This is a genomic window from Nonomuraea diastatica (assembly GCF_004349015.1).
GTDB classification, from domain to species: Bacteria; Actinomycetota; Actinomycetes; order Streptosporangiales; family Streptosporangiaceae; genus Nonomuraea; species Nonomuraea diastatica.
Window position 1 is genome coordinate 1 of record NZ_SMKP01000067.1, and the last position, 48,141, is coordinate 48,141.

Here is a 48,141-nt window from a genome sequence, read left to right on the forward strand (position 1 = left end):
GCCATCCCCCAGCCTCCCGTCGACCCCGGCGGCCCGGCACCGGACACGATCGCGGTCACGGTCGAGCGCTTCCTGAGCTTTCTGCAGGTCAGTGCATCGTCGAGCAGTGAGGCAAGTAAGGCATACTGCTTCGAACTGCTCGAATCCGCCAGCCGAACAGCCAGGTGATCACGGACGGGGTGGCGTGGCGGTGGTTGGTCCGCGTCCGTCCGACTTCACGCTGCCGGCGATCGCCGCAATGATCGCCGTCAGAACGCTGAAGGTGATCGCCAGCCCTATGGCGACGCCGTTGCTCTTGTCGAAGCCGAAGACGAACTTGAGCTGAGCACCGAAGGGCGTGCCCCGCAGTAGCGTCGCTGCCCTGTGACGGCGAACCTTGAGCTTGGCGCAGAGGGATGCCCCGATCATGCCGCCGGTCCGGTTGTGCAGGTGGCGGTCCAAGCTGGTGAGGGAGGCCGCATTTGCGGTGCGTGGTACGTCCGCCCTCCGCGCCGGGGCTTGCGGGGCACGATCGCAACCTGTAGGTTGCTATTAATGGGGCAACCTACAGGTTGCGAAGGAGAGTGAGCATGGTTTCGGACGCGATCGAACGTGTGGCGGTGCTGCGGCACCCCATCGAGCGGGTGTGGGCAGCGCTGACCACCGCGCAAGGGCTCTCGCGGTGGTTCGGCTCGGTAGCGGAGATAGATCTGCGACCCGGCGGGCGCGCGTTCTTCCGTTGGGACGACCTCGACGAGGAATCCGTCGCCACCATCGCGGTGGTCGATCCACCACATCGTTTCGCGTTCAGGTGGGGAATCGAGGGCCTGCCGGAGGATGACGCGCCCCAGACGCTTGTGAACTTCATCCTGGAGCCGGTACCGGACGGCACTCGGCTGCGCCTCGTGGAGAGCGGGTTCGGCCAGGCCGCCGACGAAGTGGCCCGGTCTGCCCACAAGGCCAACAGCCAGGGATGGGACGCGGAGCTCGTCGACCTGGAGACCTACCTCGATGCGGCCGCCTGATTCAGAAGGGCAGGCCGTTGCGGTGTTCGCGGCGCTCACCGATCCAACGCGGCGGGCGCTGCTGGAGGAGCTCGCCCGCGCCGGGCCCGCAACCGTCACTGATCTGGCGCGGCGGTTGCCGGTCAGCCGCCAGGCGGTCGCCAAGCACCTCGGCCAGCTCGCCGAAGCGGGCCTGATCAGCTCCGGCGAACCGGTTGGCCGCCGCCATCCCTACCGGTTGGAACCAGCCGCCATTCGCACGGCCCAGGTGTGGCTGGCCAGGCTCGCCAACAGGTGGGATGACCGGCTGGCCGCGCTGGAAGATGCACTGGACGCCACTGACACGAACCAAGGAGTCACGCAACAATGAGCGAGCCTGATTTCAGGGCCGGCCTTAACCTCGCCATGAAGATCCCCAAGGCACAGTACGAGGCCACCGTGGCCTTCTACCGCGACACTCTGGGCTTCGACGTCAAAGAGGACGACGTCTCCTACGCTCCGACCGTCTCGAGAACTCATTCGGTGCGCTTCGGTCCCAATACGCTCTGGCTCGACTGTGTCGACAACTACAGCCAGCCCGACCTGTGGCTGCAGATCCACACCGATGACCTGGACGCGGCAGCGAGCAGACTGGCCGACATCGGTATCCACCCGTGTGACGAGGTCGAGCCCCTGGAAGACCTCGATTCCAGAACCCACTGGATCAAGAACCCAGCCGGTGTCATACATCTGCTCGCGGAGTCCCCGTCCCGGCTGCCGCCTCCTGAAGCCCCGCGATCGGTGTCACCTGCCTGACAGTGTCGTGATCGCCGTGGCGGGTGTCCGTCCTTCCCTGTGAGAGCGCAGTCCTCCACGTTGACCAGCCGCGGGATCGGCACCACGCCGTCCTCGTCGATCAGCAGGTACGTGATCGAGCGGCAGGCGGGAAACAGCACGGCACCGGGAAGATGTCCGAGGCGCGCAGCCAGTCGGGCAGCTGCTCGGCCAGCAGATGGATGAGGCGGAGTTGGCGGGTCGAGCTGCACATGACGTCGGATGTGGGTGACGGGCTGGAACGCGATGGAACGCACCGCCGGGTGATCGACGCCGAAGAGGACGATGGCGCCGAGCTCGTGCTCATTCAGGTCGCGCTCGACGGCGGCGACCAGAGTGACGGTCAGCCCTTGGGCCGCGCAGTTGTCCAGCGCTCTTGCTTGATCTCTCGCAGGTCCCTGCCCTGGATGGCGAGATGGGTCTCCGGGTCGAAGCCGTCGAACTGCAGGTAGACGTTGACCGACCGGTCGGGCACGTGGTTGCGCTCGCCCAGCGCGGCCACGAAGGCCTGGTCGGAGGCCAGGTGGATGCCGTTGGTGTTGAGGTTGGTCCGAGCGGATCGGCCGCGCCTGGGCCAGGTCGATCACGGTCGGGCACAGCCCGCAGTCCAGCGGGCAGCCGTCGGCGACCTCGCCTGGTGTATTCCGCGAACAGATCGGGAATCTGCCTGCCAACCTTCCCCGGTTCGGCTCCGCGAACGCGCGAGATTGTCAGCAGCCGAACACCTGCGGCCCGCAACCCGTCCTCGGCCAATCCGTGACGTGCCACGGTGTTCAATGTCGCTGTTCCTGCCGCGCTTTGTCATGGTGGTTCGGCAGCTGGTTGATGGACTGAGGGGCGTTATGAAGGCCGTGCCAGGCACCGGGAACTCACTCATCAGGCGCCCCACACCCGGACGTCCCTGAACCGCCCCGCGGCATTACCCAGTGGTTCGATCGCGCCGTCGTGCCTTGCGTAGCGCGAGCGCCCCGATGACGAGCAAGGCGAGCGCGGCGGTGATCCAGCCGGCGCCAAGTCCTGCCAGCCAGTCGGCGATGGCGGCCTGTACGGCTGTCGCGGTGCTCACGATCGGGTCGTCGGCGTCGGCTCCGGCGAAGACGCGCAGCTCGTACCAGCCGTAGTAGACGACGTACAGGCCGGCGAGGGTGAGCAGCCCGCCGCTGGCTCTGGACACATACGGCAGCAAGCGTCGCAGCCTGGCGACCACGGCGGCGCGGGCGAACGCCACCGCCAGCGACAGCACGGCGATGACCAGGCCCATGCCGAGCGCATAGGTCGCGAAGGCGGCCACGCCGCCGAGCAGCCCGCCGCCGGAGAGGGAGGCCGAGGTGACCGCGAGGAACGGCCCGACCGTGCAGGACAGGGAGGCCACCGCATACGACAGCCCGTAGCCGTACAGGGACAGAGGTGAGGTGGTGGGGCGGCCGGTGGCCAGCCCCGGCAGGCGCAGCACCAGTTCACGGCCGGACAGCAGCCAGACACCCAGCCCGATCAGGAACGCGCCGATGAACAGGGACGCCCAGGGCAGATATGCGCCCACCGACACCGCCAGCGCGGTCACGACGAGCCCGAACAGGCCGAAGACGGTGACGAATCCGGCGGTCATGGCCGCCGAAAGCATCAGCGCCCGGACGACAGGCCCGCGGTGCGTGGTCTCCTCATCGTTGATCAGCAGGGTGAGGTAGGCGGGCAGCATGGCGAAGCCGCACGGGTTGAACGCGGCCACGGTGCCGGCGGTGAGTGCCAGGGCCAGCGGCAGGTCGTTCATGCACGCTCCCGCGAACTAGAGGAGGACACGGAGGAGCTACCGGCCGAGGAGTTCACGCAGGTGCTCGTCCAGCTTGTCCTGGCTGAGCGGGCCCGAGGCCTTCTCCGTGGAGCCGTCCGGTTTCATGAACACGAACGTGGACTGTTCACTGACACCTAGCTTCGTCCAGACCGCACCCTTGTCGTCCGCCAGGTGCACGAGGTCGCCGGTTCCGGTGCGTTCGACGAACTCCTTCATCGCCGCCTCGGTGTCCAACCCCGCGACCCCGATGAACGCGACATCACCGTACTTGCCGGCCGCGGCCTTGACCGCGGGCGCCTCAGAAAGGCACTTGGGACACCACGGCGCCCAGAACCAGAAGGCCACCGGCCGGCCAGCGAGGCTCGCGCCCTCGAAGCTGTCACCGCCCAGCGTTCGCGCGGAGAACTCCAGCGCGGTAGGCACCAACGCTTCCTGTGATGCTGTCGGCGCGGGCGTCGAGGGGGTCGACGGGGACGCCGTCGGCGCGGAGGTAACAGTGGAGGTCACAGAGCCCGACGCGGTGTCACTCGCCGCCCCGTTCTGCCCTTGGCCACCGCACCCGGCCGCCAGCAGGGCCAGTGTCGCCATCGCGGCCGCCGTTCGTACTGGGATCATAGGTGCACTCTAGAAGCGCTGCTCTACGTCACTTCTTACAAGCCGATGACGGCGACAGCCCGTACGACCCAGAACATGCTGCATCCCCGCCGACATGCCAGCCCGCACCGCAGCCGTTGAACCGGCCGGTGCGCGAACTGGGCGCAACCGATCATCGCGGCCAGCGCGGCCGTCGCGCAGCACGCTCGCGAACCATGATGCGCCGGCGCCGTGCGCGATCGGCCGACCAGCGTCGATCCGCAGACACAACCGCAGGCGTCCTTCGGGGTCAGCGGTGCGTTCCGGTGCCCTCTGCACCGGGAGTCCTGGGATCTCAGGACTCCCGCGTGAGCGGCTGTGGGCGTCAACGTTCGAACTTCTCGATGACCGCCGGGGAGACGGGGTGAAGAAGTTGACGAGGTTGCCGTCGGGGTCGCGGAACAGCAGCGACCGGTTGCCCCAGGGCATCGTGGTGGGCTCGTTGACGAAGTCGGTGACGAAGCCGGTCAGGTTCTGGTGAACGCGGTCTACGTCGTCGACGCGGAACTCGGTGATCACGCTGTGGTTGTCCGCCGGGCGGACAGAGCCCGGGGCGAACAGCGGGACGGTGCGGGTGCCGGCGATCGCGAGGGTGCACACGGCGAGTGAGACGGCATCGGCCAAGATCCGGCGAGTGCTGCCCGATCACGTCGCCCGCCGACTCGACACGCTCCTGGAATCTCTCGCCTTCACGGACCAGCCCGGTGAGTTCGCCACCCCGGACGCCGGGGTCCTGCTCACCATCGCCGATGCGGTGCGCCACCGCCGACCGGTCTCGATCAGATACACCGACCGCGACGGCCGGCGCAGCGAACGCAGCACGCGTACGGAATCGTCGCCCAGGCCGGACCGTGGAGGAACGAGCCTGGGCGAGTTCCTTGCGCAGGTTGGTGTTCTCGATCGTGAGCACGTTCATGCAGGCGAACACTTCGCTCGCGGCCCGGTAGCCGTCACGATCGGCGCGCAGGCTCTCCACCTTGGCCGTCAGCGCGGCGATGTCCTCGTGGAGCTTCCGCTCCCGGTCCGGGATGCCTCCTCGTGCCTTGACCTGGGCATAGGACAGGTCTTTGAGGTCCTTGTGCTTGTGGGTGAGATGGTGGCGTCTCCTGCTGTCCGCCGTCGAGACCCTGGCTCCGCAACCCCGGCGTGGACACACCCCGTCTACGTGTGAGCCGCTCGGCGCTGAGCGTCCATGATGTCCTCGCCGTGTTCCACGATCCAGTCCATCAGCCCCTGCAGCGGGATCGACAGGCCCTGGCCGAGATCGGTGAGCGCGTAGCTCACCTGCGGCGGCGAGGTGGGCACGACCGTGCGCTCGATCAGGCCGTCGCCGCGCAGCGTGCGGAGGTTCGACACAAGGATCTTGTCGCTGATGCCTTCGACCTTGTTGCGCAGTTCGAAGAAGCGCAGGGGGCCGGGGGTCAGCGCGGCCAGGATGAGGACGCCCCATCGGCCGGTAACGTGGTCGAGCACCACCCTGCCCGGACAGTCCCTGGCGAACAGGTCGCTCGCCTTGCGTTCCGCGCCGTCAGCCACACCTTAAGCGTACTGATGGATAGCTGCTTTCCAACAGTAAGCCGGGACCGCCGCTCACTCCGCCGGACTCTTCCGCTCAAGCGATCGGGTGAGCATCCTGGCGAGCACGTCTGGTGACTCCATGGCGGACATTCCCCGTCGTCCGTCGATCACCAGCATCGGCACGCCGCCGACGCCGAGCCGCGCGGCGCGGTCGAGGTCTTCGCGCACGGCGCCGGCGTACGCGTCCGATGCCAGCGTGGCCTTTGCCCGCTCGCGGTCGAGCCCCGCGGCGCCGGCCAGTTCCACCAGCGTGTCGTGATCCGCGATGGAACGGCCCTCCGCCGCGTACGCCCGCAGCAGGTTCTCCGCCAGCTCCGGCGCCTTGCCGTGCTCAGCGGCGAAATGCATGAGCCGGTGCGCGTCGAATGTGTGCACCGGCAGAGCCTTGCCGAGGTCGTAGTCCAGCCCTTCCTCCTTGGCCATCGCGGCGACCATGCCGAGCCGCGAGTCGACTGTCTCCCTGGACAGGCCATGAAAGCGCATCTCACGCTCAGGAAGCGTTTCACCGGCGACCCGCGCCGCGAACGGGTCGAGCTGGAAACTCCGATATACGACCTCGATTTCGTCGCGGCGGCCGATTTCGGCGAGCGCCCTATCGAGCCGCCTTTTGCCGATATAGCAGAACGGGCAAATCATGTCCGAGAAGAGTTCGACTCTTACCGTGATCTTTTCAGCGGTCATGGCTCCCCATCGTAGAGAACGGATTCAGGACGGAGAAGTATGCACTTTGAGGTAAGCTCATTACTCTGACGAATGTCGCGCGGGTCGCGCAGGTCTTTCCAGCCCTCGTCGAAAGCATTCATCCCTGAAGGAGCGGGGCCGGCCAAGCACAGGGCTGCTCGGGGCGCTTGCGCTGCGCGCCGCAGCCGACCAGCTCGTGCCGGGACGCGGCGCCGCGCTGGACGCCCCCACCCGCAAGCAGCTGGCCGCAACGATAGTCGTCGCCCTCCCGCTGGAGGAGTCGTCGGTGAAAGTAAGGGAAGGTCCACCGAACGGCGAGGCCGGCGACTACGACCGTCCTATCTGGGCCGGCGTGCTACCACTCACGCAGACCTGGGGCGAGCCGTTGCCCGACCCGAAGCTCCGCACCGCGACGGCCGTCCCCGACCACGTCACCAAATTGGCCGGCCGGCCACTGCGGTGACGTGTGGCCAGCCCCGTTGAGGTCGAGGACGATGTCAGGGCTGGGGTGTTCGGGCGAGCGCGAACTGCGGGGTGTCACCGTAGCCTGCTGCGCGAGCTCGACCGCTCCGGCTGTGATCTGCCGGTGAGCGCCCAGAAGCCGGCGCGGTCTCCTCGGAGCGTAACCCGCTGCTGTCGAGGACGCGTCGTGGGTGCGGCGCACTGGTCTGATGTCGCGGTCGTGGGTCCCCTTCTTCGACAGGTGACGGTGACGGCCGGGCGCCGCATCGGGCGAGGATGGCATGGTGACTCTCACCGCGGATGTCGTCGTCGCCGGCGCCGGCGTGATCGGCTCGTCGACGGCTCTTGAACTTACCCGCGCCGGCTTCCAGGTCGTCGTCTGTTCGATCGGGCCGGCATCCCCTACGAGATATGGGACTCGTCCCTGCTGGCGAAGCGGGTGCCGGGACTCGACGTGGGGCGGTTCTGGCCACCCAAGAGGCTCGACGACGACGCGTTCTGGGCAGATCCCACGGAGCAGCTCGGCGCCCTGTGGACTCCGGATGCAGGCTGGGTGGACGATCCGATGCTGGCTGCGGTCAACCTCGCTGACGCCGCCCGCCATGCAGGTGCGCGGTTCGTGTACGAGAGTCAGGTCACCGCCGTACGACGAACCGGCAGCAGGGTTGCCGGCATCAGCCTGGCGAACGGCGAACGGGTGGACGCACCCATCGTGGTCAATGTGGCGGGACCGTGGTCGTCGGCGTTCAACCAGATGGCAGGCGTCGGTGACGACTTCACCGTCACGACCCGTCCGATGCGTCAAGAGGTGCACTTCGTGACCGCACCCCCCAAGTTCAACCACGGCGACCAGCCGGGACCAGTGATCGCGGACCTGGACCTGGGCACCTATCTGCGCGGCGCACCCGGCAACGGTCTCTATGTCGGCGGCACCGAGCCCGAATGCGACCCGATGCAGTACCGCGGTCCGCACCGCGACGGCCGACGGGCGCGAGCGTGACGCTGCTTCAGCAGATCACGGTGCCGGCGCACGACGGTATCCGGCCGTATGAGAGGCCGCAGCCGGCGCAGGACCTCGCGAGGGAACGGTGTCAGGAGCGCAGCCGGAAGGGCGCGATCCTCCGGAGCGAACGTCACCCTGCTGTCCGCGCCGAGTTGTCGTTCAAGAACGATGATCTGGGTGGCGGAGGGCAAGGATCTCGATGTCCTTGTCTCGATCTCCCAGCGGCAGCAACCGCAGCGCGGCAAAGGCGTTCGTGACGGTTGAAGGCATGTCCATCACGGTGTCGCAAGCCCTGTCGTCTGGGCCGTCGCGAAAGCCGGATAGCGGGGCAGGTCGGGCACGTCCCAGTCGGTGTTCTCGTCCAGCCAGGTCCGCACCGCCTCGCGTACGGCCGGCAGATCGCCGCCGGAGCGGTCGAGCTCGCGCAGCAGGCCGTTCCACCGGTAGCGCAGCAGTTGACGTTGGGCCGGCGCCGGCGAGCGGGTGCGGTGCATCGGGCGATCTCGTTCGCGGGCGCGGGTCAGCAGGACCCACGTCATGAAGAAGGCCCAGGTGGCCGTGGCACGACGTACGCCTGTCTTTCAGAGCACGTCGGCCAGGCTCGGGGCAGCGCCGAGATCGGACATGACGATCAATGGAAAGGACCGGTCGACGGCCAGGACATCGGGGGCCGAACCGGCGGCGTTCAAGATCCTAAGCAGCCGATCGGGCCACCGCGAACGAAGCGAAAAGCGGCCGCAAGCCGGCCGCAGAAGATCCGCTGCTCTGACTGACCTCGATCTGCCTTTGTTCACAGGTTCGAAGTCGGTCGGGGGCTGGTTCGTCAGGACCGGCCCTCACTCTTCGGTCAGGCACCGCTGCAGCAGCACGAAGCCGGGCATGGTCTGCGCCGGCCGGATGCCGACGTCGAAGATCTCCGGGTCCTCGAACACCGGCTCCCCGTTCGGGCGGCGCACATACGCGACCCGCCCGTAATCCACACCGTCGTCGCGGTCGAAGCTCATCCAGGTGATGGCCTCCTGCTCCCCCTCCTGGAGTGGGTGAGAGGAGACGGCCCGGACGGCGATCGTGCTCGGGGGCTTGAACAACCACACCTGCGGAACCCCCAGCACCCAACGGACGACGTCGATTTCCAGGGCCTTCTCCGCTGCCCTGATCTCGAACGCCTCCGCCGTCACAGGGTCGCGCAGATAGTCGTACTCGGTCAGGACGAGCTTGTCCGTGCCCTCCATGGCGACGATGGCCGGGCACTCCCGGGCCACGATGTTCTTCTCCAAGCGCTCCACCGCGTCGAACAGCAGGTGCGCGGTCGCCTCGTTCATGTCGCCTCCGACCACCTCGTCCGCAACGTCCTCTGCCACACCAGCGTTTCAGAAACGACCGGGCACAGGCTCAGAACGCGCAGAAGCTTTCCGGAGGTCTGTCCTCCAAGCGGCCCCTGCTTCCTTGGCAATCCGCGCAGTGGCCAGCACGAGGCTCGTCACTGCTGCAGGTGGTGAGGGCGGATGGTGGTGCTGGTGGCGTGCAGCTCCATGTCGCGGACGTGGCTGACGGTTGACGGAACCAGCCGGCCAGCCGATCGATGAGTTCCGGGGCCTGCGGAGGTCAAAGCCTGCAGGACCGCTGGCAGGCTGACGCGCTCGTACCCGAAGGAGACGCATGGCAAAGCTCATCTACTCGATGATCACCTCGCTCGACGGCTACGCCAAGGCAGCGGAGGGCGACCTCGGCACCGGGGCCGACGACCAGAAGGTGCATACCTTCATCAACGACCTTTTCCGCCCTGTCGGCACGTACCTCTACGGCCGACGGATGTACGAGACGATGGTCTACTGGGAGACCGCGCACACCGAGCCCGACCAGCCGCCGCACATCCTGCAGTACGCCCGCGACTGGCAGGCCGCGGAGAAGATCGTGTACTCCACGACGCTGGAGTCGGTGTCCAGCGCGAAGACCAGGATCGAGCGGACCTTCGACCCGGACGCGGTGCGCAAGCTCAAGGCCGAGGCTGATCACGACCTCACCGTCGACGGCCCGAACCTCGCGGCCCAGGCGATCGCGGCCGGCCTGGTGGACGAGTACCACCTGTTCATCACCACGAGCGTGGTCGGCGGCGGCAAGCGGTTCTTCCCCGACGGCGTGCGCCTCGATCTCAAGCTGGTCGAGGAGCGTGCCTTCGACAGCGGACTGATCTACGCGCGCTACCGGACCCGCTGAGCCGCACCGGTTGGTGACGCGGCCGGCGGCCGAGCCGGGGCAGGTGAGACTCGCAGTCGCAGAACCTGGCCGAGGCGGAGCGCTCGCCGCAGACCATCGCCAAGGCGCTCAAGCACGTGCCGGACGCGGAGTTCGTCATGCACAACGGCGACGTCGTCGAGAACGGCGGCCGGGAGCAGGACTGGACGGACCTGCTCGACTCCGCCCGCGCGAGCCTGCTGAGCACCACGCTCGCGCCGGCGTCGGGCAACCACGACACGGCGGCGAACGCGTTCGCCGGGCGGCGGCGGCCACCCACCGCCGCCCGGCCCTGATCACCCCTCGCACCGTGGCCGAGACTCACTACGGCAGCGCACCCGACCTGCACGCCCAGGGAGGACGGCCCTCGAACAGGCCAGGACCCACCTCGTCTACGGCGAGTGGCTGCGCCGCGCAGGACGACGCGCCGACGCCGGCGTGCAACTGCGTGCTGCGCGCGGCCGGGTTCGCCGAGCCGGGGGCCACAGCATGGGCCGAGCAGGCCCGTGCCGAGCAGGCTGTACGGCGGCGCTATCGCCGACGTCCGGAAGCATGCATCGCAGGGGTCACGCTTTCTCCCGGGTCACGCGGGCACGCAGGCCGAGCAAGACGTCGACGGCCAAAAAGGCGAGCAGGGACAGACCCATCAGGGGTAGGAACCAGCCCACAGCGGCGACGATGAGGACCAGGGGCACGAGGACGGCCCCGTGCACCCGGCGCCAGCCGCCGCGCGGATACGGCGTGCCGAAACCGCGGGTGGGGCGACGCTGCCACCACATCCGGTAGCCGAGCACGATGAGCGTGATCACCCCGGCGGCCAGCAGCATCAGCACGATCTGGTTGGCCAGGCCGAACAGTAGACCCATGTGCCCGTCGATGCCCCATTGGGTGAGCTTGGCGGCGAGGTTGTAGTCGGTGAAGCGGAGCACGGCGGTGACCTGACCGGAGGTGGCGTCGACGGCGACCTGATCGAGACGCTGCGGGACTGTCGTGTCAATCTCCTTGATCACGTAGGGCGCACCCAGCTCGGTCGGCCACACGATCTCCAGCGGACCGGACAGGCCCTCGCCCGCCGCAGCCTGGGTGACCTGGTCGATGTTCACAGCCGTGCCGCTGTGCTGGTGGCCCCCCTCACCGGCATGGGCGGCGTGGTCGCCGGAGGAAGTGGTGATCGCCGGCGTGGTCCAGCCGAGCGCGGTGCGCACCTCGCCGACGTTCTCTCCGGCGTACTTGGACCAGGTCAGGCCGGTTGCCGACAGGAAGAGCAGGCCCAGCACCGCCCACAGGCCGACGGAGCCGTGCCAGGACAGGCGCCGGCGCGCTGCGGGCAACGACTGATCGGGGGCGAGCAGACCGCGCAGGCGGCGGGTGCGGCGGCGCCTGGTGATCCACAGGGTCAGACCGCCCAGGGCGACGATCCACAACCAGCTGGCCGCCAGCTCGCTGTAGAGCCGGCCCGGCTCGCCCAGGTGCAGGTGACGGTGCAGGTTAGAGATCCAGGCGCGTACTGGGAGCGCGCCCGAGCTGCCGTAGCTGTCCAGCGTGCCACGCACCTGGCCTGTGTACGGATCGACGAAGACGGCCAGCTGGGTGCTTTCCGGCAGGCCGGGCACGTCCATCAGGACGCGAGTGCTCGCGTCCGCCCCGTCCGGGGTGCGCACCGCGGTGATCGTCCCGTCAGGACGCGCGGTCTGCGCGGCGGCGGCCTGCTGGGTGAGCGGCAGGCGTTGCTGGCCGACAGGGACGCTCAGTTCGTGACGGTGCACAATCTGCTCGATCTGGAAGGAAGCGGCGTACAGCAGGCCGGTGCAGGCGGCGACGAGCAGGAAGGGGGCGATGAGGACACCCGCGTAGAAATGCAGGCGCAGAATCAGCGGCTTGAGGGCGGTCCAGGCTGATGCCCGCCTGGGGGATGGCTCGGGGTCAGCGGTGGGGCGTGTGTCGGTAGAGGTCATGGGGTCTCCGTTACGGGCGCGCGCCGCGACAGGCGCGCGCCGTCCACATGATGAGGTGTTCGGGCCGCGCATCGGCGCGGCAGGAAACGGGGTGGCGGCAGCGGCCGGCCACGACCGTGAAGCGGGCTACGGCCCGGTCAGAAAACGGAGACGAACAGAGGAGGCCCGCGGCGACGCAGGCTAGAAGCGAGCAGGAGTCGCCGCAGCCGGTCCGGCGCGTGACCCGCTCGGAGGCGGCCCGGCAGGTTTGGGGTGACCGGCGAGACGGCGAGCAGGAGCAGCAGGCCGGCCCAGAGCATGCTCAGCGACGTGGCGGCCAGGTGCGCGATCGCGGCCAGGGCGGTCTCGCCGCGCTCCAGCCACCAAGACGACAGCAGAGCCACCGCCACGTGGACCAGGAACATGCCCACCCCGCTGTCGCCGTGGGCATGAGTCAGCGGATCCGGCGCCGCTTCGGCTCCGACGGTGAACAGGCGGTGCATGCCGTACTCGGCGGCGAAGCACGCGCCCAGCAGCACGCCCACGCCGCGCTGACGGGCTCCGATGGCGTACGCCCCGGCCCAGGTCAGCACCAGCGCCAGCACCAGGGCGCCGGGCCGTACGGCGGCGCCACCGGCGAGAACGTGCACAGCGGCCGACACCAGCACGCAGGCCACGGCGAACACCGTGGCGCGTAAGGCGCGCAGGGAGGGCCGACCGACGTGCACTCGCACATCGTTCCACAAAGGCACGCTGCCGCCACCCCGCATCACGCTCGCCGTGCTGGCTCGGCGAGCATGCGCAGGCTGCCGGATCGCCTGTCGTGAACCTTTCACATGCAGCGAGGATGCCTTCTCCGACCTCCCGGACTTCAAGCTGCTGCCCCAGCTGAAGAGCATCGGCTCGGCGCGGCTGTACCGGCCCGGGATCGGTGAGGACGAGGCGTGGCCGGTCGCTTGCCGACGCCCTCGATGGTGTAGGCCATGCGTGCGCTTCGGCCGAACTCAGCGAATGCAATGCCTACGCATAAGCAGCGCGATAACCCCCCTCACCTCACCCTGGTTCCACCGGATGCGGATGTGATCAAACGCAGGAGGCGACTCACACGGCGGCGGAAATCCGCGAACCGCTGGCCACACTAACGCTGGCCGCACTCACCGGCATAGGGCTGATCGGGCCCACTCAGCGCTTCCCACGCCGACGTTTCGTACGCGAAAGGGCCACGTCCAGTCATGCGCCGCTCCCGACCGGCGACCGATGTGCCTGCTCAACGTGGTCGAGCTGGGGGCGCCGGAACACCAGCCGTCGTCCTGACGAGGTCGTCGGGTATGCATCCTCGTCACCTGCGATTTCGGGGTAGGAGAAGGGCTAAGGCGCTGCACGCATCCGGGGGGACATCGTGACAGAGCAGAGGCCGGTAAGCAGACTGGGGACGGTGCCGCCACGCGTGTGGCTGGCACTCGTTCTTTTGGTGCTGGCGGTCGTGTTCATCTTGCAGAATCGGCAGGATGCGGTCATCCAGTTGTTCATGATTGTGGTGACCGCCCCTTTGTGGATCACTTTGGTGGCGTGCACCGCCATCGGGATCCTGATCGGTGCGCTGATCGGCCGCAGGGGCGCAAAGGGACGATAACGCGGTCCGGGACCGGTTCCCAGCTCCTGGCGCTCCAGCCGGTCGCCTGGTGCGCGAACGTGTCTCGCGAAATGATCGCAGACCGTCCGTGTCGTTCTCCTTCGGCCGGTGTGACGTGCTCGGATACTCGATGGCATGCTGAGCGGACTTCGAGAGCGGATACTGCCCGCGGCGCAGCGCCGCCCTCTGGAGGAACTGGCCGGAAGCCTGGATCTGTCGTCTGGGGACATCCGCGCGAAACGCTCGGCGTTCTGGACGATGCTGGCCCTGTCGGCGGTCATCGCCTCGGCCGGCGTGCTCACCGACTCGACGGCCACCGTTATCGGCGCCATGATCATCGCTCCGCTGGCCACGCCGATCATGGGTATCGCTCTGGCGACGGTACGCCACCGCGGCCAAGGCGCGATCAGCTTCGTGCTCTTCGGCGGCCTGCTGGTGATCGCCGTGGGGATGGCCTTCTCGGCGCTGCTGCCCACCTCCTACGAACTGCTCGCCAACAGCCAGATCGCCGGACGCACCTCCCCCAAGCTGATGGACCTGGTGGCTGCGCTCGCCACCGGACTGGCAGGAGCCGTGGCCCATGCCCGCCGCGACGTCGCCGCCGTACTGCCGGGTGTGGCGATCGCGATCTCCCTGGTCCCACCGCTGGCCGTGGCAGGCGTGTGTCTCGGCCGGGGCGCGCTCTGGCTGACGCTCGGCGCGCTGGTGCTCTTTCTGTCCAACCTGCTGGCCCTCGTGCTCGGCGGCATCGTGGTATTCACGGCGACGGGTTACGCCACCGAGGTCATCGCCCTGTCCGGCCGGAGCCGCCGCCGCACCCGACTCACGCTGGGTCTGCTGGTGGTTGCGGTGCTCGTACCGCTGTCTGCCAACTCCGTGGTCAGTTATCTGCTGACCCGTTGGAGTGCGCAGGCCAGGACGGTCGCCTACGGCTGGATCTCCACCGTGCCGAACTCGTCGGTCGCCGGCGTCGACGTCGTCGCGCGCGAACTGCACATCCGCGTGCGGACGCCGGGCGATCTGCCGCCGATCCCCAGCCTCCTCAGCGCCCTCCGCGGACGGATTCCGGACGGAGTGCCGATCGTGCTCGAGACCACGCAAGGGAGCACGGTCCACGCTGGCCGGGTGGGCGCGCCTTCATGAAGCCCGTATCGCCCGAGCACGCCCCGGGGTTTGCCGGCCCTTACCGACGCTGACCCGGCGCATTCGCGTCCCGCGACGGCCATCCCCCGTTTGGCTGAAAGGCTGGACGTCACCTGGTGCGGCGCCGTCAGGCGCGAGCCGGCCAGGAGGAGGCCATGACCAAGCCGGCGCACGATCGTCGACCTTCACCCCGGTGTCTCCTTCACCGTCGTGCTCCTGGGCGCGGCATTGTACGGATACGGCCTGGCAAGTGTGGCGGCTCAGGCAGCACCTGGGCGACGAAGGTCGTGTCGATCATGCAGGACGCGTGCTCGCCGCTGATCGTCATCGTGCCCAGCATGCCGAGCGGCAGCTGGGCCACCACTCCCACGTACACGGCCACGACGATCCCCATGGCGGCCTGATCACTGCTCCGCCTGCCTCTTGTGCTGTACACGCTGGCCACGCGGAGCAAGGCTGTGCTCCGCTGCTCGTGGCGGGCGTGGTCACCATGCAGGGCGTGGTGGAACTCCCGCTCTCGGTCGTGGTGCGTGACCAGCTCGGGCTGGCGCCGGCGATCTCGGCCGCCTCATGGGCCGCCGGTACGGCCGTACGCCAGCGCAGGCTCTACACCGAGCAACTCGCCGCGCAGGCGGAAGAGCGGGCACGTGCGGAGGCGATGGCGGAGCGGCTGCGCATCGCCAGGGAGTTGCACGACGTCATCGGCCACAGTCTCAGCACGGTCGCCGTGCAGGCGGGCGTGGCAAGGCGAGGCCCAACTCGCGCCCGCCCCTGGACTGGCCGATCTCGACGCGCTCGTCGCGAGGACCAGGCGGCGGGCCTGGAGGTGGAGCTACAGATCAACGGCGATGTGGGCGGGGAGATGGAGCCGACGGTCTACCGGATCGTGCAAGAGGCGCTGACGTCTACGGAGCGCTCCAGGCAGGCGCCGCGGGCTTCCTGCTCAAAGACACTCCACCCGCCGAACTGATCAGGAGCGTGAACGTCATCGCGTCGGGCGAGTCGCTGCTGGCGCCGAGCACCACGCGGCGGTTGATCCAGCGGTTCGTGAACCCGCCAGCGCGGGCGGTGGCCTCGACATCACCGAACGCGAGCGTGAGGACCTCGTCCTGGTGGCCCGGGACATGTCCAGCGCAGAGATGGCGCAAAGCCTGTACGTCAGCCTCAGCACGGTGAAACGCACGTCAGCAACCTGCTGACCAAGCTCGATGCCCGGACTCGCGTCCACCTGGTCATCGCCGCCTATGAGGCTCACCTCGTCTGAGGAAGTCTCGCCCTGTCCGGCCGCCGGAGCCTGCCATCCTCCGCCATAGCACCAGCAGCGCGCAGCAGCCGCGTACCGCGCAAAACGCGTTGAACAGGCAGTACGCGCGCAACCATGATGAGCCTCATGGACCTCATCTCCTCTCTGCCCGCCTTCGCCCTTGCCGTGGTATTGATCTCCGCCTCGCCGGGCCCGGCGATGGCGCTGATCCTGCGCCGCGCGGCCCTGCACGGCTTCTCCGGCGCGGTGCCCACGGTGCTGGGCCTGGAGGCAGGCCTGTACCTGTGGGCGTTGCTCGCCGCCACCGGGCTCGCCGCCCTGGTGGCCGCCTCAGAGATGGCCTTCCTGGTCCTGCGCGTGGTGGGCGCGGCCTTCCTGCTGTACCTCGGGATCAAGGCCTGGCGCTCAGCGTGGCGCAGCCGGGATACAGGCGGGGCGGCCCAGGAGGTAGCCGTCGGGGAGCCAGAGCCCGGCTCGTCGCTGTCCTGGTGGAGGGCGTTCGGCGAGGGATCGGTGGTCATGCTGGCCAACCCGAAGATCGCCGCCTTCATGATCGCGTTCTACCCGCAGTTCGTGCCGGCCGACCGGCCGCTGTTCGCCACGACCGCGCTGCTCGCCGTGCTCCAGGTGGCCATCGAGATCGTCCTGTATCTGGCGCTGGCGGCCGCTGTCGGGCGGGCCGGCGCGTGGTTCCGCCGCCCGGTGATCCGGCGTCGGTTGGACGCGGTCAGCGGCACGGTCCTCGTCGCCCTGGGCCTGCGCCTGGCTGCAGAGAGCCGCTGACGCGCCGGAGCCGAGCAGCGGTAGGTGTCAAGTCAAGTGCGACAGGGACGCTGCCGAGGTGATCGCTAGGCGGCCTCCTGCGCGGGCGTGGACGTTCGACCGCCTGCTCGCGCCGGCCCTGGATGGCCGAGGTGGTGCCGACGTGCACGGTGAACGGTGGGTGCGAGCCCAGCCCGGCGTGGTAGCGCTGGTGGTTGTAGTACTGCGGCTCGCTGTACGAGCTGGCCGGAACCTCTACGAAAGTGGTGTTCAGGGCAGCGCAGGCCGAACATCGGATACTGGGCAGCGCGCCGGCAGAGGGCGCTCTTTCGGCGGGCGCCGGTCGCGGGCTTCGGCAGTCTCAGCTCTGGAAGGCGTCGGCGTGGTCGGTCACCCAGTCGGCCCAGGTGCGCGCAGGGCGGCCGAGGATCGACTCCACCTCGCCGGTGACGCGCGCCGGTTGACCGTCGCCGCGGGCGTACCTGGCCAGCAGAGCCACGACGAACGGCTCCGCGAGACCTTGTCCGATCATGGCGTGCCGGACGGCCTCCGTCGGGATCTCCTGGAAGCGCAGCGGCCTCCCGAGCACCTCGCCGACGATGGCGATCAGCTCGGCGTGGGTGAGCGATTGCGGGCCGGTCAGGTCCAGCTTGCGGCCCACCAGGTCATCGTCCAGCAGCGCGCGGACGCCTACCGCGGCCAGGTCCTGCTCGTGAATCGGAGCCTCTGAGAAGGTCGCGTACGGCCCGCGGACGACGTCACCGGCGCGGATCTGACCGCCCCAGGCGAGAAGCGTGTTGACGGCGAAGGCGCTGGACCGCAGGCTCACCCATTCCAGCCCGCTGGCGATGGCGGCGTCCTCGACCTCCTTGTTACGGTCGCCGTTGATCCGCGACGGCTGTTCTTCGAAGGGGTCCTCGACGTTGATGGCCGACAACGCCACGACTCGCCGCACCCCGCGTTCCTTGGCGAGTGCCAGCAACTCCGCGGCGGCCAGGCCGACGGCACGCGGGTGCAGGAACAGGTGGGTGACGCCCTCCAGGGCGGAGGCAAGCGTGCCGGGCCGGCGAGGGTCGCCCTCGACCATCTCGACACCGGCGGGCAGGCCGGCGCTCTCCGGGGCACGGGTGACGGCGCGAACCTTCGCGCCGCCGACAGCGAGCAGGTCGACCAGGGGGCGTCCCATGATGCCGGTCGCACCGGTTACCAGGATCATACTTTCCACCTCTCAATAGATTCAGTGGGGCTTAGTGGACATGAGTCATGTGAGGGCCAGGTATGTGACGCGGCCGGGCATGATGTGACTTTGATCTCATGGGCTGTCCGGGGCTCGATCCGAATCCCCCGGCGACTGACTGACGGTCACATGCGATGACCTCCCCTGTCCGGCACGCCGACATCGTCGCGGACGGAACAAGCCCGTCGCTCCCTGACTCTGCCCTCATCGGTACATGGCGGCCCCCTGTGAGATGTGAGCTTTCGGGGCTACATCACATTCCCCGGCGTTGGGACGTCGTACTGCTCGGACGAACACCATCCCGCGAAGACGGGCCCGATTCCCTCCAGGAGCGACGAAAGCATGACGACCATCACCAGGCTCAGCGAGCTGACCGGCATCTATGTCCTCGACACCGTCCACACGCGGATCGGCTTCGTCGGCCGCCATACGATGGCCACCAAGGTACGCGGGCGGTTCGAGGAGTTCGAGGGGAGCGCCTTCCTGGACGGTGGCGACCCGTCGAGGTCGAGCATCCAGCTCACGATCCAGGCGAGGAGCCTCCAGACCGGCAACGTGCAGCGCGACGAGCACCTGCGCGCCAAGTTCCTCGACCTGGACAACCATGCGACCATCGCCTTCACCTCGAGCAGGGTGGACCAGGTCGACGAGACCAGGTTCACGATCACAGGCGACCTGGCCATTCGCGGCGTGACCAAGCCGGTCACCGTCGACTTCGAGCTGACCAGCGCCGAGAACGGCCCCGCGGGGGAGCTGCGGGTCGGTTTCGAGGGCGGCGTCACGATCGACCGCAAGGACTGGCACGTGAACTGGAACGCCGCGACCGCGGTCCTGATCGGCCAGAAGGTGGCGCTGGAGTTCGAGGTCACCGCGATCCGGCGGTCCTGATCAGGCAGGGTCCGCACGCCGCTCCCGGGCTGCCGCCGTACGGTGAGCGTGGGTTCCGGGCAGGCGTGCGTTACCGCACCGCCGACGGCGGATGGCGGGATCAGGGCCGGTCTGACGGTGACCTGCGACGGCCGCCACTCCACCCTGCGCCGTGCGGCGGGCCTGTTCCCCAAGGAGTTCCCCGTCCCCTTCGGCACCTGGTGGTTCCGCCTGCCCCGGCACGCCGGCGAGCAGGACCAGCTCGCCCGGCTCACCGGCCAGTTCAACGGCGGCCAGATCGCGCTCAGCTTCACCCGCGAGGACTTCTATCGGATCGCCTACTTCACCAGGAAGGGCGCGGATGCACGGCTGCGCGCCGATGGTGTCGAAAGGTTCCGCGCCAAGATCGCCCAACTGCTGCCCCAGCACCCCGACCGGCTAGATCACATCCGCAGCATGGACGACCTGCACCTCCTGGACGTCAAGCTCAACCGGCTCCCGCGCTGGCACACCGACGGGCTGCTGCTCTCGCCGGGGTGGATCGACGTGCTCACACCGTCACTCCGCCCCGGCAAGGCCCCGGTCAGTCGCCCAGTCCGCCGACAGCCGGACGCTGCGGTGTCATCGCCTGGACAGCTCCCCGGCATTGAGCACGAACCTGGAGCTGGCACCGTCACGCTGCATGGCGCCGCTCATGATCGACGCCTGCTGTTTCCCGTCGCTCGTCACCTGCCAGAAGCCCAGGGTGATGGTCTTGCCGAGGCGCCGGCAGACCTGTCCGGGCGGGTTGAGGTCGGCTGTGTTTCCCCATACGGTCATGGTCCACTCGCAACCGTCCGCCGTCCGGGCGACCACCGTACGATCCGGCTTCACCGTCATCTCGACGACGCCGCGCTGCTTCTGGTAAGTGACCTGCGACGTGCTGTCTTCTATGTGCGTGGCGATGTTGACCAGGTGCGAGGGGTCCGCCGGGACGTACTTCCACTGGCCCGCGAACCGCCTCGCCGTCCTGGCCCACGGCTCCATCGCGGCTTTGGTGCGGGTTCCGTTCCGCAGGACGAAGTCGAACATGCCGCGCCTGTTGCGGCTCACACCCTCGATGGTCTCCTTTTCGTGCAGGCCGGAGACGGTCACCGTCCAGCGAGTGATGGTGTATTCAGAGTTGATCACCTGATTTCTACAGGTCTGGCCCGGATCGATGTCGAGAGACTCCGAGCTAGCCGTGAACCGCCACGTGCAGCCGCGATCCGTCCGTCCCACGACCTTCCCGTCGGATTCCTTCGAGAACACGACCCGGCCGATCTGCGGAATCTGCCACACGGAGCCCGCCGGCGCCAGCGGATTGGCGCTCGCACAGCCCGGATCTCCGGCCGGACAATTGAGTACCGCGATATTCCTCATGCTGTCGCGGTCCGGCTGAACGTAGTTCCATGTCCCCAGGTACTTTTCCACGCTCGATCCGCCACCGGGAGCGGCGACCGCCGGAGCGGGCTGGGCAATGCCCAGGACACCCCCTCCGGCCACAGCGAGAGCAAGGACCGCGGTCGCTGACCGCAGCCGTGCTGACAAGCCGGACGTCTTGTGCGAACGATGGGATGGCATGAATCCTCCAAGGCGTGCTGTCCGTTCTCATGCGCCGAGGTCGGTGCGACCGGCCCCGCGCATCGCGTATCTCCCGGCCCAGGCGACACCTTCGCGAATGTCGGTTGAACCGACGCCGGAGACAAGGGGGACGGTGAGCAGCGTGCGTGTCACCGCGCAATGCGCGAATTCGTCACAGTCGATGTTGTCGTGATCAAGTCGGGGTGTCGTCGCTCTCACGGCGGCAGTTGCCGCTGCCGTCAGGGATGTAGACACGGGTACGGCTACGCCCTGGGGTGTAGCGGAGCAGCCGTACAGTAGCGCCATCAACGCCCGGCTACGCCTGTCCAGCCTTGGAGCGGCGATCCACGAGGGCGAAGCCGAGCACGAGGACCAGGTCCGCGCTGGACACCGGCACCTTGGAGCTGGGTGGACAGGGTCATCAGCTCGGCGGCGTTGCGGGCCAGGCGCCGGCGACAACATCGCCGTCCGTGCGATCACATGTGACCTGCGGAAACGTCCGGGGTGGCGTTATCGCGCCGCTGGGCGCCGGGACTCATCCCCGACCGTCCAGACCGAAACCCGCGCTCGGCTGCGGTTCGCGGTAGTGTCGAGATCAGGATCTCTGAGCGGCGTCGCCGCTTTCGGTCCCTTTTTTGTCGTGTACGAAGTCGGAGGTGATCACGGTGCACCCGGTCTAGCGACGGCCCCAGCCAGGGGCGTCACGGAGCCGAAAGGTGACCGTATGAGCAGGACCGACAAGACCCGGCCACGGTGGGTGCGGATGGCCGACGCGCCGCTGACGACCTGCGTGCCCGTGCATGATCATCGTTTCGGGCCGTGCACGCTGCCGGACGAGATCACCGCCGACAGCGCGAACCGGCGCCGGGGCGGCTGTTACTGGGGCGCCCCCGGCTACCACGTGCTCGTTTGCGAAACCAGGGGTGGATACCGGGAGTGGCACTACCTCCGTCGCGAGGAGCGCCGCCGCAGCCGCCACCAGGCGCGCCGTGATCTGCACGCCTGTCGCGACGAGGACTGAGACACGGCGAGGGCCGGATATCAGCGGGCACCACCGAGGAAACCCTGCGCCGGGTGACCCTCGCCGACGCCGCCCTCGGTCACGTCGGCGATCTCCCCGAGGGCGGGAGCCACGCCGACGTCACCGCGGCCGCCGATCGCGTCATCACTACCCGCCGCACCGGCGACGCCCTGCGCGCCTGGCTCGCCCGCACGCCTCCCGCCGAGCACGACGGACCGCACCGACTCGCCGTCACCACCGACGAGTAACCCTCATCGTGCGGCTGACTGGTCGACGTCGACCAGTCAGCCGCCCCTCGTCGCCGGTCGGATGTTGGAACCCCGGGCGTCGTCAGAGGCCCTGCGAAGCCCTACGCCGCACCGGACGGGCCACCTCACGCGGCTCGCCTTGATCGTTTAGGCGGTCGGCATGATCGTGCCGTCAGTCGGCGACAGGGAGAACAAGTCGTGGTCTTCAAACGGATGCTGGGCGCCTTCGGCGTCGGCGCCCCCTCGGTGGACACCGTCCTGAACACAGCGCGGATCCAGCCGGGCGGCGTGTTGTCCGGTGAAGTGCGCTTGCAGGGCGGCGACTTCGACGCCGAGATCGAGCACATCACCCTCGGTCTGGTCGCCCGGGTCGAGTTCGAGCACGGCGAGGGCGAGGGCGCCGGGCTCGGGGAGTTCTCCCGTGCCCAGGTGTCCGGCCCGTTCATCCTGCGCAAGGGCGAGGACATCGAGTTCTACCCACCCGCCCAGCACCACGGGGTCGTGGGCGAGGTCGAGCTCACCTTCGTCGCCGGCCCGCACGGACTGGAAGTGATCCTGGAAGCCGACAAACGCGCCGGCCGCCACTCCGGAGACGCCATCGGCCGCTTCACCGTCAGCCACGACGACGCGATGCACACCGACTGGCCCAGCGAGCTCGATCGCTGGCTGGCCGGCCTGACCCAGTACGGGCACAGCAGCCATCACGGCGGCTACGGCCACGGCGAACACCATGACGGGTACGGTCACCACTCGCAGCACCATGAGCATCGCAGCGGCCCAGGCTGGGGGACGGTGGCTGCGGCCGGCGCCGCCGGCGTCGTCGGCGGCCTGGTGGCAGGCGAGGTCGTCGAGGAGATCTTCGAAGGCGACGAGGAAGAAGACGAAGGAGGCGACTGGTAGAGCACCGGACGATGAACGGCCCGCCACGGTGCCCTGCGGGCGCCCGGTGCGCTGATCGGCAGCCGTCGGGGCGCCGGGGTCGAGCGCGTCGGTTCGGTGCGGCTGCGCTGGGTCGGTCACGTGCTGCGGGCCGAGGTGGACTGAGCACACCCGGGGTGCGGAACGCGTCCTGCTCCGACACCCCGGGCAGCTCGCGGATCAGGTGATCTCCTCGGCGCGTCTGGTCAGCAGGCCCATTCTGCGCACGGTGGATCCCTCGAGGGCGAGAGCGTGGCCGGTCAGCGTGACCGATCCCGCGGATCTTCCTGGCCCCACGTCACTGGCAGGCTGAGCAGGCCGTGGATGAGCATCTCGATGGGCCGCACCGGCACCTGGCCGGGTGCCACGGCCAGGCGCAGCGACGGGAACCTGGTGAACAGCGCGGGGAGGGCCACCCGCAGCTCGACCCGGGCCAACTGCTGGCCGAGGCACTGGTGCACGCCGTGGCCGAAACCGAGGTGCGTGCTGCCGGACCTGCTCAGGTCGAGGGCGTCAGGGGCGGGGAAGCGGTCAGGGTCGCGGTTGGCGGCCGCGATCGAGAGGGTGACCGTCTCGCCCGCCCGCACCAGCTCACCGCCGAGTTCGACGTCCTCCAGCGCGGTGCGTATGAGGAACGGTGTGATGCTGAGATAACGCAGCAGCTCCTCCACCGCCTGGTCCGGCGCGGAGAGCAGCGCGGGGATCTGCCCGGGCCGGTCCAGCAGCGCGAACGTACCCAGTGCCAGCATGTTGGCGGTGGTGTCGAGCCCGGCACCCAGCAGCAGGAAACCGATATTGGCCAGCTCTTCGTCGGTCAGGTCGCTCCTGGTCAGTCCGCTGAGCACGTCGTCGGTGGGCGCGGCCCGCTTGGCCCCGATCAGCTCCTGGATCAGCGCGAGCGTCGCCTTGTACGCGGCCAGCATGTCCTCCGCCGTGCCCTCGCGCCGGATGATCTTGACGAAGTGCTCCTGGGCCTGTTTGAACTCCTGCTCGGGGACGCCGAGCAACTCGCCGATCACGGCTGCGGGGATCGGCTCCGCGAATGCCTCCACCAGGTCCACGGGCCCGCCCTGGCGTTCCATCGCGTCCAGGCACCCGCGGGTGATCTCCTCGATGCGCTCGGCCAGCAGGCCCATCCTCCGCACGGTGAACTCGCCCGTGAGCAGGCGGCGGTAGCGGGTGTGGCCGGGCGGATCCATGCCCAGGAACATCCCGGGCTGCGCCGGCTGGGGGTCGGGCTGTCCGGGCAGCTCGATCGGCCTGTGCCGCAACTCGGGGCGGACGCTGAAGCGCGGGTCGGCCATCACCTCGCGTACGAGTGCGTGGCTGGTCACCAGCCACCCCAGGTGGCCATCGGCGTAGGCCAGCCGGGCGATGGACCGCGTCTCGCGCAGCTCGGCCAGCTCCGTGGGCGGGTCGAGGGGGGCGGGCCGCTCGGTGGGCAGCACGACTGCGTCGGTCTCGGTCATCTCGGGTCTCCTTTGTGCGACCGATGGCTACTTCAATACAGTACAGCTCTGTATTGAAATTACGAAGATGCGGGGGGCAGTGCGTTCATCGTGCGCACGGTCCAGGAGGGCATCGCCCCTGGCTGAGCTGCGCTGAGCAGGTGCCTACGCGGCTCGTCGGCTCGTCGGCTCGTCGGCTCGTCGGCTCGTCGGCTCGTCGGCTCGTCGAGCAGCAGGATCAGGTCCAGGACCGCCCGGCCGGCATCGGCGCAGGCGCGCAGCAGCCGCAGCACGGCGAGTCGGTGGCGCAGGTCCAGGGCGGAGACGGGCTCGTCGGCCAGCAGCACCTGGGCGTCCTGGGCGAGCGCCTTGGCGAGCAGGACGAGCTGGCGTTCCCCTCCGGAAAGGGTGGCCACGTTCCGGTCGGCCAGCCAGGTGGTGCCGGTCGCGGCCATGGCCTGCTCGGCGGCCCGGTGGTCGGCCCTGCCCTCCAGCGCGAACCGGCCGACGTGGGCGTGCCGTCCCATGAGCGTCACCTGGTAGGCGGTGAACGGGAATGACAGCGCGGTGTCCTGCGGCACATAGGCGATCCGGCGGGCCAGCGCCTGAGGTCGCAGGGCGTGTACGGACTGCTCGTTCCGGCCGGGTGGCACGGTCAGGTCCACTCCGTCGATCAGCACCGCTCCGTCGATCCGGACCCGTACGTCATCGATCACGATCACGGCGTGTTCCTTCGGGACCAGAGCACCAGCAGCAGGAAGACAGGCGTGCCGACGAAGGCCGTGATCACCCCGGTCTGCAGCGTGACCGGGGCCAGCAGCAGCCGGGCGGCGGTGGCGGCCGACACCAGGAAGACCGCCCCCAGCAGCGCGCTGGCCGGGAGCAGGAGCCGATGGTCCGGCCCGGCGGTGAGCCGGATCACGTGCGGGGCCACCAGCCCGACGAAGCCGATCACCCCGCTGACCGCCACGGCCGCCCCGGTCAGCAGGGACGCCAGCACCAGCAGCACGTGCCGGATACGGGCGACGTTCACGCCACTGGCACGGGCCGCGTCGTCGCCGAGCAGCATGACGTTCAGATCCCGGGCGAACACCAGGGTGGCCGCGAGAGCCGCCAGCACCGGCAGCACCGGCAGCAGGACGAGGCTGACATGCTGCCATGTGCGGGCGTCGAGGTCGCCCTGCAACCAGAACACGATCCCCCGCAACGACTGCTCGTCAGGAGCGTTGGCCACCAGCGCCGAGACCACCGCGCCGAGAAGGGCGTTCAGTGCGATCCCGACCAGCAGCACCGGCCGGCCGCCGCGATCGCGTAGATCGCCACTACGGTGATCAGCGCGCCGGCGAACGCGGCCGCGGGCAGCAGCAGCGTGCCGGCCGCGCCGGAAGTGATCGCCAGCACCGCGCCCACCGCGGCGCCCGCCGACACCCCGGTCACGCCCGGCTCGGCCAGCGGATTGCCGAACAACGCCTGCATCACCGCGCCCGCGACGCCCAGCGCGGCGCCGACCAGCACCCGAGGCAGCCGGATCTGATCGACCACCAGCACCTCATGGGCCGGGACCTCTCCCATGTGATTCCCAGAATCATACTCAGGATGCCCGGCTCCCAGCACAGTGCCCGAGGCAAGGACGAAGCCGCCGCTACGAACGCCGCGGGCTCCGTGCGAAGAGGTGGGACAGCCGCTCGGCGAGCTCCGGGTAGGGGCCTTCGGCGGCCACGCGTCCCTCCTCCAGGAGCACGATGTGGTCGGCTCTGCGGATGGTCGACAGGCGGTGCGCGATGACGAGCGTGGCGCGGCCAGCGGCGGCTTCCTGGAGCGACTCGGCGAGGCGCGCCTCGTTGTCGGTGTCGAGGTTGGCCACCGCCTCGTCCAGCACCAGCACAGGCGCCTCCGTGGCGAGTGCCCGGCCGATCGCCACCCTGGCGCGCTGGCCGCCGGAGAGCGTGACGCCTCGCTCGCCGACCGGGAGCTCCGGATCGATGGTGAGCTGGGCGGTGCGCAGAGCGCTCGCGGCGTCGGCGTCCGGGGCGCCGAGCCGGACGTTCTCCTCGACCGTGCCGGCGAACAGGTGGACGTCCTGCGGCACCACCGTGACATGCCGGTGCAGGCCGGAGATCTGCGGTAACGGCACTCCGCCGACCAGGATGCGCCCGCTGTCGGGGTCCCAGAAGCGCAGCAGCAGCGACACGCACGTGGACTTGCCCGCTCCCGAGGCGCCGACCAGGGCGACGGTCTTGCCGTACGGCACCTGGAAGGACACTCCGCGCAGCACCTCGGGCCCGTCATCCGTGTACCGGAAGCGCACGTCCTCGAAGACGACATCCGGCCTGGCCGGAACCTCCTCGACGTCGCGCGGCGGCGGCACGTTGGCGGGCGCGGTGACCAGCGCGTGCACCCGATCGGCAGCCGCCCACAGGGTGCCGTACTCCTTGAGCAACAGCGCCACCTGCGCCGCCGGTCCCAGCGAGCTGGCGGCCAGCACCATGGCCACCGGCGCGTCCGCCGGGGTCCGGATCACCGTGGCGACCAGGAGCAGCGTCCCTGCGGCTGCGACGGCGATGAGCAGATCGGTGACGGCCGCTTCGAGGCCGCCCCTCGCCGCGTTCGCCGCCTGGGCTCGGGCGAGCCGGCGCGTGTTGAGCGCCAGCAGCTTCCTGCGGCGCTCCAGCGCGCGGAAGGCGGTCAGCTCGCGCACGCCCTGCACGGTGTCGACCACGTCGGAGGTCAGCTCAGCGGTGGCGGCACGCAACTCGTCGCCCTGCCGGCGTGAGACCTTGCGCAACCACAGCGGCACGGTCAGCACGCACGCTGCCAGTGGCAACGAGACGGTCAGCAGCAGGGGGTCGATCGTCGCGGCCGCCACACTGCCCGCTGTCAGCACCGTGCCTGCGGTGATGAGCTGCGCCAGGGTGTGCGCGAAGAGCCACTCGAGGGTTTCGATGTCCGACAACACCGCCGCCGACAGGTCCCCACTGCGGCGGCCCAGCAGGCGGGCCGGCGCGATCCTGGCGACCGCGTCGAAGACCTGCCCTCTCAGCCTGGCCAGCACCAGGTACGCCAGGTCGTGAGCGACGTACGACTCCCACCACGCCGCCAGCGCCGCCACCGCGACCAGCCCTCCGAGCACCGCGCCTGCCACGTCGAGCGGCGTGATCCTGCCATCGATCACCCGGCCCACCAACCAGGCGCCGGTGACGGCCGCGCCGAGCACCGCAAGCTGGCCGAGCAGGTTCGCGACCAGGGTGGAGACGAAGGCCCGGCGGTGTTCGCCGACGGCGCCCGCGAGCCAGCGGATGGACGGGGTCATGCCACGGCCTCCAGCACGGTTCCGTTCTCCAGGACCACCACGTGGTCGGCCTGACGGATGGTGTCGGGCCGGTGGGCGATCATCAGACAGGTACGCCCCCGCCGCACCTCGGACAGGGCCTGCTCGGTACGCGCGTCCACGTGCGAGGTGGCCTCGTCGAGCACCAGGACGGGGGCGTCGGCCAGCAGCGCCCGCGCGATGGCCAGGCGCTGCCGCTGTCCGCCCGAGAGCGTCGCCCCCCGCTCTCCCAGCCGCGTGTCGTAGCCGTCGGGGAGTTCCACGATGAAGTCGTGGGCGGCGGCCAGCCGGGCGGCGGCGGCCAGCTCCTCGTCGGTGGCGTCCGGGCGGGCCAGGCGCAGGTTCTCGGCCACCGTGCCGTGGAACAGGTAGGTGTCCTGGGCCACGACCGCGATGCCGCCGCGCAGCGCGTCGAGGGTGAGCTCGCGTATGTCGACTTCGCCGATGCTGATGGTTCCCTGGCCTGGGTCATAGTGGCGTTGCAGGAGGGCGGCCAGCGTGCTCTTGCCCGCGCCGGACGGGCCCACCAGCGCCACGGTCCTGCCGTGCTCGACGGTGAAGCCGACGTCTCGAACGGCAGGATGTTCCGCGCCCGGATAGGTGAACGTGACGCGTTCGAACGTGATGGCAGGCGCCGTGGGGAAGTCGTTCCGCGTCCCTCGATCGTCGACGGCCGGCGCGGTCGACAACAGGTCTTCGATGCCGTCGACCGCCGTTATCCCGAGATATCCGGCGTGCCAGGCGTCGGAGAGGTTCTTCACCGGACGGAAGCACTCCACGGTGATCACCAGGACCGCGAACGCCTCCCCTGCGCTCCCCGCCGTCGTCACGGCCAGAATCGCCCCGGCCGTGCCCGCCTGGATGAACAGAGCGCTGATCCCGGTTCCCACCAGCGAGATCCTGAGTTGCCGCATGGTGGTGACGTAGAGGTCGTGCGCCCGGCCGGCCAGCCGCGTCCCCAGCGTGCCGACGGCCCCGAACGCCCGCAGGGTCGCCATGCCCTGCATCGCCTCCAGATGGTCGGAGGCCAGTTCGGCGAAGGCGGTCCAGCGGCTGCGCCCCCGCCTGAGGAGCGTGGCGTCCCAGAACCTCGGGATGATCAGCACACTCGCCACAGCGACGGCGAGGATCGCCGCAGCCGCCGCGTTGACCGTGAACAACCAGCCGACCAGCGCCACCGGCACCAAGAAGGTGACGACGACCTGCGGCAGGTAACGGCTGTAGTAGGGATCGAGGCCTTCGACGCCGTCGACCAGTGTGGTCTGCACATGGCCGGTGCGGGCGCCGGTCAGATGCGCGGGCCCCAGGTGTGCCAGGTGGACGATCAGCCGGTCACGCAGCCTGGCCTTGACCACGGCGCCCGCCCACACCGTCACGGACTCCCTGGTCCACAGCAGCGCCGCCCTGGTCACGATCACGGCGAACGTCCAGGCCACCAGGCGTACCACGGCGGAGACGTCACCGCGCACCAGGGCGGACAGGGCGGCGGCGATCAGGACGGCCTGCGCGACGTACGCGGCGCTGACCGCCAGTCCCAATCCCACGCAGGCCGCGATCGGCCCCTTGACGCTGCCGGCCAGCTGCAGCAGCCGGCGATGAACGATCATACGCAGTCCTTCCCGCCGTCCCACCTCAGGGACGAGTCAGTCCTCACCCCTTGATAGGACGAGAGCGTAGATGGTAATGATTTTCACTGTCTATGAGTAAATGATTCTCACTTCGGAGGCCCCATACGGGCTGCCGTGATCAGCAAGCTTCTTCGTGCTCTGGCAGCGCTCGCTCCGGCGGCGTCCTGCCCGGCAGAGCGAACCCGACCTGCCGAGGTCACGGATGGCGGCACGGGCGACAAAATTGAACATGATAGTCATTTTCTATAGCATGCCGTGTTGTGTACTTAAGTTCGTCTGAGCGCTCCTCCACCTCTGATGACCAGACAGCCGTGCCTGGTCGCGCGCGGCGTCGTCTGGCGCGGCGCACGGGGCTGCTCAGCGTGGCGCTTTCGGTCACAGCATGTTTTCTGGTCGTGCTGTCTGGTGCGGTGGGATCGGTGTCGGTGGGCCCGGTGGATGCGGCTCAGATCGTGATCGGGCACCTGGTTCCGGGGATGCCGTGGATGTCGGATGGGACGTTGACGCCGTTGCAGGATCAGGCGGTGTGGCAGTTCCGGCTGCCGCGGACGCTGCTGGCGGCGCTGGCCGGTGCCGGGTTGGCGCTGGCGGGTGCATTGATGCAGGTCACGGTGCGCAATCCGCTCGCCGAGCCCTACATCCTGGGCGTGTCCTCGGGCGCGAGTGTCGGGGCGGTGCTCGTGATCGTGTTCGGTTCGGCCGCGTTGGGCGGGTTGTCGTTGAACGTGGCCGCGTTCGCGGGCGCGTTGGCGGCGTGCGTGGGCGTGGCGGCGTTGGCGCGTAAGAACGCGGAGTTGTCGCCGACGCGGATGATTCTGGCGGGTGTCGCGTTGGGGACCTTGCTGAGCGCGGTGACGAGCTATCTGACGATCTCCACGGATGCGCAGAACGTTGTCAGTGTGCTGTTCTTCCTGCTGGGGAGTGTGTCGGCGGCGTCGATGCCGAGCCTGATCGGCCCGGCTGTCGCGCTCGTGGTGGCTGGGGTGATCGCGGCGCTGCTGGTGCGGTCGCTGAACGCGCTGTTGACCGGGGACGAGTCGGCGGTCTCGCTGGGGGTGAACGCCTCCCGGTTGCGCGGGCTGCTGCTGGTGGTGGCGTCGCTGCTGACCGGCACCGTGGTCTCGGTCGCCGGCGGGATCGGGTTCGTCGGGCTGGTCATCCCGCACTTCGCGCGGATCGCGGTCGGTGCGGACCATCGGCGGATGTTGCCGGTGACGGTGCTGGGCGGGGCGGTGTTCCTGATGATCGCGGACCTGCTGGCACGGACGGTCGCGGCGCCGACGGAGATCCCCTTGGGCATCCTCACCGCATTCGTCGGTGCTCCGTTCTTCCTGTGGCTGATGCGGCGGGACGGAGCCGAGCGGGCGGGGTTCGGCCGATGAGGGTGGAGTTCGACGACGTCACCGTCGCCCTCGGCGGCCGGGACGTGGTGCGGCAGGCGTCGCTGATCGTTGAATCGGGCACGGTGGTGGGCCTGGTAGGGCCGAACGGCAGCGGAAAGTCCTCGCTGCTGCGCACGCTCTACCGTGCGCTGAAGCCACGGCAGGGCACGGTGCGCCTCGACGGGCAGGAAGTGCGCCGCCTGAGCGGCAGGCAGGCGGCACGAGCGGTCGCGGTCATGCTCCAGGACCCGCCGACCGACTTCGACTTGAGCGTTCAGGAGACGGTGTTGCTCGGCCGTGCCCCGCACCGCGCCTCCTTCGGCCGGGACACTCCGGACGATATACGTATCGCGGAAGAGGCGATGCGCCGCGCCGAGATCACCGACCTCGGCGACCGCATGGTCGCCACTCTCTCCGGAGGTCAGCGGCAGCGCGTCATGCTCGCCCGCGCCCTCGCCCAGGAGAGCCCGGTGCTGGTGCTGGACGAACCGAGCAACCATCTCGACATCAGCCACCAGCACGAGTTGATGAGCACGGTGCGCAGTCTGGGACGCACCGTGATCGCCGCTCTCCATGACCTGAACCTTGCGACCCAGTACTGCGACCGTGTCGTCGTGCTCGACGCCGGTCGCATCGTCGCCGCCGGGCCGCCCGCCCGAGTGTTCAGCCCTGAGCTGGTCCGCACCACGTTCGGCGTGGACGTCCGCGTCCTCGGCGACGCCGACGATCCCGTCTTCGCCTTCCGCCGCCTCGATGCGGGCGGAGGCCACATCGATGAGCCCTCCACCCGAACAGAAAGCAGCGTCCGCACATGACCCGCGCCTCTCGCATCCCCGCACGATCCGCCGTCATCGCGAACGCCGCCATAGCCTTGCTCATCGCCGGCTGCGGTTCCTCTGTGACCCAGGCCCCCGAGGGGTCCGGCGCGGCCGACACGGTGACGCTGGAGAACTGCGGCCGGAAGGTCGTCGTCGACGACACTCCGGAAGCAGCCGTCGGCATGCACCCGGCGCAGACCGAGTTGCTGCTGCGTCTGGGTCTGGCCGACCGCATCGCCGGGCAGGCCCAGGCCAAGGCGCAGGCACTGCCGGAGGACGTGGCGCCGCTTGCCAAAGACGTTCCGATGATCGGCGAGGTCGCCCCGCCCAGCCGTGAGGACCTGCTGGCCGTCGAACCGGACTTCGTCTACTCGCCCACAACCTACGAGTTCACCGCAGAACAGGGCTTTGCCAGCATCGAGCAGCTCGAACAGGCCGGAGCCTCCGTCTACGTCGCCAACGGCGGGTGCCAAGACCGGCGCATGACCGGTGAGGTCACGGACCTGTTCACCGATCTGGAGAACATCGGCGAGATCTTCGGCGTCGAGGACGCCGCCGCCGACCTCATCGCGAAGAGCCGGGCCGACCTCGACGAAGTCGCCAAGGCGCTTGCTGACGTGGACAAGCTGCGCGTCGCTCAGGTGTACGTCGACGGCACCACCCTGCAGGCCATCGGCGCCGGCGTCGAATACGACATCCTTCGCCTGGCCGGGGCCGACAACGTCTACACCCCCGATCAGCCGGCGTTCGCGAAGTTCTTCGCCGCGACGATCACCCCCGAATCCCTCGCGGCCAAGCAGCCCGACGCGCTGGTGTTCTCGGTGTACGACAAGAAGCACGAGGCCGCGACCCGCAAATACCTCACCACCACCTTCCCGGACATGCCGGCGGTGCGCGATGGCCGGCTGATCGCGGTCTCGAGCGCCGACGTGTTCCCCGGAACGCTGGGCAACATCTCGATCGTGCGGCAGATCGCGGAGCAGCTCTACCCCGATGCGTTCTGACCTGTGATCCAGCGCGCCGGCTGCAGCCGGCGCGCCTCCTGCAGCCGGCGCGCCTCCTGCAGCCGGCGGGCATCCTCGGAGCCGACACCTTTCGGCGATTCGTGCAGGCGCTGGGACCGAGCACCGGCCTGGTGGACCGCGTTCAGGTGACGCTCTTCCCGGTGATCACCGGTCAGCCCGGGGTTTGACCCGATCTTTCAGGGTGCGGCCGGCTTTCGGCCTCGGGTCCGGGGCAGGCTCGCCGCCGGTCGGCGAGCCTGCCCCCGGTCAGTTGCGAGCCCCGTCGGCGGGCTCGGACACGGACGGCTCGGCGGGCTCCGGCACGGACGGCTCGGCGACCTGGCGTGTGTCGCGCCTGGCCTTGATCAGGCTGGCCACCGTCGTGACGGTGAGCACGGTGACGATGATGGCCAACGAGGTCCAGTTGTTGATCTCAGGGACCCAGGTGACGTGCTCGCCGCCGTTGATGAACGGCAGCTCGTTCTCGTGCAGGGCGTGCAGGACGAGTTTCACGCCGATGAAGCCGAGGATGACCGCCAGCCCGTACGTGAGATAGACGAGTTTCTCCACCAGCCCGCCGAGCAGGAAGTAGAGCTGTCTCAGCCCCATCAGCGCGAACGCGTTGGCCGCGAAGACCAGGTAGGCGTCCTGGGTGATGCCGAAGATCGCGGGGATGGAGTCGACCGCGAACACCAGGTCCGCGCCGCCGATGGCGACGATGACGATGAACATCGGGGTCAGCAGGCGGCGACCATCCTGCCGGACGGTCAGCCGTGAGCCGTGGTAGTCATCGGTGACCTTGAACAGCCTGCGCACCAACCGTACGACACCCCCGTTGGGGTCGTACTCCTCGTCATCCTTGTTGCTGAAGGCGAATTTCCACGCGGTGTAGATGAGGATGCCGCCGAAGATCCAGAACACCCAGCTGAACCGTTGGACGGCCTGCGCGCCCACGCCGATGAAGATCCCGCGCATGACCAGCGCCATCATGATCCCGATGAGCAGCACGCGGTGCTGGTGAATCGCAGGCACGGCGAAGTTCGCCATGATGATCATAAAGATGAACAGGTTGTCGACGCTCAGCGTGTACTCGGTGATGTAGCCGGTGATGTAGGAGGCCGCCTGGTCATCGCCGCCGAAAATCCACACGCCTGCGCCGAAAGCGACGGCACAGGCGATGTAGAAGGCGATCCACCGCGCCGACTCGGCGATCGTGACCTTGTGGGGTCTCCTGTTGACGATGATCAGATCGAGGAGGATGAGGGTGAGCAGGGCGGCGAGGGTGACCGCCCACAGCCAGGCGGGCACGGGCATAGGTGGGGGCATGAGCGCTCCTCCGACTTGGCGTTGACACGTCCGTCGGAGGTCTTCTCCGCCCGCGGCGTCGCGGACCGACCGCGCCGGGTCCCGAGGAGGGTCCGTGATGACGACGTGGCCGCGAAGGAGTACTCCCCTCCACTTCGCCTGCGATCATACATACCGAATGCAGTAGACCAACATCCCTCCCCCATGTTTCAGCGCGGGCGGTCGACGGACGGCCGCTCGGCCCCGTCGCGCCCGGGAGGGGCGCTGCCGGCATCAGCGGCAAGCCGGTCCCGGTCCGCCAGGGCGGGTTCCGGGCTCGCGGGGAAGGCGATCGAGCCGGTGCGTGCCCGCCAGTGCCGTCCGGATCCGAGGTGGGCGACGTACGCCCTTCGCAGGGAAGTGTCTTGCGGTAGCTCCGCGAGTTGGCGTGCGGTGACCGGCCCCGTCTGGCCCGGCCGCCCGAAAACGTACTCCAGCATGGAACCGTCCGCAAAATCCTCGTCGCCGGACGTCAGCGGTTTCAACACGAAACGGCGCAGGAATCGTACGATGTTCGACCGCTCGGGCAGATATCCGGTGAGCTGCGGGTCGAGTAACCAGGAGTGGCAGACGACGTACGAGACCGGCTCGTCGGGGAAATGACGGCCGAAGAACCTATGGGCCCGGTCGAGCGACTCGTCACAGGAAGCCGGGGACAGCGGCGCACCGGACGGGATGTGCAGGTGCAGCAGGAATCCTGTCGTGCCGTCCGGGCACTCGCCCCGGCCGCGGTCGTACTCCAACCGGCCGAGCCGATACTCGGCCCCCCGGAACTTCAACGGCGGACACCACTGATCGAATCCTCCGACTCCACCGATCCCGTGCACGGATCGGTGTTCGGCCATCATGGGCCCGAGGGTCGACAACGTCTCCCATGACGTTCGGCGGTCGATGCCCCGCTCGGCGTGGTAGCGCAGTGTCTCCGGCAGGACGGCGAGATAGAGCCAGACATACAGATGGAGCGCCACCGGGCCGGCGTCGGCCGGAAACGCCGGGAAGCCGCGATACCCGCCGGCCGGAAGCCCTGAACCCATGTGCGACGTCACGTCCTGGTGGCACCGTTCCAGGTGCCGCCACAACTCCGGGTGTTCCCCGGGATCGGGCCGCGCCGCCAGCGCTTCGTCCCGATCGGCAGGCGACGCACCCAGTTGCTCCAGCAACCGCGCCGCTGCCACGTTCGAGGGAAGGTCGAGCATGCACCCAACCTACGAGCCGCTGGGCTTGAGTACGTGGGGGCAGGCATGGACGTGAACCGGCGAACCTGCCTCGTCACAAGCGCTGAGGGCTGAGACCTGCGACGGCCAGTCGGAACAGGCGGTTCGCCCGGGTGGCGGGGTCGGGGTGGTGCTCTGTTGCGAGGACGATGCCGACGATCAGCGTGATCAGGTCGGCGACGGTGACGTCCTCCGCCACGGCGCCGTCCTGCGCGGCGCGGCGCAGCAGCGGGACTCCCGCCTCCTCCAGCATCGCCGAGCAGGAGTTCTCGTGTACGGAGTCGAGTTCGCCCCCGTCGTAGGCCAGTGCCGGCGCCAGCCCTCGGGCCGCGACGCAGTAGGCGACGACGTCGCTGAGCTGATGAACGTGGCCGGTCAACCGGCCCGCCCGCAGTACGCCAGGGACCTCGGCCTTCCGCTCACCAGCTTCGAGGAGTGGGCGCGGCAGCACATGCGGCCCACGCTCCCCTGACGCGCGCAGGCAGGTCAGGGGGCGTCCGTCCGGCGACGGCGGGGGTTGTGTCAAGAACGGCCCGGCCAACCGGGGGCCGGTCGTTTGTGCATGACGAACCCGGCGTGGTGGAGGACTCCGTCGACCAGCTCTCCGAAGGCCCAGAAGCCGGAGTCGTCGAGGTAGGTGATGCGGTCCTCGTGGACCCAGTATCTGCCTGTGTAGGCATCGGTCCGGCCGTGGCGTGTCTCGGTGTACCTGCCGTCGAGGAGCAGGTGCTGTGCCAACTCCCGGGAGTCGTCGACCCAGACTCCGCGCCATCTCCGGAGTCCTGCGGCGGGGGTTCCGGCGGGACGGGTGGGTTCGCCCTGCCACGCCTCGACATGTCCTGACACGACGGCGGCGAGCAGATCATGCGGCTGGAGTACCAGCATCTGCCTGATCCGGGACTCGCTCACGCGCTCTCGTGTGACGGCGAAGGTCGCCGCGTTGCCCGGGGCCAGGTCGGAGGCGTCGCGCCGGTCCTCGGGGCGGGCGCGCAGCGCGGTGTCCACGAGCAGCGGAACGACGAACGCGCCGTGCGCCTCGATCACCCGGGCCCGGGCCGGACGGGACTCCCTCCCGCGCGGACCGACGTACGTGATCCTTCCGTCCTCGGCCCGCAGGTCTCCGCTGACCGTCCGTGACGGTGTGACGTGGATCGTGGCGTCGATCACCACCAGGGCATCGGAGACATCGTTTCCTGCCATCGGCTGTGCTCCTCGTGAGGCCGTACCGGCTGCGGGGGCGCCGGTCGGATGCGGGCGTACGGAAAAGATCGCGAGGCCGGCGGCCAACGCGGCCACCAGCGGAATCCACCAGCGGCGGCCGGTCTTCGATGCGGAGAGGACCACGGTGGGCGCGTCGCTCATGCGCCCTACCCTCGACGAGGGCGGGAGGTGGGAGAAGGCCGCGGTTCTCCTGGGAGCGCCGCACCCCTGCTCGCCGCGGATCGGATTGACGCCGGGGTGGCGGTCGCTCTCGGATTGACGCCGCGGTCGGCCTCGAGCGGCGATCGCGGCAGATGTCCGCACGTGGCCTGCCTCCTCGCGCGCCCGCCCGTGAACCTGAGCGGCTTCTCGCCCGACTGTGCAGGGTGGATGTTGCGGGAGCACCTGGAGGAAAGGGGATACCGGTCATGACCGAAGAGGGGCCGCGCCTGTCGGCGAAGGAGATGATCGAGTGGCTTGAGCCGTCGCTGTCGCCGTGGCGGCGTGTGCGAGCCGTGGCGGCGCTCCTGGCCGGGCTGGGCGGTGTGGTGTTCGTGGCCACGCTGTGGTGGAGCGAGCCGGGGCCGCTGCCCGGCCGTACGCATCTGGCGTTCGCGGTGTTGACCGTGTTCTGCCTGGCTTGGGCAGGTTACGGTGCGTGGCTCCTGACGCGCAGGGTGCCGTTGTTCGCCACCGACCAGGTGATCGCGCGCCGGGCCGAACTGCTGCGCCGCCGTCCGCGCTCGACCTCACAGCGGGCGCTCAGTGTGGGCAGCAGGCGTCCCCGCGCCAGGCTTCGCGGCCTTCCTTGACCGCGACGGCGGCGATCGCCAGCGCGGCGATCGGATCGGCCCAGGACCAGCCGAACAGGCTGTTGAGCGCCAGGCCCACCAGCAGCACCGCCGACAGGTAGGTGCACAGCAGGGTCTGCCTGGAGTCGGCCACCGCGGAGGCGGACCCGAGCTCACGGCCGGCGCGGCGCTGCGCGTACGACAGGAACGGCATGATCACGAGCGAGACTGCGGCCAGGATCAGGCCGGGGGTGGAGTGCTCGGCCTCGCCGATGCCCAGCAGCGCCCGGACGGCGTCGAAGGTGACGTAGGCGGCCAGGGCGAAGAACGAGATCGCGATGACGCGCAGCGCTGTCTTCTCCCGTGCCTCGTGGTCGGTGGCGGAGAACTGCCAGGCGACCGCGGCGGCGGAGGCGACTTCGACGACGGAGTCGAGGCCGAACCCGATCAGTGCGGCTGAGGAGGCGATGCTGCCGGCGGTGATGGCCACGACGGCTTCGATCACGTTGTAGGTGATGGTGGCTGCGACCAGCAGCCGGATCCGGCGCTGCAGTGACGCCCGCCGGTCAGGGGTGGGTAGGTTGAGCGCCGTCATGCTCTGACATCCCCTGCACCGAGCGCGGCGCCGTCGCCGGGAGCGGGGCAGAGCGTCACCGCGTGGCCGGTGACCGCCAGCAACTGCTCCGCCGAGGCGAGCAGGTCCATCAGCTCGGGCCGGGTCAGGGAGTAGAACGACTGCCGCCCTTCGGCGCGATAGTCGATCAGGCCGCAACCGCGCAGGCAGGCCAGGTGCTTGGACACCGTGGACTGCGCCAGCCCGAGCTCGGCGGTCAGGTCGACCACGCGGGCCTCGCCGCGGGCGAGTCGCGCCACGATGCGCAGCCGGGTTTCGTCGGCCAGGGAGTGGAACAGCGCGGCCGCCGGGGGGACGCCGGCGGCGATGTCGGCGCTGACGCACAGGTCAGATTCCCGATTGATCGCCATGTGGCGATGATAGCTCGGAATCGGCATGCCGCGTCAACCTCACACCCCCTGTTCGTCCCCTCCGGCGACCGCTCCGAAGGACATATGCGCACTCACCCGGCGCCGGTGAACGCCCACCGGAAACCGGCGAAGCCGTAACATCCTGGGTGTTCCAGGACGCGTACCAGCTCGCTCGACCCGCACCCGCAGGTGGAGAACCCCGGCCTCCGGTGCTCGACGCGCTCCCCGACCCTTGGAGGAACTGATGGGCATCATCGGACTGCGCGGCGCGACGATCTTCGACTCGACCGGACGCGAGCCTCGGCGCGGCGACCTCTGGCTGCGCGACGATCTCATCGCAGAACCGCCGGGCGGGCCCGCCGACGAGGTGCTCGACCTGGACGGTCACACCGTACTGCCCGGATTCATCGACGCGCACGCGCACGTGGGCCTGCTCTCCCTGTACGGCCAGGCGTCCTGGTCGGCGGCCGAGCAGGCGGGCTACGTCTTCAGGAACCTGCGCGAATCCCTGGACCAGGGCTTCACCACGCTGCGTGACCTCGGCGGCATCGACGGCGGCGTCACCCAGGCCATCAAGGCGGGCCTGGTCGAGGGCCCGCGCATGCACCCGAGCGGGCAGATCCTCTCGCAGATCGGCGGCCACGGCGACATGCGGCCCACGTCCTCCGACGAACCGGCCAACCCCGATTTCGGCTGTGGCGGCCTGGTGCGCAACCACGCCCTGTGTACGGGCCCCGACCAGGTCAGGGCCGCCGTACGCCAGCAGTTCCGCCGAGGTGCGAAGCAGATCAAGATGTTCGTCACCGGCGGCGTCCTGTCCGAAGGCGACCCGCTCGAGTCGCCGCAGTTCACCGTCGAGGAGATTCGCGCGGCCCACGACGAGGCCCGGAGCCACGGCTCCTACGTCACGGCGCACGCCCACACGGTCACCGGCCTGATGCGCGCCCTTGAGGCGGGCGTCCGCTCCTTTGAACACGTGTCTGTGATCGATGACGAGACGGCGTCGGCGTTGAAGCGCAGCGGCGCCATCGTCGTGCCGACCCTCGCGGTCGTCGAGAGCCTGACCGCCGATCCCGCCGCGTGGGGCGTGCCGGGCCACCTGCTCGACGACCTCGACAACCTGCACACGCAGCAACGCCGTTCGCTGGCGATGCTGGACGACCTGGGCGTCCCGCTCGGCTCGGGCGCCGACCTGATCGGCATCGAGCAGCGCACCCGGGCGCGCCAGATCTACCTGATGGCCGCGGAGATCGGCCTCGCCGGCGCCATCGAGTCGGCCACCCGCGTCAACGCCGAACTTCTGCGCATCGCCGACAAGGTCGGCACCATCGAGCCGGGCAAGGTGGCCGACCTGGTGGTCTACGAGGGTGACGCCGCAGAGGACCCGGAGGTCATCGGCACCCGCCCGCCGAAGTATGTCCTCCAGTCCGGCCGCATCGTCCGCAGCCCCTGATTCACCCACGACGTGCCGAGCGCGATGCGGTTTGATCGACTCCTGCTCGTACAACTCGACGCGACACGCCTACAAGATCTGCTGACCTGACGCGGCGGGGAAGGCGGCGGGCAGGCCGTGGATCCCGAGACGTACCGACGCGCCCGCGTCGCGTCAGTCGTCGAGTTCGCGGCGGAGCCGGTGCAACCGCAGTGCCAGCTGCACTTCCAGCGTGTGATCTGGGCTGTTCCAGTCCATGCCGAGCAGGCGTCTGACCCGGTCGAGGCGCTGGGTGACGGTGTTCGGGTGGATGTGCAGCCGTTTGGCGCTGGCGGCGAGGCTCTGCCCGGTGGCGAAGTAGGTTCCGAGCGTCTCCATCAGCGCGGTGGACCGCTGTTCGTCGTGCCGGATGACCGGCCCGAGCGTGCGTTCCACGAAGCGCACCGCGGACGCGCCGTCGCCGAGCAGCAGTCCTGCGTACCCGAGGTCGTCGGCCGTGGCGGCGGCTCCCACCCGTTCGAGCCGGAGCAGGGCCTGTACGCAGGCCAGCGCCTCCGCGTAGGCGCTGGGCAGGTCGGCCGGGTCGTCGACCGGTCCCGCGGCGCCGACGGTGACCGGCGACCCCAGCCGCGTGGTCATCGAGCGTGCTATCTGGCGGCCCGTCAGCGACGGGTCGTCGGAGGGGACGACGAGAATCGCCTGGCCGTCCCGCACGGTGCTCAGACCGTCGCGGGCGGCCGCGAGGTCGGACGCCACGGAGGCGAGGTTCTGCCGGTTCTCCGCGCGGATGTGCGCGACGACGACGGCATGCCGCTTCTGGGGCTGGTAGCCGATCCGCAGGGCCCGCTCGGCCAGTGAGGAGTACGTGCGGGGGGTGGGCGTGAGGAGGTCGTCCAGCAACTCGCCGCGCACCCTGGCCTCCGCGGCGGCGAGGTTGCGGCTGAACAGCTGGAGCAACGATGCGACGACGGCCGCCCGGGCGAGCAGCCGCCTGTCCAGGTCGCCGACGGACGCGGCCGGCGGGCCCCACACCAGGGTGCCGAGGTTCTCGGTGCCGGCGACGAGGCCGGTGACCCAGTACGTCCCGTCGTGGGCGACGGCGGGCCGGCCCGCGGCGCCGCCCGCCGCGGCGGACATCGCCCGCAGCACCTCGTGGGACGCCCCCGGTGTCCAGGCGACGGGCGTCTCGAACTCGTCGAAGATGGCGAGCACACCACCGAGCTGATCGCCCGCCGCGGCCACGACCTCCTGCACGCCACCGCCCCGGAGCACGATGGCCATGCTCTGGTCGTGCGCCGCGACCGCCCTTTCCTGGTCGACCGTACGTTGCCGCAGAGCCTCGTTCTCCTTCCTGAGCGCCGCCAGGGTCTGCTCTCGGTCGTACCTCGACCGCGCCTGCTCGATGGCGGTCGCGGCGAGGGTGGCGAAGGAGCCCAGGAGGGCGATGGCGTCGTGGGAGAACCACCCCGGCGTGCGGTTGGAGGCGAACAGCACCCCGATGACGGCGCTGGTGCGCAGCGGCACGCCGACGATCGACACCTGCCGCTCCGCCCTGACCGAGGTGTCGACCGCCGGGTCGTGCGTCAGCCGTTCGTCGCTGAAGTAGTCGGGCGTCGAGAACGGCGTGCCCGTGGCGGCGACCCTGCCGCCGATGCCGATCCCGAACGGAATCCTGACGTCCTTCCACGCCGAGGAGGTCGCGCCGACCATCACCTGCATGCAGGTCGCCCGGCCTTCGTTGTCGTTGAGGCTCAGGTAGGCCATGTCGCAGCCGAGCAGCCGCTGTGCCTGGCTCACGATCAGGCTGAGGATCGTGTCGGGGTCGCTGCGGTCCTCCGCCAGTTCCTTCGCGCACTCGACCAGCGCACGCTGCTGTTCATGGCGGCTGCGCCGCTTCTCCAGCGTGTCGCGGAGTTGGAGCGCGAGCGTGTGCTCGGCCTGCAGATCCGCTATCTCGGCGGGTGAGGCGGCGCCCGCCACCGCGTCGTGCAGGACCTCGTCGTAGTGGGGCAGCGGGGCCCCGTCCACGAGAAGCTGGAGGAAACTGCGCCTGTTCACACCCTCGCTCCCGTCAACGCGGGCACGTCCGCAGGACTCGTCCGCAGGTGCCGGCGTTGCCGGCCGCCGCGTGATCGATGACTTGCCCATCGTTGTAGCATTCGCGCGTCCACAATGGGGACCAGTCAAGTCCCGTGAATCGCGAATTACCAGGCTGCTGCGGAGATAGGTGATTGTACGGAGCGTTCACCCACTCAACGGGCGGGCTTTCACGGTCAGGCCGGGGTGTCGACCGACTTCCTGGGTTCGGCGGCCACGTCGGCGGGCGCGGGCGTACCCCGGGCGGCCAGCAGGTGGCGGGCCGTTCCCCAGATGCCCCGGCGGAACACCAGCACGACCACGATGAAGATCAAGCCGGTGATGATCCCGGTCTCGGCGAACCCCGCGGTGGCCAGGAAGTCCTGAAGCTGGACGATCAGGGCCGCGCCGATGGCGCCGCCCCACAGCGTGCCGATCCCGCCGAGGATGACCATCATCACGGCCTGCCCGGAGGTGGTCCAGTACACGCCCTCCAGCGAGGCGAAGCCGTGGCCGATGGCGAAGACTCCCCCGGCGGTCCCGGCGAGCGCGGCGGACAGGACGAAGACCTGCAGCTTGTAGCGGTCGACCGGGTACCCGAGGGCGCGCGCCCGGTCCGGGTTGGCGCGGATGGACACCAGCACCCGGCCGAACGGCGAGCGTACGATGCGCCAGGCGACGAACAAGCCGGCCAGCACGAACGGCAGGCCCGCGTAGTAGAAGAAGAACGAGTCGGACAGGTCGAGCCCGAACAACTCCCGGGGGATCCCCTGCAGGCCGTTCTCCCCGCCCGTGACGTCCCGCCACTGGTTGGCGACGAAATAGATCATCTGGGCGAAGGCCAGGGTGACCATGGCGAAATAGATGCCGCTGAGCCGTACCGACAGGAATCCGATCGGGAGCGCCAGCAGTGCCGTGAACACCGCGCCGCCCGCGATCGCGACCGGGAACGGCAGCCCGGTGTGCAGCGCGATCAGGCCGGTGCAGTAGGCCGACCCGCCCCAGAACGCGGCGTGCCCGAACGACAGCAACCCGGTGAAGCCCAGCAGCAGGTCCACCGACGCGGCGAACAGCGCCCAGCAGGCGATGTCGAGCGCCACCGGCGGGTAGATCAGCCAGGGCAGGGCGAAGGCGGCGATGAGCCCGGCCGCCAGGAGCAGCCATCCGCCCCGGCCCGAGCGCGCCAGCCTGGTCAGGATCACCGGAACGCCTCCTCGCGTCCGAACAGCCCGGCCGGGCGCCACAACAGCACGACGGCCATGAGGATGAACACCAGGATCTGGGAGAGCGCCGGCACGTACAGGTTGCCGAGGGCCGACACCAGCCCGACGGCGAAGCCCGCGGCGACAGAGCCGAACACCGAGCCGAGACCGCCGATCACCACGACCGCGAAGACGGTGATGATGAGGTCGGCGCCCATGAGCGGGTTGACCGCCCGCATCGGCGCGGCCAGCACCCCGGCGAACGCGGCCAGCGCGATCCCGAAGCCGAACACCGGGGTCACCCACCGGCCGACGTCGATGCCGAGCGCCCGGGTCAGCTCGGACCGCTCGGTCGCGGCCCGGACGATCATCCCGACGCGGGTACGGGTGAGCACCAGCCACACCGCGACGCACATCAGCACCGACACCGCCAGCACGAACACCTGGTAGGCCGGGTAGGTGAACAGCCCCAGGTCGACCGTGCCGTCCAGGGCCGGCGGCCTGGGGTACGGTTGTGAGCTCACCCCGTACTCCCGCTTCACCAGGTCCTGCAGGATGAGCGCGAGACCGAACGTGAACAGGAAGTTGTAGAGGGGGTCGAGTGGCGTCAGCCGCCGGATGAACAGCCGTTCCAGCACGACCCCCGCGACGCCGAGCAGCGGCGGCACCAGCAGCAGGGACAACCAGAAGTTGAGGCCGAACGAGTCGAGCGCGATGAACGCCCCGAAGGCGCCGAGCATGTAGAACGCGCCGTGGGCCAGGTTGACCACGCCGAGCATCCCGAAGATGACGGACAGGCCAAGGGCGAGCAGAGCGTAGAAGGCTCCGCCCACCAGCCCGTTGAACGCCTGCTGGAGCACGCCGGCCGCCTACAGCTTGCAGGCGGGGTCGGGCTGCGGCTGGAACGCCTCCGACGCCGGGATGGTCTTGAGGACCTTCACGTAGTCGTACGGCTCCTTGACCTCGCTGGACGGCTTGACCTGCGACAGGTAGGCGTCGTGCAGCAGCAGGTGGTCCTGGGCGCGGATGGTGCCGTTGCGGGCGAACATGTCCTCGATCTTGTGGCCTTCGAGCTGCTCGACCACCTCGTCGGAGTTGTCGGTGCCGCCGCGCTGCACGGCCTCCAGGTACTGCAGGGCGGCCGAATAGTTGGCCGCCATGTTGGCGGTGGGCCGCTTGCCGGTCTTGGCGTGGAACCTGTCGGCCCAGGCGCGGGACTTCTCGTCGGCGTTCCAGTACCACATGTCGGTGTAGCGGGTCCCGGCCAGGGCGTCCGAGCCGAGCGAGTGGATGTCGCTGAGCGCCAGCAGCCCGACCGCGAGACCGACGCCCTTGTCGCGCAGCTTGTACTCGTTGTACTGCTTCACCAGGTTGACCAGGTCACCGCCGGCCTGCATCGTGCCGAGCACCTGCGGCTTGGGGTCCAGGTTCGGCGCCTTGAGCAGGAACGTGGAGAAGTTGTCGTTGGGGAACGGCGTCGGGTCGGACGCGACCACGGTGCCGCCCGCGGCCTTGATCGCCGTGCTGAAGGTCTTCTCCATGTCCTGCCCGAACGCGTAGTCGGGGTAGACGATGTACCAGTTCTTGGAGCCGTCCTTGGTGACCTCGCTGCCGGTGCCGTGGGCCAGCATGTAGCTGTTGTAGCCGTAGTGGAAGGTGTATTTGTTGCACTGCTTGCCTTCCAGCTCGGTGCTGGCGGCGCCGACGTCGATGAACACCTTCTTCTTGTTCTTGGCGATGGTGGCGACGGCGAACGCGGCCGAGGAGGTCGGCACGTCGAGGATCACGTCGGCCTGCTGCCGGTCGTAGAGCTCCTGCGCCTTGGAGTTGGCGATCTCCGGCTTGTTCTGGTGGTCGGCGTCCTTCACCTCGATCGTCTTGGCCACCGTCTTGTCACCATATTTCGCCTGATGGTCGGCCACAGCCATCTTGACGGCCTCGATCGTCTGGCGCCCGGAGGTGTCGGCGTAGATGCCCGACTGGTCGTTCAGCACGGCCAGCACCACCTTGCCGTCGCTGATCTTCTCGTCGCCACCGCCCGGCCCGCCCCCGCACCCGGCCAGCAGCAGCCCCGTGGCGGCCAGACAGCCGCTCCAGCCTGTGACTCTCATTCAGGCATCTCCTCTGTTTCCCAGCGGCGTGGTGATCGTCAGATTCCGAGGTATTCGAGCAGCTCGTGCTCACGCTCGCGGACCTGGTCGTTGTCCATGGACTCGACGATCCGGCCCTCGGCGAGCAGATAGTGCCGATCGGCGACGGTGGCGGCGAAGTGCACGTTCTGCTCGATGAGCAGCACGGTCACCCCGGCCGCCTTGACCTCGCGGAGGATCTCGCCGATCTGCTGGACGATCAGCGGCGACAGGCCCTCGGTGGGCTCGTCGCACAACAACAGCCGGGCGCCCGTCCGCAACACGCGGGCCAGCGCGAGCATCTGCTGCTCACCGCCCGACAACTTCGTCCCGGGGAAGCGGCGCCGCTCGCGCAGCGGCGGGAACGTCTCGTACACCCGCTTCAGCGACCACGGCTCCTGGCTCCCCTTGGTCACGGGCGGGAGCAGCAGGTTCTCCTCCACCGACAAGGTGGCGTACACGCCCCGGTCGTCGGGGACGAAGCCGAGGCCGCGGCGGGCCCTGCGGTGCGGGGCCAGGCCGGTGATGTCCTCGCCGGACAACGAGACCGTGCCCGTGGTCCTGCCGTACGAGCCGTGCAGTCCCATCAGGCAGCGCAACAGCGTGGTCTTGCCCGCGCCGTTGCGGCCGACCAGCGTGACGATCTCGCCCTCGTCGACCCGCATCGACACCTCGCGCAGGGCCTGCGCCTCGCCGTACCAGGCCGACAGCCCGTCAACGCGCAGCATGGGAGTCTCCGAGGTAGGCGGTGATGACCCGCGGGTCGTGGCGGATCTCGGCGTACGGGCCTTCGGCCAGCACCTTGCCGTGCTGCAGGACGCTCACCCGGTCGGCGAGGCTGGCCACCACGTTCATGTTGTGCTCGACCAGGACCACGGTGCGGCCCGCACGGATCTTGCGGATGAGCGCGCTCGTACGGTCGACGTCCTCCACGCCCATCCCGGCGGTCGGCTCGTCGAGCAGGAGCACCTTGGGGTCCAGGGCCAGGGCGAGCGCCAGCTCCAGCGCGCGTTTGCTCCCGTACGGCAGCGAGCCCGCCGGGACGTCGCCCTGGCCGGACAGCCCGACCTGGTCGAGCAGTTCCTCCGCGCGCTCCGCGAAGCGGGCCAGCGCCCGGTCGGAACGCCAGAACCGCCAGCCCAGACCGGTGGGGCTCGCCAGTGCCAGCTCCACGTGCTGGTGCGGGGTCAGCTCGGCGAACAGGCTGGTGATCTGGAACGAGCGCGCCACGCCCAGCCGGGTGATCGCCTCGGGGCTGCGCCCGGCCAGCTCCCGGCCGCCGGCCAGCAACACGCTGCCCGCGGTCGGCTTGAGGAAGCCGGTGAGCAGGTTGAACAGGGTGGTCTTGCCGGCGCCGTTGGGTCCCACCAGCGCGTGCACGCTGCCCTCGGCCACGTCCAGGTCCACGCCGTCCACGGCGAGGAAGCCGCGGAACTCCCTGCTCAGCCCGCGCACCTTCAGGACGGGGACGGATCCGCCCGGGGCGGCACCGTGCCCGCTCCCCACCGGATCTGCGCCCATGCGCCCTCCTCGCGCGTCATGACGTGACCCGAGTCACGCTCAGGCCGCCGTAACCGTGAACGCTAAGTGGCAGCCGGGCCGGTGGACCAGGTGAGAAGGACACACATTCCGGCAGCCCACTATGAGCTGGCGCACACACCACGTGGTCCTCGGCGGACTACGGCCCGCCGTGCTGCTGATCGCGCACCACGTACGTGACTCACGCCGGTTGCGGCTCGGCGACCGGCGCTTCCCGGTTCCTGAGCGGTCTCGTCACCTGCTTCGCCACGCAGGAAGGCAACCCCGCCACGACACCCGCCGCGCGGCGCTGGTAGTCGCTGGGCGGCATGCCGACCAGCTCGGTGAAACGGGTGCTGAAGGTGCCCAGCGACGAGCAGCCGACCGCGAAGCAGACCTCGGTGACGCTGAGGTCGCCGCGGCGCAGCAGCGCCATCGCGCGCTCGATGCGACGCGTCATCAGATAGGCGTACGGCGACTCGCCGTACGCGAGCCGGAACTGGCGGCTGAGGTGCCCGGCCGACATGTGCACGCCGCGGGCGAGCGCCTCGACGTTCAGCGGCTGCGCGTACTCCCTGTCGATACGGTCGCGGACGCGGCGCAGTCGCGCGAGGTCCTTCAGGCGTTCCGCCGCGGTGAGAGCGCGCCCCCATGCGGGATGGCACATGAGACAACCCCTTTCGTCGATTCCTGAGAGCGGGACCGGCTCACCTCCCGAGAGCGGAGCCCGCCCGGCGAAGCTCCTGGATGCGGACCAGGTTGCCCGCGGGGTCGCGGAAGGCGCAGTCGCGGACACCGTAGGACTGCTCCGTCGGCTCCTGGACGACCTCGGCGTCGCCGGCCTGCACCTTCTCGAAGAGGCCGTCGAGGTCACGGGTGGCCAGCAGGATCCAGCCGTAGGTGCCCTTGGCCATCATCTCGAGGATGGTGCGGCGCTCGTCCTCGGTGATGCCGGGGTCGGCGGCCGGCGGCGCCAGGAGGATGGACGTGCCCGGCTGGCCGGGAGGGCCGACCGTGATCCAGCGCATCTTGCCCTGTCCGACGTCGCTGCGCACCTCGAAGCCGAGAGTGTCGCGGTAGAAGGCCAGGGAGGCCTCCGGGTCGTCGTGCGGGAGGAAGGTCGTGTGAATGGTGACGTCCATACCGCCACGTTAACCGCGACCCGATGACCGGCGCTTCTCCGATCCTGACCGGTCCTGCGGTCAGCTCGCCGACACCGAGAAACCGTTGGTGCACCCCGCGCCTTCGCCATCGCCGCCGGAGCCGAACCCGGAAGAGCACGTCCGGGCGGGAGCCGCCTCAGGGCGCGTGCGGGTCCACCATCGCCACGCGCAGGCGTACGGGGCCGAACAGGCCCGTGACGCGCTGGCCGGCGAAGACGAAGTGCGTGGGACTGATCTCGTCGAAATAGGGGGCCAGCGTGCCCAGCACCAGGACCTCGACGGCATTGTCACCGTCGTCCAGCTCGACGTCGAAGACGTACGGCGAGCACACCCTGATCCCGCACGGGCGGCCGTTCACCGTGACCTCCGCCGTGCCCCTGACCCGGCCGAGGTCGAGCTCGCCCGGCCCGGCCTGGGCGGTGACCGTGGCGCGGTAGCGCACGCCGCCGCTGTAGCCGGCCAGGCCGTGCTCCTCCCAGTCGCCGAGCGGCATCCGGCCAGGGCCACAGGTGAAGCGGACGGGGCCGGTGAACGCGGCGCCCGACTGCCGACCGGGGACCGTGGTCACGCGCAGCTCGCCGCCGTCCACGACGCATTCGACGCCGTCCGCGACGTCCACCGAGACGCCGGTCACGCCCGGGGGCGGGTCGAGGAGGAACCGTTCGGTCCGGGGG

At 69.4% G+C, this 48,141-nt stretch carries 55 protein-coding genes and 2 pseudogenes; 22 read left to right on the plus strand and 35 right to left on the minus strand.

Annotated elements, in window-relative coordinates; genetic code table 11:
- Positions 1–168: 168 nt before the first annotated feature.
- On the minus strand, positions 169–441 hold the full coding sequence (locus tag E1294_RS23300) for a hypothetical protein (protein WP_132511481.1): 273 nt from the start codon (positions 439–441) through the stop codon (positions 169–171).
- A 128-nt stretch (positions 442–569) separates the two neighbouring features.
- On the opposite strand from E1294_RS23300, the gene E1294_RS23305 reads away from it, so the two are divergent.
- The 3 genes from E1294_RS23305 to E1294_RS23315 are packed head-to-tail and all read left to right on the plus strand — an operon-like array spanning position 570 to position 1,778.
- The gene (locus tag E1294_RS23305) at positions 570–1,004 is read left to right on the plus strand and encodes an SRPBCC domain-containing protein (RefSeq protein WP_132511483.1); all 435 of its coding nucleotides are present in this window, start codon (positions 570–572) and stop codon (positions 1,002–1,004) included.
- Positions 1,005–1,026: 22 nt separating this feature from the next.
- Positions 1,027–1,353 (plus strand): ArsR/SmtB family transcription factor, encoded by a 327-nt coding sequence (locus E1294_RS23310; protein WP_246083212.1) that lies wholly within the window; start codon positions 1,027–1,029, stop codon positions 1,351–1,353.
- On the plus strand, positions 1,350–1,778 hold the full coding sequence (locus tag E1294_RS23315; RefSeq protein WP_132511487.1) for a VOC family protein: 429 nt from the start codon (positions 1,350–1,352) through the stop codon (positions 1,776–1,778). Before E1294_RS23310 ends, E1294_RS23315 begins: the two co-directional genes overlap by 4 nt.
- Positions 1,779–2,139: 361 nt before the next feature.
- Here the strand turns inward: E1294_RS23315 and E1294_RS54670 are convergent, their stop codons facing one another.
- From E1294_RS54670 to E1294_RS54675, 4 genes are all read right to left on the minus strand, one after another.
- A complete protein-coding gene (locus E1294_RS54670; RefSeq protein WP_220447895.1) occupies positions 2,140–2,298 on the minus strand; it encodes a hypothetical protein in 159 nt (52 codons plus the stop codon).
- Positions 2,299–2,715: 417 nt separating this feature from the next.
- Positions 2,716–3,564, minus strand: a complete 849-nt coding sequence (locus E1294_RS23325; protein WP_132511489.1) for a cytochrome c biogenesis CcdA family protein — start codon at positions 3,562–3,564, stop codon at positions 2,716–2,718.
- A 36-nt stretch (positions 3,565–3,600) separates the two neighbouring features.
- Positions 3,601–4,173, minus strand: coding sequence for a TlpA family protein disulfide reductase (locus E1294_RS23330; RefSeq protein WP_165977437.1), 573 nt, complete (start codon positions 4,171–4,173; stop codon positions 3,601–3,603).
- A gap of 36 nt (positions 4,174–4,209) precedes the next feature.
- Entirely contained in the window at positions 4,210–4,818 is a 609-nt protein-coding gene (locus E1294_RS54675; RefSeq protein ID WP_342775074.1) for a VOC family protein, read from the minus strand.
- On the opposite strand from E1294_RS54675, the gene E1294_RS54680 reads away from it, so the two are divergent.
- The gene (locus E1294_RS54680; RefSeq protein WP_220447896.1) at positions 4,730–5,389 is read left to right on the plus strand and encodes a hypothetical protein; all 660 of its coding nucleotides are present in this window, start codon (positions 4,730–4,732) and stop codon (positions 5,387–5,389) included. The genes E1294_RS54675 and E1294_RS54680 overlap by 89 nt on opposite strands.
- On the opposite strand, the gene E1294_RS23350 is transcribed toward E1294_RS54680, so the two are convergent.
- Together E1294_RS23350 and E1294_RS23355 are read right to left on the minus strand one after the other, a co-directional pair.
- Positions 5,380–5,754, minus strand: a complete 375-nt coding sequence (locus E1294_RS23350) for a winged helix-turn-helix transcriptional regulator (protein ID WP_132511493.1) — start codon at positions 5,752–5,754, stop codon at positions 5,380–5,382. The two genes, E1294_RS54680 and E1294_RS23350, sit on opposite strands and share 10 nt — an antisense overlap.
- Positions 5,755–5,808: 54 nt before the next feature.
- Positions 5,809–6,477 (minus strand): DsbA family oxidoreductase, encoded by a 669-nt coding sequence (locus tag E1294_RS23355; protein WP_132511495.1) that lies wholly within the window; start codon positions 6,475–6,477, stop codon positions 5,809–5,811.
- Between the two features lie 196 nt (positions 6,478–6,673).
- On the opposite strand from E1294_RS23355, the gene E1294_RS23360 reads away from it, so the two are divergent.
- The 3 genes and pseudogenes from E1294_RS23360 (at position 6,674) to E1294_RS23365 (ending at position 7,939) form a co-directional block, all read left to right on the plus strand.
- On the plus strand, positions 6,674–6,940 hold the full coding sequence (locus E1294_RS23360; RefSeq protein ID WP_132511497.1) for a hypothetical protein: 267 nt from the start codon (positions 6,674–6,676) through the stop codon (positions 6,938–6,940).
- A 280-nt stretch (positions 6,941–7,220) separates the two neighbouring features.
- Positions 7,221–7,327, plus strand: a pseudogene (locus tag E1294_RS58150) (FAD-dependent oxidoreductase); the annotation flags it as partial.
- Positions 7,328–7,378: 51 nt separating this feature from the next.
- Positions 7,379–7,939: an NAD(P)/FAD-dependent oxidoreductase gene (locus tag E1294_RS23365; protein ID WP_246083214.1), complete on the plus strand. Its 561-nt coding sequence runs from the start codon at positions 7,379–7,381 to the stop codon at positions 7,937–7,939.
- Between the two features lie 278 nt (positions 7,940–8,217).
- Here E1294_RS23365 and E1294_RS23375 read toward each other — a convergent pair whose 3' ends face one another.
- Both E1294_RS23375 and E1294_RS23380 read right to left on the minus strand, forming a co-directional pair.
- A complete protein-coding gene (locus E1294_RS23375; protein WP_132511503.1) occupies positions 8,218–8,481 on the minus strand; it encodes a hypothetical protein in 264 nt (87 codons plus the stop codon).
- Positions 8,482–8,778: 297 nt separating this feature from the next.
- Entirely contained in the window at positions 8,779–9,303 is a 525-nt protein-coding gene (locus E1294_RS23380; protein ID WP_132511505.1) for a hypothetical protein, read from the minus strand.
- Positions 9,304–9,601: 298 nt separating this feature from the next.
- On the opposite strand from E1294_RS23380, the gene E1294_RS23385 reads away from it, so the two are divergent.
- A complete protein-coding gene (locus E1294_RS23385; protein WP_132511507.1) occupies positions 9,602–10,159 on the plus strand; it encodes a dihydrofolate reductase family protein in 558 nt (185 codons plus the stop codon).
- Between the two features lie 95 nt (positions 10,160–10,254).
- A complete protein-coding gene (locus E1294_RS23390) occupies positions 10,255–10,473 on the plus strand; it encodes a metallophosphoesterase family protein (RefSeq protein ID WP_281284484.1) in 219 nt (72 codons plus the stop codon).
- Positions 10,474–10,743: 270 nt separating this feature from the next.
- Here E1294_RS23390 and E1294_RS23395 read toward each other — a convergent pair whose 3' ends face one another.
- Both E1294_RS23395 and E1294_RS23400 read right to left on the minus strand, forming a co-directional pair.
- A complete protein-coding gene (locus tag E1294_RS23395; protein WP_132511511.1) occupies positions 10,744–12,132 on the minus strand; it encodes a PepSY-associated TM helix domain-containing protein in 1,389 nt (462 codons plus the stop codon).
- 137 nt (positions 12,133–12,269) lie between these two features.
- Positions 12,270–12,839, minus strand: coding sequence for a hypothetical protein (locus tag E1294_RS23400; RefSeq protein WP_132511513.1), 570 nt, complete (start codon positions 12,837–12,839; stop codon positions 12,270–12,272).
- A gap of 707 nt (positions 12,840–13,546) precedes the next feature.
- On the opposite strand from E1294_RS23400, the gene E1294_RS23405 reads away from it, so the two are divergent.
- The 4 genes from E1294_RS23405 (at position 13,547) to E1294_RS23425 (ending at position 16,934) form a co-directional block, all read left to right on the plus strand.
- A complete protein-coding gene (locus tag E1294_RS23405) occupies positions 13,547–13,744 on the plus strand; it encodes a LapA family protein (protein WP_246083215.1) in 198 nt (65 codons plus the stop codon).
- Between the two features lie 258 nt (positions 13,745–14,002).
- A complete protein-coding gene (locus E1294_RS23410; RefSeq protein ID WP_246083216.1) occupies positions 14,003–14,887 on the plus strand; it encodes a DUF389 domain-containing protein in 885 nt (294 codons plus the stop codon).
- Between the two features lie 499 nt (positions 14,888–15,386).
- Entirely contained in the window at positions 15,387–15,857 is a 471-nt protein-coding gene (locus tag E1294_RS23415) for a histidine kinase (protein ID WP_246083217.1), read from the plus strand.
- Between the two features lie 420 nt (positions 15,858–16,277).
- The gene (locus E1294_RS23425; RefSeq protein ID WP_132511519.1) at positions 16,278–16,934 is read left to right on the plus strand and encodes a LysE family translocator; all 657 of its coding nucleotides are present in this window, start codon (positions 16,278–16,280) and stop codon (positions 16,932–16,934) included.
- 340 nt (positions 16,935–17,274) lie between these two features.
- Here E1294_RS23425 and E1294_RS23430 read toward each other — a convergent pair whose 3' ends face one another.
- Positions 17,275–18,129, minus strand: a complete 855-nt coding sequence (locus tag E1294_RS23430) for an NAD(P)H-binding protein (RefSeq protein WP_132511521.1) — start codon at positions 18,127–18,129, stop codon at positions 17,275–17,277.
- A gap of 363 nt (positions 18,130–18,492) precedes the next feature.
- On the opposite strand from E1294_RS23430, the gene E1294_RS23435 reads away from it, so the two are divergent.
- Positions 18,493–19,038, plus strand: coding sequence for a YceI family protein (locus tag E1294_RS23435; RefSeq protein ID WP_132511523.1), 546 nt, complete (start codon positions 18,493–18,495; stop codon positions 19,036–19,038).
- Here the strand turns inward: E1294_RS23435 and E1294_RS54685 are convergent, their stop codons facing one another.
- Entirely contained in the window at positions 19,039–19,446 is a 408-nt protein-coding gene (locus E1294_RS54685) for a hypothetical protein (protein WP_132511525.1), read from the minus strand. It lies immediately after the preceding gene.
- Positions 19,447–19,638: 192 nt separating this feature from the next.
- Positions 19,639–20,469: a hypothetical protein gene (locus E1294_RS23445; RefSeq protein ID WP_132511527.1), complete on the minus strand. Its 831-nt coding sequence runs from the start codon at positions 20,467–20,469 to the stop codon at positions 19,639–19,641.
- 874 nt (positions 20,470–21,343) lie between these two features.
- Between E1294_RS23445 and E1294_RS23450 the strand changes: the two genes are divergently transcribed.
- From E1294_RS23450 to E1294_RS23460, 3 genes are all read left to right on the plus strand, one after another.
- Positions 21,344–21,640: a hypothetical protein gene (locus tag E1294_RS23450; RefSeq protein WP_132511529.1), complete on the plus strand. Its 297-nt coding sequence runs from the start codon at positions 21,344–21,346 to the stop codon at positions 21,638–21,640.
- 53 nt (positions 21,641–21,693) lie between these two features.
- Positions 21,694–21,888 (plus strand): hypothetical protein, encoded by a 195-nt coding sequence (locus E1294_RS23455; protein ID WP_132511531.1) that lies wholly within the window; start codon positions 21,694–21,696, stop codon positions 21,886–21,888.
- Between the two features lie 198 nt (positions 21,889–22,086).
- The gene (locus E1294_RS23460; RefSeq protein WP_132511533.1) at positions 22,087–22,788 is read left to right on the plus strand and encodes a sporulation protein; all 702 of its coding nucleotides are present in this window, start codon (positions 22,087–22,089) and stop codon (positions 22,786–22,788) included.
- A gap of 278 nt (positions 22,789–23,066) precedes the next feature.
- Here the strand turns inward: E1294_RS23460 and E1294_RS23465 are convergent, their stop codons facing one another.
- The 6 genes from E1294_RS23465 to E1294_RS23485 form a co-directional block, all read right to left on the minus strand.
- Positions 23,067–24,275 carry a cytochrome P450 gene (locus E1294_RS23465; RefSeq protein ID WP_132511535.1) on the minus strand — a complete coding sequence of 403 codons (1,209 nt, stop codon included), beginning with the start codon at positions 24,273–24,275 and terminating at the stop codon, positions 23,067–23,069.
- Positions 24,276–24,334: 59 nt separating this feature from the next.
- Positions 24,335–24,976, minus strand: coding sequence for an ABC transporter ATP-binding protein (locus E1294_RS52875; protein WP_181958540.1), 642 nt, complete (start codon positions 24,974–24,976; stop codon positions 24,335–24,337).
- Positions 24,973–25,545, minus strand: a complete 573-nt coding sequence (locus E1294_RS23475; protein WP_220447897.1) for a FecCD family ABC transporter permease — start codon at positions 25,543–25,545, stop codon at positions 24,973–24,975. Before E1294_RS23475 ends, E1294_RS52875 begins: the two co-directional genes overlap by 4 nt.
- Complete coding sequence (locus tag E1294_RS57285) at positions 25,521–25,826, minus strand: iron chelate uptake ABC transporter family permease subunit (protein WP_220447898.1); 306 nt, start codon at positions 25,824–25,826, stop codon at positions 25,521–25,523. Before E1294_RS57285 ends, E1294_RS23475 begins: the two co-directional genes overlap by 25 nt.
- A gap of 70 nt (positions 25,827–25,896) precedes the next feature.
- On the minus strand, positions 25,897–27,564 hold the full coding sequence (locus tag E1294_RS23480) for an ABC transporter ATP-binding protein (protein WP_132511539.1): 1,668 nt from the start codon (positions 27,562–27,564) through the stop codon (positions 25,897–25,899).
- Positions 27,561–29,189 carry an ABC transporter ATP-binding protein/permease gene (locus E1294_RS23485; protein WP_132511541.1) on the minus strand — a complete coding sequence of 543 codons (1,629 nt, stop codon included), beginning with the start codon at positions 29,187–29,189 and terminating at the stop codon, positions 27,561–27,563. Before E1294_RS23485 ends, E1294_RS23480 begins: the two co-directional genes overlap by 4 nt.
- A 383-nt stretch (positions 29,190–29,572) precedes the next feature.
- On the opposite strand from E1294_RS23485, the gene E1294_RS23490 reads away from it, so the two are divergent.
- From E1294_RS23490 to E1294_RS23500, 3 genes are read left to right on the plus strand one after another with little or no spacing between them, the layout of a single operon-like run.
- Positions 29,573–30,592, plus strand: a complete 1,020-nt coding sequence (locus tag E1294_RS23490) for a FecCD family ABC transporter permease (RefSeq protein WP_342775073.1) — start codon at positions 29,573–29,575, stop codon at positions 30,590–30,592.
- Positions 30,589–31,407 (plus strand): ABC transporter ATP-binding protein, encoded by an 819-nt coding sequence (locus E1294_RS23495; protein ID WP_132511544.1) that lies wholly within the window; start codon positions 30,589–30,591, stop codon positions 31,405–31,407. Before E1294_RS23490 ends, E1294_RS23495 begins: the two co-directional genes overlap by 4 nt.
- The gene (locus tag E1294_RS23500; RefSeq protein ID WP_132511546.1) at positions 31,404–32,414 is read left to right on the plus strand and encodes an ABC transporter substrate-binding protein; all 1,011 of its coding nucleotides are present in this window, start codon (positions 31,404–31,406) and stop codon (positions 32,412–32,414) included. The genes E1294_RS23495 and E1294_RS23500 overlap by 4 nt, the downstream gene beginning before the upstream one ends.
- A gap of 267 nt (positions 32,415–32,681) precedes the next feature.
- Here E1294_RS23500 and E1294_RS23505 read toward each other — a convergent pair whose 3' ends face one another.
- The 4 genes from E1294_RS23505 to E1294_RS55985 form a co-directional block, all read right to left on the minus strand.
- Positions 32,682–33,728 (minus strand): TerC family protein, encoded by a 1,047-nt coding sequence (locus E1294_RS23505; protein ID WP_132511578.1) that lies wholly within the window; start codon positions 33,726–33,728, stop codon positions 32,682–32,684.
- Positions 33,729–33,928: 200 nt separating this feature from the next.
- Entirely contained in the window at positions 33,929–34,954 is a 1,026-nt protein-coding gene (locus tag E1294_RS23510; protein WP_132511548.1) for an acyltransferase domain-containing protein, read from the minus strand.
- A 73-nt stretch (positions 34,955–35,027) separates the two neighbouring features.
- On the minus strand, positions 35,028–35,423 hold the full coding sequence (locus tag E1294_RS23515; RefSeq protein ID WP_220447899.1) for an SbtR family transcriptional regulator: 396 nt from the start codon (positions 35,421–35,423) through the stop codon (positions 35,028–35,030).
- 71 nt (positions 35,424–35,494) lie between these two features.
- Positions 35,495–36,334: an Atu4866 domain-containing protein gene (locus E1294_RS55985; RefSeq protein ID WP_132511550.1), complete on the minus strand. Its 840-nt coding sequence runs from the start codon at positions 36,332–36,334 to the stop codon at positions 35,495–35,497.
- 266 nt (positions 36,335–36,600) lie between these two features.
- On the opposite strand from E1294_RS55985, the gene E1294_RS23530 reads away from it, so the two are divergent.
- Positions 36,601–36,984 carry a transmembrane transport protein gene (locus E1294_RS23530; RefSeq protein WP_132511552.1) on the plus strand — a complete coding sequence of 128 codons (384 nt, stop codon included), beginning with the start codon at positions 36,601–36,603 and terminating at the stop codon, positions 36,982–36,984.
- Here the strand turns inward: E1294_RS23530 and E1294_RS23535 are convergent.
- Together E1294_RS23535 and E1294_RS23540 are read right to left on the minus strand one after the other, a co-directional pair.
- Entirely contained in the window at positions 36,935–37,558 is a 624-nt protein-coding gene (locus E1294_RS23535) for a cation efflux transmembrane domain-containing protein (RefSeq protein WP_132511554.1), read from the minus strand. The genes E1294_RS23530 and E1294_RS23535 overlap by 50 nt on opposite strands.
- Positions 37,555–37,947 carry an ArsR/SmtB family transcription factor gene (locus E1294_RS23540; RefSeq protein WP_132511556.1) on the minus strand — a complete coding sequence of 131 codons (393 nt, stop codon included), beginning with the start codon at positions 37,945–37,947 and terminating at the stop codon, positions 37,555–37,557. Before E1294_RS23540 ends, E1294_RS23535 begins: the two co-directional genes overlap by 4 nt.
- Positions 37,948–38,191: 244 nt before the next feature.
- On the opposite strand from E1294_RS23540, the gene E1294_RS23545 reads away from it, so the two are divergent.
- Positions 38,192–39,400 carry a metal-dependent hydrolase family protein gene (locus tag E1294_RS23545; protein ID WP_132511558.1) on the plus strand — a complete coding sequence of 403 codons (1,209 nt, stop codon included), beginning with the start codon at positions 38,192–38,194 and terminating at the stop codon, positions 39,398–39,400.
- A 153-nt stretch (positions 39,401–39,553) separates the two neighbouring features.
- On the opposite strand, the gene E1294_RS23550 is transcribed toward E1294_RS23545, so the two are convergent.
- The 9 genes and pseudogenes from E1294_RS23550 to E1294_RS23590 form a co-directional block, all read right to left on the minus strand.
- A complete protein-coding gene (locus E1294_RS23550; protein WP_165977439.1) occupies positions 39,554–41,437 on the minus strand; it encodes a helix-turn-helix domain-containing protein in 1,884 nt (627 codons plus the stop codon).
- A 215-nt stretch (positions 41,438–41,652) separates the two neighbouring features.
- Positions 41,653–42,657: a branched-chain amino acid ABC transporter permease gene (locus tag E1294_RS23555; RefSeq protein ID WP_220447900.1), complete on the minus strand. Its 1,005-nt coding sequence runs from the start codon at positions 42,655–42,657 to the stop codon at positions 41,653–41,655.
- The gene (locus E1294_RS23560) at positions 42,654–43,517 is read right to left on the minus strand and encodes a branched-chain amino acid ABC transporter permease (RefSeq protein ID WP_132511564.1); all 864 of its coding nucleotides are present in this window, start codon (positions 43,515–43,517) and stop codon (positions 42,654–42,656) included. The genes E1294_RS23555 and E1294_RS23560 overlap by 4 nt, the downstream gene beginning before the upstream one ends.
- 9 nt (positions 43,518–43,526) lie before the next feature.
- Positions 43,527–44,768, minus strand: a complete 1,242-nt coding sequence (locus E1294_RS23565; RefSeq protein ID WP_132511566.1) for an ABC transporter substrate-binding protein — start codon at positions 44,766–44,768, stop codon at positions 43,527–43,529.
- A 38-nt stretch (positions 44,769–44,806) separates the two neighbouring features.
- A complete protein-coding gene (locus E1294_RS23570; RefSeq protein ID WP_132511568.1) occupies positions 44,807–45,514 on the minus strand; it encodes an ABC transporter ATP-binding protein in 708 nt (235 codons plus the stop codon).
- Positions 45,501–46,307, minus strand: coding sequence for an ABC transporter ATP-binding protein (locus tag E1294_RS23575; protein ID WP_132511570.1), 807 nt, complete (start codon positions 46,305–46,307; stop codon positions 45,501–45,503). The genes E1294_RS23570 and E1294_RS23575 overlap by 14 nt, the downstream gene beginning before the upstream one ends.
- A gap of 199 nt (positions 46,308–46,506) precedes the next feature.
- Positions 46,507–46,971 carry a helix-turn-helix transcriptional regulator gene (locus tag E1294_RS23580; RefSeq protein ID WP_132511572.1) on the minus strand — a complete coding sequence of 155 codons (465 nt, stop codon included), beginning with the start codon at positions 46,969–46,971 and terminating at the stop codon, positions 46,507–46,509.
- 40 nt (positions 46,972–47,011) lie between these two features.
- Entirely contained in the window at positions 47,012–47,446 is a 435-nt protein-coding gene (locus tag E1294_RS23585) for a VOC family protein (RefSeq protein ID WP_132511574.1), read from the minus strand.
- 157 nt (positions 47,447–47,603) lie between these two features.
- Positions 47,604–48,141 (minus strand): annotated as a pseudogene (locus E1294_RS23590) (hypothetical protein); the annotation flags it as partial.

Bases quoted from the DNA above. Each gene is read 5' to 3' on its own strand.
- E1294_RS23305 (WP_132511483.1), top strand. From the start codon at position 570: ATGGTTTCGGACGCGATCGAACGTGTGGCGGTGCTGCGGCACCCCATC.
- E1294_RS23315 (WP_132511487.1), top strand. From the start codon at position 1,350: ATGAGCGAGCCTGATTTCAGGGCCGGCCTTAACCTCGCCATGAAGATC.
- E1294_RS23325 (WP_132511489.1), bottom strand. From the start codon at position 3,564: ATGAACGACCTGCCGCTGGCCCTGGCACTCACCGCCGGCACCGTGGCC.
- E1294_RS23330 (WP_165977437.1), bottom strand. From the start codon at position 4,173: ATGGCGACACTGGCCCTGCTGGCGGCCGGGTGCGGTGGCCAAGGGCAG.
- E1294_RS23355 (WP_132511495.1), bottom strand. From the start codon at position 6,477: ATGACCGCTGAAAAGATCACGGTAAGAGTCGAACTCTTCTCGGACATG.
- E1294_RS23375 (WP_132511503.1), bottom strand. From the start codon at position 8,481: ATGACGTGGGTCCTGCTGACCCGCGCCCGCGAACGAGATCGCCCGATG.
- E1294_RS23385 (WP_132511507.1), top strand. From the start codon at position 9,602: ATGGCAAAGCTCATCTACTCGATGATCACCTCGCTCGACGGCTACGCC.
- E1294_RS23395 (WP_132511511.1), bottom strand. From the start codon at position 12,132: ATGACCTCTACCGACACACGCCCCACCGCTGACCCCGAGCCATCCCCC.
- E1294_RS23410 (WP_246083216.1), top strand. From the start codon at position 14,003: ATGCTGGCCCTGTCGGCGGTCATCGCCTCGGCCGGCGTGCTCACCGAC.
- E1294_RS23425 (WP_132511519.1), top strand. From the start codon at position 16,278: ATGGACCTCATCTCCTCTCTGCCCGCCTTCGCCCTTGCCGTGGTATTG.
- E1294_RS23430 (WP_132511521.1), bottom strand. From the start codon at position 18,129: ATGATCCTGGTAACCGGTGCGACCGGCATCATGGGACGCCCCCTGGTC.
- E1294_RS23435 (WP_132511523.1), top strand. From the start codon at position 18,493: ATGACGACCATCACCAGGCTCAGCGAGCTGACCGGCATCTATGTCCTC.
- E1294_RS23450 (WP_132511529.1), top strand. From the start codon at position 21,344: ATGAGCAGGACCGACAAGACCCGGCCACGGTGGGTGCGGATGGCCGAC.
- E1294_RS23465 (WP_132511535.1), bottom strand. From the start codon at position 24,275: ATGACCGAGACCGACGCAGTCGTGCTGCCCACCGAGCGGCCCGCCCCC.
- E1294_RS57285 (WP_220447898.1), bottom strand. From the start codon at position 25,826: ATGGGAGAGGTCCCGGCCCATGAGGTGCTGGTGGTCGATCAGATCCGG.
- E1294_RS23480 (WP_132511539.1), bottom strand. From the start codon at position 27,564: ATGACCCCGTCCATCCGCTGGCTCGCGGGCGCCGTCGGCGAACACCGC.
- E1294_RS23485 (WP_132511541.1), bottom strand. From the start codon at position 29,189: ATGATCGTTCATCGCCGGCTGCTGCAGCTGGCCGGCAGCGTCAAGGGG.
- E1294_RS23495 (WP_132511544.1), top strand. From the start codon at position 30,589: ATGAGGGTGGAGTTCGACGACGTCACCGTCGCCCTCGGCGGCCGGGAC.
- E1294_RS23500 (WP_132511546.1), top strand. From the start codon at position 31,404: ATGACCCGCGCCTCTCGCATCCCCGCACGATCCGCCGTCATCGCGAAC.
- E1294_RS23505 (WP_132511578.1), bottom strand. From the start codon at position 33,728: ATGCCCGTGCCCGCCTGGCTGTGGGCGGTCACCCTCGCCGCCCTGCTC.
- E1294_RS23510 (WP_132511548.1), bottom strand. From the start codon at position 34,954: ATGCTCGACCTTCCCTCGAACGTGGCAGCGGCGCGGTTGCTGGAGCAA.
- E1294_RS55985 (WP_132511550.1), bottom strand. From the start codon at position 36,334: ATGAGCGACGCGCCCACCGTGGTCCTCTCCGCATCGAAGACCGGCCGC.
- E1294_RS23530 (WP_132511552.1), top strand. From the start codon at position 36,601: ATGACCGAAGAGGGGCCGCGCCTGTCGGCGAAGGAGATGATCGAGTGG.
- E1294_RS23535 (WP_132511554.1), bottom strand. From the start codon at position 37,558: ATGACGGCGCTCAACCTACCCACCCCTGACCGGCGGGCGTCACTGCAG.
- E1294_RS23540 (WP_132511556.1), bottom strand. From the start codon at position 37,947: ATGGCGATCAATCGGGAATCTGACCTGTGCGTCAGCGCCGACATCGCC.
- E1294_RS23545 (WP_132511558.1), top strand. From the start codon at position 38,192: ATGGGCATCATCGGACTGCGCGGCGCGACGATCTTCGACTCGACCGGA.
- E1294_RS23565 (WP_132511566.1), bottom strand. From the start codon at position 44,768: ATGAGAGTCACAGGCTGGAGCGGCTGTCTGGCCGCCACGGGGCTGCTG.
- E1294_RS23570 (WP_132511568.1), bottom strand. From the start codon at position 45,514: ATGCTGCGCGTTGACGGGCTGTCGGCCTGGTACGGCGAGGCGCAGGCC.
- E1294_RS23575 (WP_132511570.1), bottom strand. From the start codon at position 46,307: ATGGGCGCAGATCCGGTGGGGAGCGGGCACGGTGCCGCCCCGGGCGGA.
- E1294_RS23580 (WP_132511572.1), bottom strand. From the start codon at position 46,971: ATGTGCCATCCCGCATGGGGGCGCGCTCTCACCGCGGCGGAACGCCTG.
- E1294_RS23585 (WP_132511574.1), bottom strand. From the start codon at position 47,446: ATGGACGTCACCATTCACACGACCTTCCTCCCGCACGACGACCCGGAG.